Source organism: Thalassospira profundimaris (assembly GCF_003326675.1).
Lineage (GTDB): Bacteria > Pseudomonadota > Alphaproteobacteria > Rhodospirillales > Thalassospiraceae > Thalassospira > Thalassospira aquimaris.
In genome coordinates this window covers 1-47218 of the sequence record NZ_JPWF01000022.1, presented here as the reverse complement: position 1 = coordinate 47218, position 47218 = coordinate 1, and the positions used below count along the sequence as shown (strand labels likewise).

Sequence of the window (47218 nt, the reverse complement as noted above, 5' to 3'; positions counted from 1 at the left end):
GCCGCAGGTTCAAATCCTGCCCCCGCAACCACTCTTTCCGATCCGTCGAGTTTTGAGATATAGACTCGACGGATTCGCGAAACAAGAGAAAAGTTCGGGCGCATACCCTCATCAAGAGGAGGCGGCGCAACCGAGTTTCATTTTCCCAGACTTTTCAAGAATTTAGACAATAAAAAAACCCGCTGTTGGCGCAGCGGGTTCTTGGAAAGGCTTAAACTTGGCCCCTCGGAAATCTGGGTTCGAGTTTAGGCGACGGGATCGCTTTGTCAAGAACAAATGCGATGCTTGAACTCTGGCCGATACCACGCATGACATTTTCATATTCCCAAGCGAAAACCGGCGCAGTTGCAGAGCAATCTGCATGCATCGGAACATCTGCCGTTGCCCGTTGGCACTGGGTGCAGACCAAGATACTTCATCATCCTGATTTAAGGACAGCTGAGATCTGCGTTGCCATTGTTCTGGCATCCCACGTCAATGATCGCAGTCAAGCATGTTTTCCGAAGATTGAGACGATTGCACGCGAAGCAAGTTTGTCTGATCGCAAGGTGCGTCAGGCGCTTAAACGTTTGAGCGAACTTGGGTTGGTCGCCAAGCTAAGCCGAGCTGTTGGCCGACTTCGCAATCGCAACTCTTATCAATTGGTTGGTCTTGGTTCTAAACCGGCATCTGGTTCCCTTAAACCGGCATCTGATTCCGGTATTAAACCGGCACGTAGTGCCGGTTCCAATAAGAAGAACACGGATAAAGAAGAAAACACGGATGAAAAGGAACAGGAAAATACTGTTTCTGGAACCGGAGCAACCGTCCTTCCTGCCGTCGATGATCAATGTTTGATTTTAGCTAGAGAGTGGCAGCGATTGTGTTCGGAGCCCTGGACATTGGCGAATGCGTGTCTACGGGTGAATGAAGCGATTGACCGCTTTGGTTTAGATGCCGTTAGGCTGGAGCTTGATGGTTTGCGACAGAAGGGAAAAAGACCTTCTCGGTTGGCGCTACTGGATGCCCTTGCCGATTTGCAACCAGGTGTCCTGTTGGCCGATGAGTGTTCTCAATTACCGCAAGTGTATGATCAATCTGCACCTGATGTATGGCGTGTAATATGCCAAATAATTTCTAAAAGGGAACTACCTGGGTGCCGAAATCCGGGGGCGTGGTTGCCCAAGATTAACGCCACATTGCGGGAAGATGTATTGCTATTATCTGCGAATAGTCGATGTGCCCGCGATATAGCTCAAAACCATTTACTTCCGGAGATTTGCCGTCAGGCAGATATTCTAGGGATCGTAATCAACGGGGTGAGCCTAGCTTAAGTGGAGGCTTCGTCAGTGTGGGCAGCTGATTCTATCTTCTGCGTGTGTTTCTAGAGCGATGTGGGATGCTGATTGGGGCCAATCTACGGTCTTGAGAGCGCTTTGTGCTTCGCGGTATATGGTGGCAGCACATTGAGCCGTTCCACAGAAACTACGGCTCCCTGGGAGCTGCGGTGTCACAGAAGAACGGTACAGACGACCTATAGTTCAAGTCATAGGAGGCAGCTTGGAGGTGGATAACCGTCTCGCGCTATTATTTAGTAAAACGGGCCTAGGCCGAGAGAGCTCTCACTGATCTTGAAGTCATCGCTCTTGGATAGGCTATTACTAGAGAGATCATCCTGCTTTATTCTGTTTATGGCAAATTCATGAAGCATCCCATATCGGGAATGGTCATAGTTTGTCACTTTAGATGACCGGATGGAAGGTAGGAGTTTCTCAAAAGTCGACCAATCGAAATATTTATTGTAACGCTCATTTTTTGAAATTAAACAGCCAACAATAACATAAAACAACGCGAGTTTTGAGATTGGCAGGCGTGGTTTCCCCGGGGTTTTCCGCTGTAACCAAGGCAACATTGCATATTCAAAAACAATATCTAGTCCGCAATCTAAATTTTCATGCCCATATGGCGGTATAGAGTTAATCCAGCCAATATCGTGCCCTATTTCTGCTAAAATTGAAGACTGAATAATGTTGATGGCTGCGAATACGGCACCACTCGAATAGTTAGATAGGCCTTCATTTCTCTCGACGTAACGGACTGCTCTAGAAGACACTTGAGCGTTTTCCATTACTTCTCTGAAAAATTCGGACGCAAGAGAATCATCACCTTCAGATTTTGATATGTAGAATTTGGCTAAAGCAATCGCCAGAAACTCTTGCGAATAGCGAAGAAGATGCTCGGCAGGAACCTTAGCCAGCATAATTGGTTCGAGCGCGAAATGTCTTTGTACAGCTTTTGCCCAATTTCTAAGTTGTTCGTCACGCAGAGGAGAGCTCTTGTAAATGAGTTCAAGATCGCCGAAAGGTAGTTGATTGCGACCGTCTTTTAGAAGTGGGCGTAACTCGTCATGGTCTTGGAACATGAAGCCGGCCGATCGGATCAAATCAGCCTCGGACTCTTCTAGATCACTCAGCGAGTTTGCTGTCATACGCTTTGCAACAGATGACAGAAACAACGCCTCTCTACCATTGATATGCTTGCGTTTTCCATCTGACGTTCGTTCCCGTGGAAGACGTGCGACCAATCTAGAAGACCGAAGAGCAGAACGGTAAACTATGTCAGTTGCGAGTGCTGCGTGCTCTGCAGCAACTGACCATTTATCTGCGGATGCAAACATAGCACCTAGAACGAGATAGGTAAAATAGCAGCGAATTCTATTATCGGGTGCTTTACTTGAATTATCGTAGTTTTCAAATTCATGAAGGTTGTCGAAGTCTTGTGTGAATTGTTTCTTTGATGAGTACTTGTTTAATGATATTTTTTTTATTATATCTGATACAGAAGGGAAAAGTGAAAAGGATAAATCGGGTGTTCCTTCTACGCCGATCTGATTGGCTTTTATTAATGCACCAATACCTGCATCGGACAAATCAATCGTTAGTGCGTCTTTCGCTTGACTAATTCGCTCGTCAATTACATCAGATATTTCATCCCAATTTATCGAATGCCCGTTTATTGTTTTCTCAATATGTAAAACTTGTTCAATTGTTTCTTTGATGATTTTTTTAACGTTTTCCTTGCCTAGTTCGGTCTCCCTAAGCGCAAGAGTATTAAAGACGTCTACCGACAGATCACACCATCTTATAATTACCTCGTCGATATCAATGTTTTCATAAACTGTGCCAAAATCGACGTGTTGTTGGGATGCTATAAACTCAAGATCTTTAACGGAAATGTCTGTGGTATCTGCGAATTTCGCGAAAAAACCGGCAAAAAGCTGATAAACGTGCTCATTATGATCTGGCGTTATTGCTTCGTCCGTCGAATTTTCCCTCCCCCATTCAATTGGGGCCTCTTCAATCGCGTCAGTCATTGATGCCCAGATATGTCTAACGCACTCCGTTGCGAACTGAGAGTTAAACTCGGCGCTATCTTCTCTAATCTCTTCGCCAAGAAGTTCTTCTCCGTGAATTAACTGTTCAGAGGTAATTCCACCGTAAGTGGCTTTCACCAAACTCCGGTCTGCCGTAACCAAGACAAACCGTAAAGCGCTTTGCGCTTTGTAAAGCTCTCTGTTTAGTAGGTACAAATCAGCCATCGCATGAGAATCTATAGTAATCCCATCTATGTGCTCACGTGATTTATGTCGCGAGATTCTGCGTTCCCAATGAGCAGTAACCTTCCGAAAAATCTGTCCAGAAACATCGTTGTGCACATTCAGAAAATACTTCTGTATAACTTGCTTATCATTCGCAGAGATGTCGATTTGACCGTATACGGTTTCGAGAGAATGAAAGCCGCCGGATAGCTGATTAAGTGCGACAAACCTATCCCATTCTTTTTGAGCATCAAATCCATCGGAAATTGTGTAATGACCAGCAAGAAATTCCAGGGCTTTGGAAATGCTGTCATCTAAGAGAGAGCCGTCTTTCCAATCGAACTCAGATAGACGTTGCTTGAGAAAACCTATCAATTTTTGTTTTTCAAACTGGCGTCTTCTATCAGAATCGTTCTCTCCAATTGAAATCCCTGATCTTTGCAGCTTGTTCGCGACATTCTGATAAACTTTTTCCAGCTCAGAAAAATGCGCTGGAAGCAAGCAGCTCAAATGGTTCGCGTCGGAGACCTCGTTAGTATACAGATCCAACAAAGAGTGCTCGGAGAGACACTTGATAACCTTAATGCCGTGCTCATACGATAGTCGCTCTTTTATTTTCTCCCGGTTCGGGTTGTTTCTACTCATCCATTTGGAGGGAAATATAATCCCAAGATTCCGTTCTAAGTCCTCTCGGTCTTGAGCATGAAACCAGGGAGCACAAAAAGACACGATTACACTAGGGTCATATACATAAATATACTTTCTAGGGTCATTTTTTCTCGATTGGTGTTTTGAATCGCTATCTTTCCGTATTTTTTCACCGGCCAACTCTCTATGGACGAAGGCAGCTCTTTGAATGAATTTTGATTTATTTTTTTTCAATTATACCACCTACTAACGACGCTTTATATATACTATTTAATATCCCAGTATCCTTGGAATGGTCTTTGGCATTGTTAGTATAAGTCTCAGTGAAATGTTTTGATTTCTGTCGATTTTGGAAAGATTCTTTGAAGTTGTCGTACCCTTCCCTAATCCAATCAATTGCTCTGTGTTTTTTTTTCTCGCACACCAGCTCTAGATTCCTTAAGCACTCTGCTATTGGAATTGCATAAACGGCAGTTTCTGATTGTGCGACTGGAAGTCCAAGTGCTCGACCTCGTTCGTCGCATATTATTTTGCGATCAAGCTCAAGGCGTTTGCTTCCGGTTAAAACTTTGAACTCCATGAAACCGTTCAAATAGTCGACCCCTTCGCCCGCTGGGGCTTTCACAGAGCAGTTCAATGAAGTCAGTTTCATTTTTACTTTGCGAGAACCATAAAAGTGACATTCACTCCCTAGTGCAGAATACGGATCGTTACATCTGGAAACAAAAGATGGTTTGTGCTTTTTCCAGGAGACTTCAACTGCAGCAACGAGATCAACAGCCTTTCTAGCTTTTGCGGGAAATGTCGGCCTGCCCGACAGCACTATTCCATCAGTTTCGTGTACTTCGCCAACCTCTAAAACCTTCTGTGCCCTCTTTCGCAAAACGAGTGTGTACGCTGTCCTTGAGCGGTTTGTTGCAATCAACCAAGTAGTCGGATCAGCTACAGCATTTCGGTTCGGTTTTACGTCACTGGTTTGCGCTAAAGTTTTTTGCATGCTTGTCTTACACTCCAGACAATTCGACGTTTTCTCCGCCGCTTTGATCCACCTTAACTGGGACGCCAAATAGGTGACTGACAACACCACCCATTTTTTTCTGTGATAAGTCAAAAAAGTCTGAAGAATTAAATGCTAATGCTATCTGGCGTGGATGTTCTTTGTAGAGGACCACTCGCGGCGAGCTCAGCTTTCTACCTCCAGATATATCGTGGACTAGTGCATCGATTTTCTTTTCTAGCGCTTGATATCTTTTTTCGGATTTTGGGATTGCAATTGCTTTTCTATGTCCATTCGCTAGGCGCAAGAAATCCTCAATTGGGAAATGAGTGTGAGGCATGTCACTAAGTTTTTGCTGCTCTGTCGAGGACGGGTGCTGTTCAGCATTTCGCGAGGGGGCGCAGAGATTATGTACAGGTGGCGATGCGCCTATGCGAACGACTACATAATCAAAATCGTATATATTGAGATTAAATTGGTCATCAGCAAAATTTATTGCGGTTATTGTAGTGTCGTCATCGGATAAACTAACTTCTCCTTGTTGGTAAGAAACGGCGCCAGTTTTAAGCATATATGCTAGGATGATTTTATTAATTGGCGTTGATGCGATGTTAAATGGTGTCGGATCTTTCCCGCACAGAACTATTTTACGGTCCTTGTAGAAGGTCTCGTTAAAAAAGAGCCCTTTTGATAGTACGTTATTAACCTGTACATCGAAGAGGGAAACAAATTTTCTATATTCTTCATCAAGAATTTTGCATTGCTCATGATAGTTTGTTGTTGTTCGCGCTTTGACTTCTGAATCTCGAATAAATTCCTCAAATGTCGATGGGTCTCTCTTGTGAAATCCCGAGTTATCCGAGAACCCTAGTGAAAGGGCACCCATCAATTCTGAAGCAAGCTCGAACACGTCAGTTTTGTAAGCCAGTCTAGCACAATCTATAAGTGCTCCATCACCGGTTCCAATACAGAGAAACTGCTGTAGTTTGGGGTTTAGTGTATACCGTTGAAGATTTTCATGATCCCAATAGCGAACACTCCTCTTTGTAGGTTGTCCTTCTTCTCGGATCAGCAGACCGTTTTCTTCACCAAACCCTGTCGCCACAAAAACAACGTCGAACTGCCGTTCCTTTTCTTCTTCGTTGCAATCTAATGTGCGCACGATCACCTTTTCTTCATCAACCGAAATGCTGCTAACCGTAGTGCCGCCAATGAAGCGTTCAGAAAAGTCTGATTTCCAGTTCAACTCCCATTCCTTCCTGAGGCCTCTGATCACCGATTTACAGGGACCGGCATACCAATTGAAGAATGGGAAGTCTGTTGTTGAAGAGAATGTATCAGCTAGTGGCCAGGAATTGTAACTGGGATGGACAAGTCTGTGGGATGACTCTGCCTGATCTGCCAAGACGTCAGTGTATTTTTCGATAATCGAAACTCGGGGGTATCCCACCGCAAGCAAGGCACAGGCCAAAGTCAAACCGCCTACACCGGCACCGATAACAGCAATCGCCTTGTTTTTCGTTTCTGAGGCGTTGCTATTTGAGAATTCTGTAGCTAACGCAAACGCGCGTGATTGCTGGTAAGCAAAGCCCACCTTTGTGCCCGTTGGGCCAAGTGTATAAACCTTTCCCAAGCGGCCTCCCACTTGTAGGTCTGAACTTTCTAGATACATCCGGTACATGAAGTCGCCGGCATTATTTACTCTCGCGTCCAACGGGCCTCTCCCCAAAAGGCAACATTACTTATTTCTTATTTTGGCGAAAAGGAGTCATGGGTGCAACTACAAGTTTTGCCAAGGCCGGAAAGAACGCGGTTTTTGATTTTTGTGCCCACAAACAACTACTAATCTTGGATCTCTTGATACGAGGCTGAGCCAATTCGGATAATTTTTTTACGCATGGGATCCTGTGTGGTCGCCAAAATGACTTCGCATTTTGATAGGCAGAATTTTGCCGGTCTATCTATCCATTCTTTTGGGAGGTAACTATCGCAGGGAAGTCAAAATCCGCACTGCATGTGTGTTGGAGATCCGAATTGTTTCCTACTTTGTTGGTAGCGATTGTAAGTTTGAGAATGACCTGACGTAACGGGTTTACTGCGCTAGAATCTCGAGACCATACGGCAAGTTTCGCCAAGAGGTTTTGATGACGCTCCACAATGGCATGTAGTTTTTTGGGAGGCGCGCTGTCTGCGAGCGCTTGTTTATGATGGGCGAGGTCGAGTTTCGTACGTTGGATCTGTTCTGCTTTGTCGTCGAAAAATGCACGTATTTCAGCTGAACGTGCGTCTGGGCCCAAGGCATCGACAACCTTATTGATGCTGGCGCGAAGATCCTCTAGATGCTGATTCAGGCGTTCAATCTCGCGTGTGTGATAAGCGCGAAATTGTTGGATTTCATCGCTCTCGAAATGCTCGATGATCTTTGCCTCGTCAAGGTCAGCGATGGCACCCAACACCAGCTTGATAATCTCGTCATAGTGAAGGTTCCTGTTCGCGCAGCCTTTGACAGGGCAGGAATAATGCTTTGCATAGGTCGCCGTGATTTTCTGATCGTGCTCCCCGCAATAGAGTTTGCCGCCAAACACCGCATTGGCACGCTTCTTCGTGACAGCCTGTTTGCGACGCCATTCCCTTGAGCGGCGAATGGACGTCTCGCGCTTCTCCTCTTCCGTCATCACAGTGGGCATCATTTTGCGCTGAAGGTGTTTGCTGGATCGTTCATCAAGAGCCTTCTGGACCTTTGCAAAAGTCTCATCGTCAATGATGGCAAGTTCGGGGATTGGAACTGTGATCCATTCCTTTTCCGGACGCATGATTGATAGGCGTTTGCCGTTTTCCGGATGTTTGCGGTACTGCATTTTGTTGAAGGTGACGACGCCGTTATAGAGCGTTTGGCGAAGCATTCCGGTTTGTCGGACAAACGAGCCAACGAGGCTTGAAGGTGCCCATTTCCCACCCTTGGGGGAGTCAATTCCGCGCCGGTTCAAATCGTCGCAGATGTGTTTCAGCTTTCTGCCTTCCGCGTAATACTCAAATATCTCGCGGATGACAGTAGCTTGTTCGTCGTTGATTTTGCGTTTCCCTCGGATGGGTTCGCCAAATTCGTCAAGGGCATGCACAAGATCGTAGCCATAAAGTTGACCGCCAGGAACACCTCCACGCAGAACAGCTGCGATCACCCCACGATGGGTCTTGTCAGACAGATCCTTTAGATAGAGCGCATTCATAGTGCTTTTCAGGCCAATATGCAGCTCGTTGATTACCCCATCTGTGACGGTCTCAACAGGAAGACCCAAGAACATCATCTTTTTGAAGAAATTGGCAGTGTCGGCCTGGTCTCTACTGATGCGGCTCAAATCTTCCGCCACGACACCCTCAAATCGTCCGTTGAGTGCTGCGACTAGAAGGGCACCGATGCCAGGGCGGTTTGCAATGTGAGAACCTGAAATGCCCTCGTCAAAAAACACGTCAGCAACCTGATAGCCTCTGACGCTGCAATATTCTCGGCAGCGTCGGATCTGATCCTGGGTACTGGTTTCCTGTTTGTCCGTTGAGTGGCGGGCGTAGATTGCTACATGCACTGATTGTATCCTCGAAGGTTGGATCAGATTGATTACCTTTCGGGATTGCTGATGCGCAAGGGTAAAACAGCGATTTCTCTTAAGGATAGGTATTTAAGAAAATCCTGTAAATACAATGCGCTGCATGTGATTGCATGAGAGTGCATAAGATTGCACGAAAATGCAAAAGATTGCATGATGGTGCACGAGATGGCACAACTTTCACCTGTCGTTGTGGGGGCAGGATAGGTTTGGTGGGCCCACCAAACAGCCCAAACGGGCTTCCTGCTTATTCGCATGGCGGTGCCATGCTCAACGGAAAAGAAAAGTGATAATGCAACCGAGCTATTGGATTTGTTGCATGTACGGTTTTGCTAAGCGTATTGATGAAATGATTTAGAATTATTTTTTGGTAACCGAACGTGGGCTGACAAACATGAGATGGTCGCCCTGATAGCACTATAAGTCACTTAATAAATGGTGGTCGTTGGGCTGATCGCCTTGACCGAAAAAGAAAACACAAAGGTCTAGATGGAACACATCGGTGAAATCGAAAAGCGGCTTTGGTCTGTAGCGGACCATCTCCGCGCGAATTCAAACTTCGCGAGCAATGAGTATTTCATGCCCGTCATGGGGCTGATTTTCTTGCGCCATGCCTACAGCCGGTTCCTCCGCGTCCAAGACGAAATCAAAGCAACGCTACCATCTCGTGGCGGCGTCACACGTCAGCTGACCAAGGAAGACTTCTCGCAACGCGGCTCAATTTTCCTAAAGCCAGAAGCTCAATTTGATCATCTGGTTACGGTTCCTGATGGCGGGGATAGAGCGGGTGCGATTATGACCGCGATGGACAGCATAGAGCGGGACTATGAATCACTTGCGGGTGCCTTGCCCAAGGCCGAATACCAGGAACTGGGTGACGACGACATTGGCCAGCTTCTGCGGACATTCAACGACCCCGCACTTGAAAAGGCAGACGGCGACGTTTTCGGTAAAATCTACGAGTACTTCCTGACACAGTTTGCCGATCAGAAGGCCCACGATGGCGGTGAGTTCTTCACTCCTGTCTCCATCGTTCAGACCATCGTCAACGTAATCGAACCAGACCATGGCAAGATCATTGATCCGGCTTGTGGGTCGGGCGGCATGTTCGTGCAGTCTGCGCATTTCATCGAGAAGATGAAAGCCAATCCGAATGAACGGGTGACGTTCTACGGGATGGAGAAGAACCCAACGACCATTCGCCTGGCAAAAATGAACCTCGCTGTTCATGGCTTGGAAGGCGATATTCAAAAGGCGATTTCCTATTACGAAGACCCGCACGACATGGTCGGCAAAGCCGATTTCGTGATGGCCAATCCACCATTCAACGTAGATGAAATTGACGCCGAGAAAATCAAGAATGATCCGCGTCTGGAATTCGGCCTGCCGGGGGTGAACAAGGGCGGCAAGGTTTCCAATGGCAACTATGTCTGGATGTCATTCTTTCATTCATACCTGTCACCGACCGGGCGCTCCGGCGTTGTCATGTCCTCGCAGGCATCATCCGCCGGTGGCGGTGAAGCCAAGGTGCGTGAAGCGCTGATCAAGACCGGCGATGTCGATGTGATGGTCGCCATTCGGGGCAACTTCTTCTACACACGCTCCGTCCCGTGTGAGCTGTGGTTCTTTGACAAAGGCAAGCCCGAGCACCTCAAAGACAAGGTGCTGATGATCGATGCGCGGAATATCTACCGCAAGGTAACGCGCAAGATTTTCGATTTCACGCCGGAGCAACAACAGAACATCACGGCTATTGTCTGGCTCTATCGCGGCCAGACGGATCGGTTCCTAGGGCTTGTCGAAAGCTATCTGAAAACAGCCTACACCCAAATGCAGGCATGCGATTTTTCCGGCCTTATCAAGGCGATTGATGCCGTAACCGCCGCGCATAAGAACGACGAACTTGATGCATTAGCGGAAACCATCAAAGCCGACATAGATCTGCTAGCCGAGAAGGCAAAAGTAGCTAAGGCGGAACATTGGGAAGGCTCCGTGCGAGACAATTCAGGACTGAAAGACTTAGCCACTGCATTTGAGCCTTTGGCGGATCAGGCCAAGGCTTTGGCCAAGGAAATCGACCATCTCAACAAGCTGGCAACCCGTGTGCACGAACAGGAGGTGCAAGAGGGCACCAAACCGGCAGAGGGCAAAAAGCGCCTGAATGAACTTGATGCCGCGCGTCATGATGTGACCGAGCACCTAAAGATGGCACGCTACTTCCACACTCAGGCTGAGTGGTTACAAACGCGTTTTCCTAATGCAGAGCTTTGCGATGTCGAGGGGCTGGTCAAGCTCGTCAGTCGCGATGAGCTCAAGGCCAATGACTGGAGCCTGACACCGGGACGCTATGTCGGCGTGGCCCCGGAAGTGGAGGATGAGGACTTCGATTTCGAAGAAGCGCTACGCGACATCCATATTGAAATTGATGGATTGAACTTGGAAGCGGTGATCTTGGCCGAAACAATCAAGAAGAATTTTGAAGAGTTGATCGTATGAGTTGGGTTGAGACAACAATTGGTGAATTTGTCGAAATCAAACATGGGTTTGCATTCAAAGGTGAATTCTTCAGAAATGACGGAGAGTACGTCGTCTTGACCCCGGGAAACTGTCATAATGATGGTGGATTCAAAGCGAAAGGCGACAAGGAGAAACGCTATACCGGTGAGGTACCTAAGGGGTATTTGCTTAAGAAAGGCGATCTTTTAGTCGTAATGACTGACTTAGTGGGTACTGCTCCAGTGTTGGGCGGATCATTCGTGATCCCAGAGGATAACATTTATCTCCACAACCAGAGGCTTGGCCTAGTTACTCTGAAAGAGGGAGTTGAGGCTGATAAAGGTTTCTTCTACCATCTTTTTAATACCCATGATTATAGAGGGCAAATTCGAGGTTCAGCGAGTGGCGCAACAGTTCGACATACCAGCCCAAATCGAATATTGGCCTGCCGAGTTAAAGTTCCCGACCTTGCATCCCAAAAACGCATCGCCTCTGCTCTCTCAGCCTATGACGAGCTGATCGAGAACAACCGGCGACGGATTGCGTTGTTGGAGGAAGCGGTGCGGCTTTTATATCGCGAATGGTTTGTCCATTTCCGCTTTCCCGGCCACGAACACGTCAAAATCATCGACGGCGTGCCGGAGGGGTGGAGCATTCGCCTGCTTCCTGAACTCTGTGTTGGCAAAAACGGAATTCAGACTGGTCCGTTTGGCAGTCAATTGCATCAATCAGACTACACTTTTGAGGGCGTGCCGGTCGTTATGCCCAAGGACCTAAAGGGTTTTCGAATATCCACCGATACAATAGCACGAATACCAGAAGAAAAAGCTCACGAGCTTGGTCGGCACGTGATGTCTGTTGGTGATATCGTTTATGGACGCCGCGGCGATATTGGTCGCCGCGCATTAATTGGTGAACCTGAAGACGGCTTTTTCTGTGGTACTGGATGCCTTCGCATTAGACCTGATGCTAATAAAATAAGACCACTGTATCTTTTTGAAACTCTCGGGTCGGCATCTACTGCCGGATTTATCGCTAATCAGGCGCGAGGTTCAACAATGCTGAACTTGAGCGCTGGTGCTCTGAAAAATGTCCCAATCCTTTGCGCCCCGAACCACCTGCAAACCGACTTCGTCGATTTGGCGGGGACGATCAGAAAGCAGATTGAAATATTGGCATCTCAATCGGACCAGTTAGCCAGAGCCCGAGATCTTTTACTACCACGCCTCATGGATGGGAGGTTGGAAGTCTGAACTGATGAACGATTTTACCGAAGACAGATTGGCCCAGGAAACGCTTGCATCCTATTTGCAGGATGACCTGGGATGGGACAACATCTTTACGTTCAACACCGAGATTTTTGGTCCGGAAGGAACACTGGGCCGGAAATCAGACCGGGATGTCGTTCTTACCCGTCATCTGGGCGAAGCGCTGGTTCGCCTAAATCCGGGTCTGCCTGATGAGGCCTATAGCTCAGCACTCCGCCAGATCACAGATACGCTTGGTTTCCAATCTATCGTTCAGACCAATCGTGAGAAATATGAACTAATCCGCGATGGAGTGCTGGCCAGTTATAAAAAAGACGGAGAAATCAAGAAAAGTCGTCTGAAGGTCTTTGATTACAAAGACATCGATAACAATCATTTCCTCTGCGTTCGCGAAATGTGGGTCCGTGGTCCCAATGGGCACCGCCGTCGACCGGATGTAGTTGGATTTGTGAATGGGTTGCCTTTGCTGTTTGTCGAGCTGAAGCGTCAGGACAAGTCTTTGCGTCGTGCCTATGAAGGCAATTTCCGCGACTATATGGACACGATCCCGCAGCTTTTCCATTTCAATGCAGTTGTGATGTTTGGCAATGGTGAGAGGGCTAAGATTGGCTCTATCACGGCAAAGTATGAGCATTTCAGTGATTGGAAGCGTCTGGCAGAGGGTGACAAGGGCGTTGTGCAGATGGAAACCTTGCTCAAAGGCGTCTGCAAACGGGAAAACTTCCTGGATATCTTTGAAAACTTCACATTGTTTGATGACAGCACGGGCAAGCTCATCAAGATTGTTGCGCGAAACCATCAGTATCTTGGTGTCAATCGTGCATTGCAGTCCGTCATTGATCGCAAAAAACAGCACGGAAAACTTGGTGTGTTTTGGCATACGCAAGGATCGGGAAAGTCCTATTCGATGGCCTTTTTTGCACAAAAGGTGCGTAGAAAGCTTGGTGGAAACTTTACCTTTCTGGTGCTGACGGACCGTTTGGACCTAGATAATCAGATTTACAAAACCTTCGCGGGTGTAGGGCTTGTGAATAATGACAAGGACCCATGTCGGGCTGAAAGCGGCAAGATGCTCAAGGAATACTTGGGCGAGCAGAAGGCTTTTATCTTTTCGTTGATTCACAGGTTTAACCAGAAGATCGAAGACGGGCAGGAATATTCGACCCGCGACAACATCATTGTCATGACGGATGAAGCGCACCGTAGCCAATATGGAACGTTGGCAATGAACATGCGTGATGCGTTGCCGAATGCCAGCTATATCGGGTTTACCGGCACACCACTTTTCACCAGTGACGAGATTACCCAGCGCGTGTTTGGCGGGTACGTGTCGACCTATGACTTCCAAAAGGCGATCCAAGATAACGCGACCTTACCGCTATATTACGATGCGCGCGGCGACAAACTGGGCCTTACAGTCGAAGGGCTGAACGAAAAACTTGCTGCAGTAATTGAGGCTGCGGAAATTGAAGATGCAGATGTTGCGGCGAAGCTCGAAGACGAGATGAAACGCGAGTATCACGTCGTCACGGCAGAAAAACGTTTGCGTCATATCGCTCATGACTTTGCGAGCCATTACTCGACCAATTGGGAAACGGGTAAGGCGATGTTCGTCACGATTGACAAGATCACTGCGGTTCGGATGCATGGCTTTATCAAGGAAGCATGGCAGTCTCTCATAGCGTCGCTGGAAGCCGACCTGAAAAATGCGCGCGATGATCAGGATCTTTTGGGTCGGGAACGACATCTTTCCTGGATGCGTGAAACCGAAATTGCGGTTGTGGTTAGCGACGAGCAGGGCGAAGTGGATCGGTTCCGCAAATGGGGCCTTGATATCGGGCCGCATCGCAAACTCATGAAAGAAGGATTCATTCTGGAAGATGGCAAGCGGCTGGATCTTGAAACTGCCTTCAAGCGCGAAAATCATCCATTTCGTGTGGTGATCGTGTGCGCTATGTGGCTGACAGGTTTTGATGTGCCGTCACTCTCGACGCTTTACCTCGACAAGCCGCTTCAGGCCCACACGTTGATGCAAGCAATTGCCCGCGCTAACCGTGTGAAAGAGGGCAAGAATAACGGTCTGATTGTCGACTATTGCGGTATCCTCAAGAACCTTAGAAAGGCACTGGCGACCTTCGCGGGGCATTCGGGAGAAGACGGTTTTGACGGCGAGGGACCAGAGAAAGACCCGCTACATCCGGAAGAAGAACTGCTGGGGGAATTGTCAGGCGCAATCGGTTTTGCCCGCAAACTCCTTCAGGATAACGGCTTTGAGCTTGATATGTTGCGTACAACAACCGGTTTTGCGAAGATCAAGGCACTGGTAGATGCCAAGGAAGCGGTCAATCTTGATGACGAGAGCCGCAAGAAGTTTGAAATCTCAGCCCGATCTGTATTCAGAAAATACAAAGCTTGTCTGACTTTTGAAGGTGTCCAAGCCTATCGCTCGGATTATGAGGCGATTAATTTCATCTATAAGACCCTGCAGGAAGATCGTCAGAAAGCCGACACTTCGGCAATAATCCAGAAACTGAATGCGATTGTTAGTGACGCCATCGACGTCAAGGCCGACGTAGATTCAGGTGACAAGGTTTTTGATATCTCGAAGATCAACTTTGACCTGCTGCGCAAAGAGTTCGCGAAGAGTGAGAGCAAGCGTTCAGATGTTCAGGATATGAAGACGGTTGTTGAAAATCGGCTGCGTAAGATGTTGATGCAAAATCCGCTGCGCGTTGATTTTCAGGAACGCTTTGACGAGATTGTTCGCGATTACAACAAGGAAAAAGACAAGAACACCATCGAGGCGACCTTTGAAGCTCTTATGAAACTGTCAGTTGAAATGAGTGAAGAGCAGCAGCGCCACGTTAAAGAAGGTCTTGAGAGCGAGGAGCAGCTCGCAGTGTTCGATATGCTGCTTAAGCCTGCCCTTTCGAAGGCTGAAATCAAGAAGATCAAGTCGGTCGCTGTGTCGCTTTTGAAAGAGCTCGAAAAGCAGATGCGGGACGTGCAGGACATCTTCTCTAAGGTATCGACCCGTGACCGTTTTCGTCAGTCAATCTATGATTTTCTCTATGATGATCGGACGGGATTGCCGGTTGAGGATTATTCCGAAGAAGAATTGGTTAATAAGACTGATCTAATTTTCGATTTTTTTGCAATGCAGGCGCGGTCTCAAGCCAATCATTACTCCGGAGGGGTTGTTTACAATGATTATTGAGGAACTCAGACTCTCTAATTTTAGGTGTTTTGGTCAAGAGCAAACGACATTGAGGCTCACCGACAGTGTGACCACAATGATTGGCGGGAATGGGTCGGGTAAGACAGCCGCTCTCGTCGCATTGTCTCGCTTATTTGGTATCAACCGAAGTCAGCGTTCCGTCCTGAAGACGGATTTTCATCTGGGTAAAGATGATGGTGAAATTGCAGATGGTAAGATGCTTTACATCGAGGCGGTTTTGGCATTCCCAGAACTCGGCGAAGATGGTGCAAATGATCCAGGTGGGGTAGCTGAGTTTTGGCGCCAGATGGCCGCTACTGAAGATGGTACTGCGCTTAAAGCAAGAGTGAGACTACAAGCAACTTGGGTTGAAGATGGCACGCCCGATGGAGCTGTTGTTGAAGACATGCGATGGATAACCCGCATGGATGAGGAATATGTTTGGGAAGACTGCCCTAGAGTGTCGGCCACAGATCGCTCCGCAGTTCAGATGATCTATGTTCCGGCAAACCGAAGTGCAAACGATCAAGTTAAAGCCCTATTGCGTGGCCGTCTTTGGCGGGCCGCAAAGTGGTCTACGGATTTATCTGAAGCCGTTGCAACCAATACAGCTGCCATTCAAGAAGAATTTTCAACAGAAGAGCCTGTCGAGTTCATCAAGGAGAGACTCCAGAATCGATGGTCCCAAGTCCATGCAGCCGACACCGACACCGAACCAGTGTTGCGTCTTGTAGAAGGCCGTTTCGAGTCCTTGATCGGTCAAGCTGAAGTAAGGTTCAGACCAGATGAAGCCGGGTTGGAACGCGAATTGGACCGCCTTAGTGATGGTCAAAAATCCTTGTTCCAAATTGCTCTGACTGCCGCCACTTTAGAAGTCGAACAAGATGCGGCCGCCTTAGAGGCTGAGGATTGTCCGTTTGATCAATCCCTATTGCGACGGGTTCCGTTGACTATTCTTGCGATTGAGGAGCCAGAAAATTCGTTATCTCCATTTTTTCTCTCACGGATAATGCAATTAGCGACCGACATTGGACAAATGCCGACCGCACAAGTCATGATAGCAAGTCACAGTTCAAGTATCCTGTCACGGGTCACGCCGGAGAGCATTCGGTACTTTCGTCAAGATCAGATGACGGCAATTTCCAACGTCCGTGAACTGACATTGCCAGAAAGCGAAAGTGACGCTGGAGCCTATGTACGGTTGGCTGTTCGAGCTTATCCCGAACTGTATTTTGCTCGTTTTGTGGTGCTTGCTGAGGGAGATTCCGAACAGTTAGTACTTCCCCGCATAGCGGAAGCGCAGGGCATTGCTTTAGATCGTTCATTTGTTCCTATCGTGCCACTCGGGGGGCGTTACGTTTCCCATTTTTGGCGCTTGTTAAAGGATCTCGAAATTCCCCATGCTACACTTCTCGATCTTGACCTTGGACGCCAGCACGGTGGGGTAAACAATTTGAGGACCATCGTTGCAGAGCTCGCGGACGTAGGTGAGTCCATGGTTGATACAATTGCTGCAAGCGTGACTGAGACGATAGATGTCGACGACTTGGCAGATATTACAGATAACGAATTTGCTTTGTTCGAACCTGACGCGGATGCTGAAACGTTGCGAGGCGACGCTTGGATCGAAGCGCTTCGCGAGAAGAATGTGTTCTATTCATTTCCTATCGACATTGATTTTTCAATGGAGATGGCGTTCCCAAATATCTACCGCGTGAATAATCCAGGTGGCCACGGGCCTTCGACGAATGCTGAGCAGATTGCAAAACGGAAGAAGACTGTCTTAAAGAAGAACGGAAAGCCTGAGCTTTATCCCGATGCATTTGATTTGGATTTTGTTTGGTATTCATATCTTTTCATGCAAGCGAGTAAACCTGATACGCATTTGGCAGCAATTTCCAAAATCGAGGATGATGATCTTTCCGATGAATGCCCAGAAGAGCTCAATGCACTCCTAAAGAAAATTTCCGAAGCACTCGAGGTTGAAAACCAATGAGTTTTATCTCGGCAGAAGATTGGGCGCCAAAAGGGGTTGCTGCGCTTGAACCGGCAGCGATGACCGCTCTACGACTGACGAACCAAAGCGTTACCGTAGTAGCCAGTGCGGGAGCCGGAAAGACCGAATTCCTTGCCCAGAAGGCAGCTTACCTTTTAGAGACGGGACTATGTCCTGCACCAAAGAGGGTTTTGGCCATTAGCTTCAAAAGAGATGCAGCTAAGAACTTAGCTGAGCGTGTCCATCAGCGCTGCCCAAGTGATATGGCAAGGCGTTTCGACTCTCTAACCTTTGACGCTTTCACCAAAAGCTTGGTTGATCGGTTTGGGGCGGCCATTCCAGCTCCATATACACCTGCGCCTACCTACAGCATTGCTTTTCCAGGGCGACGTGACTGGGATGATTTCTTGCGAGTACAAGGTGCACCGAACCAGTCGGGTCAAACGCTATCCTACCACATAACGAATGCAGCCCTGCCGATCGATCAATCCGACCTCTCGGATGGTTGGAAACGCATGGTAAAGGCATATTGGGACAAGTCGCTTCGCGATCCGAACGATAGCCTTTTGGCGTTCCCGATGCTCAATCGTCTAGCCGAGTTCTTACTAAGAGAAAACGAACAAGTTCGTCGTGCGTTGCGATTGACCTACCCATTTATTTTTTTGGATGAGTTTCAAGACACAACCTATGCCCAGTACCAGCTTCTAACTACCGCGTTTCTAGGAAGTAATGCCATGTTGACGGCTGTCGGTGATGATAAACAAAGGATCATGGGTTGGGCTGGGGCGATGAAGGATGGCTTTGAGCGCCTTGAGGCAGACTTCCAGACTACTGAGGTGGCACTGTTGTCAAATTGGCGGTCGCATGCAGATCTTGTGGCCATCCAACAAGTCATAGCACATGCCATTGACGACCAAACACCTGTCGTTCAGGCTAGAGCAGATAGAACTATTGACGACGATATCGCAGCGATTTGGACTTATGATACAGCAGATGCAGAATGCGAGGGCATAAGCGACTGGGTCGCAAATCAGGTGCGGTCCGGTACAATTTCGCCAGATGAGGTTGCAATTTTGGTTCGGATGAGAGCTGACGATGTTGAAGCAGAGCTTTCACCAATATTCGCGAGAAAAGGTCTTATACTGCGAAATGTCGCACGGAATGTTGGAGAAATTGCCATTCAGGACTTGCTGGCTGAAGAGCTGACGGAAGCGGTTCTTCCGCTAATAAAGCTTGGCGCACGTCAACGATCTCCTGATGACTGGCTGATTGCCACCAAACTTCAAGAAACGTTACGGGGAATCGAACCCGAAGATGAGGACGGCGGAGCTTTGATCCTCGCTGACCTTGAAGCGTTTGTCTTGGACCTTAGATGTTTCATGAGAGCAAACGCACCCTCCGAAGCCTGCTGTGACGAAGTTTTCAAAAAAGCCCTAGATTTTCTTAACGAAAAAGTTTTTCGCAGTGCAGTTTCAGCATATAATCGCGACCGAGACTACACCCGCGTGAAAACTGGGTTTGGGCTCTTGCTCCACGAAAGCTCTGAAAATGCCCAAAGCTGGGACGAGGTACTCAATCGGTTTGAGGGCGTAGGGCAGACGCCACTGATGACCGTTCACAAAAGCAAAGGGCTAGAGTTTCACACCATGATTTTTCTTGGTCTCGATTCACAAAGTTGGTGGAGCCTGAAACCAACTTCCGATGAGGAACTAAAATCCTTTTTTGTTGCTTTCACACGTGCAATGCAACGCGCTTTCTTTACTCGGTGTGCTGAACGCGGCCCTACAATCAACTGGCTTGAAGAGATGTTGGCACCTGCTGGAGTGCCATCAGTCGTTGGACCAGAGTGAAACATTAGTTTCAGTAGCTCCTGCAACAAAAACTACAGGTCTCAGGTCAAATTCCAAGGGCTATTCAATGACTCCTGTGAAAGACGTTGTGAGACGACGACCGGGAAATTTGTGGCTTGTTTAGAACTATTTTTAGTGCCTCGTAATGGGCCGTAATCAAGACGATGGCAAGTGGATCTTGATGTGCCTCCATCAGCAAAAACATCTTCCAATTTCGTAAAGCCCGTACCATCAAGCCGGGCTGTTGGTGCAGGCCCTTGCGCTTGCCAAGGTAACGTCGCCAAAGGGTAAGGGTGTTGCTGTGCCGAACAAGCGGGCGCTGCTTATAACGGCGTTTCGGTTTGACGTCTTTCTTGTGTGGTTTTGCTTGCTTCGCCTCAAACACCCCAAACCGTTCTTCGAGCATTTTTTTGCTACAAGATCGATCCAATTGACTGGCCTTCATGGCTTGGCCATCCGGGCTCATAAGGACCATACCGTTACCACGTAGCTTGATGCTTATGTCGTACCCAGAGAGAACCTCGTGCGCTTCCTGCCAGGTGTTTGCCTTTTCTAACCCTTCCAGTATCTCCTCACGATGTTTCAATACATGCCGCTGGAATGATTCCTGCCAGGTATGTGCTTCATAATTCCGTGCAGCAGGTGAGAGCTTGTTTGGATCACGCTCCTTGCCATCCGTCATACCAGGATCGATGGCGAGACCGTATTTCTTCTCCATCTCGCGCGAGACCTTAGCGAGGATATTAAAGTCTCTATGAGGTGTAATGACCTTGAGCGTTTCCGGATGCACCTTGTTAAAGGCAATATGCATGTGGAAATTATCGGTGTTGATATGCGTTCCCGCCACACGCTGATGATCGCCGTAGCCAAGTGCCTTGGCATATTCCGCCTCGATGGCCATCAGATCATCTTTGGTTAGTTTATCCTGATCACCCGGCCGGAATGAAACGACAAGGTGATAGGTTTTGTCGGCAATATCGGGCTTTTGCCGCCGCACCGCTTCGACTTCCAGAAGGGCCAGATTTAGATCCTCGATATTTGTGCCGGCATCGCAGTTGCGGATCCAGAACTGATGGAGTTTCTCATCTTTCTCCTCGGCTGCTGCGATGTATTCGCCAAGGCGCGTGTAATTATCTGGCACCCCTGATTTTTTGCCAATCTTAGTCGCGATCATGACTGGGCCTGTTTGCGTTTACCCGTTTGAAGCTGGTCGCGGATCTCGCCAATGGAGATTTTGAGCTCTGCCTGTGTTTCTTCAATATCGCGGATCATATCATCGAATTTTTTGAGAAGATCTGCTGAAAGCGGCTCATCAAGTGCGAGTTTAAACAGGTTGCCCAATCTCGCCTGATCGGCATTGACCTTCAGAAGATCGCGAATGCCCTGCCATGCGGCAAAGTCGCTGGCACTCGGCAGCTTGGCATTCATCAACAATCGTTTGAGCAGCTCCGAGCGGGACAGGCGCATTTGATGGGCCAGCTGATCGATGCGCTCTTTCTCTTCGTCGTTAAGATAGGTTTTGATGACGTGGCGTTCGGTGGCCATGGCATGGTCCCAGTATCGATAAAAAGGTACCGGTGGCGTTCATCTCGCCACCGGCTTTCGGGGGATCAGACCGCCAAGCTGGCGTCCTGTTGCTCGGGTCCCCGTGTTCTCGCTTTGGCTTTCGGTTTGGTCATGCCGAGTTGTTCGGTGACAAAGCGTTTCAACGCCTCAATCCCGCGTTCCCGATGAATGTCGTTAAAGTCGGTCAGACCTTTGGTTTTTTCCTCATCACTGAGATCCGGACGCAGGATTTTCGCTCCGGTCAACTCAGATGCGCGTTCAGCGCCCTTGATCCCGGCATTGACCTTCTTGGCATGATCGTCGTCAGCGGCAATCACCAATGGCCGGTCCGGATGCTTCTTGTGAAGGGCCTCGGCCACAGGTGCCAGATTGCCGGAATCAAGCGCGACCAACACCGTCAGCCCGCTGGCCATATGCAGGCTTTGTCCGGTGGAATAACCCTCGGTGACGATCATCGGGCCTTTGGGATCGCCCTCGATCATATGCATCAGGCCGCGCTTTCTGCCGTCCTTGAGATACATCTTGGTGCCATCGGGATGGATGGTCTGGATGTTCTCGATAAAGCCTTTCTCATTGGTCATCGGCATGAGCAGGTTGCCCGATTGATCAATGCGCAGATCACCTGCAGGCACCTGTTTGTTCTGCAGATAGGGGTGATTGCTCGGCGCTGGTTCAGCATTCTGGAAAATCCCGTAGGCCCGCTTGGCAACGGCGCGATATTGTGCACGGAGTTCCTGTTCCTGAGCTGCCTTGCGTGCCGCCGCTTCGGCTCTGGCCTGTTCCAGTTCTTTCGGATCAACCTTGGTGCCGGTCGCCACCCATTTGACCGGATCCTGTCCGGATTTGTAATTGGTGATGTTGCCTGCCGGAAGACCTTCGAGGAACCCGCGATAGGATCCGCTTTTCTGGCCCTTGCGGTCTCCTTCAACCGCTACCCGGTGCCATTTGCCATCCATGGTCGGTGGCCCATCGAGGATCAGGCCATTTTCCTTAAGCGCCTGGGCAAATTCGTCTTCGGGATTGATCTTCGGTTCCGTGGCTTTGGCTTTGGTGTCCTGCCAGCGTTTGAAGGGTTCAAGCTCCATATCATCACGTGCATACCAGGCTTTGGCGCGACGATCCCATTTTGCCCCGAGCGCCTTGGCCTCATCTTTTTCACTGAATGGCACATTGAGATAGATGCGTTTGCGTTCGGTCTTGGCGTCCTGGTTGGGAGCCTGTGACATCTCATCACTCATGGCATTTTCCTTCTGTCGTTCAACAGCCGGGTTGTGGGCGATGGTTTTGGTTTGTTCTTTGGCTTTCACCGGGATCAGGCTTTGGCGCAGATCCGGCTCCATGATCCAGGTGCGGATGTTCTCTGCATCCCGCGCAGCGGTGAACAGCGCATTGCGATCTTCCTTGATCGCTTTCATCCAGGAGCCGACATAGGCGGCGTGGCGTTCCGGGTAATGGCCAAGGCCAAGCTCGGTGGTCAGCATGTAGCTGGCGATCTCGGCGCGTAGTTCTTCCTTGGCGTAAACTTCCGAGCCGAACGGCCCGAACTCGCGGGCCATGCGTGATTGATGTCCGGTCGCGTGGCCAAGCTCATGCAGGGCGGTGGCGTAATATTCATATTGGCCTTTGAAGGCGGCCTGATGGGGCATATGGATCTGATCAGTTGAGGACCGGTAAAAAGCCCGGTCATTCTGATCATGAAAGATCGGCACATTGCCCTGCTTGAGGATCTGTTCGGCCCGTTCGACCGGGCTGATGGCTGGTTCGGGCGCGATGTAGGGGGCAAGGCCATCGATCTGTTCAGCATTAAACACGACAGCATGAAACACCCGTGGCCGGTCAAGGCGGACCTCGCGGGTTTTGGCGACACCCTTGTCGTCGAGAACCGGCTTGCCGTTGTCATCGAGCACTCTCTCGCGCTCGGACCATTTCCAATACTCGATCATGGTGCCTTTCTCACCCTTGCGGACTTGCGCGTCCTGGGCCGCCGCCTGGCGATAGGTCATCCAGCGCGGATCGGAGCGCCCGCGCATTTCAAGCCAGAGCGCATTGATGCCGCGATAGTCCTTGCCGGAGACCGGATTGAAAGGAGCCATGCGGACCTTTCCCGGTTCCCATGGCTTTTGCCAGGGGGCGGTGCCCGCTTCGATATGGCCAAGCAGCTCCTCGACCACCTGATCGCGATAGCTCTTCTTATCAGCCATGGTTCGAACCCTCCGCCTCAGCAGTCGGGTCGATGCCGTCAAAATGACTGTCGAGCGCATCATCAGCCGAAAGCGCGTCTTCGCTAAAAGCGCCCATCGCCTCGGCAATGTCCGGATCAACCGGCACAGGGCCAATCTGGCTTTCGCTGTTGATCATCGAAGAGGCGAGTGCGAGATAGTCCTGGTCATTGAGGGCTGCAGAGGAGGCAGTGGTGCTAGGCGTGTTTGGTGACTTCATGGTTTGGTTCCTTTGAGAGAGGCAGGTGTGTTGGAAGAGAGCGCCATTTGCGGTGGCGTCATTTGCGAACGGCGGCATAGTTCTCGATCAAGGAAATAGAGCTTTTGACGGCCAAGAATGGGCGGCAGACCGGCGACAAAGATCAGGGCATCGCCGGGGACGGGTTTGCGGCCCTCGGTATCAATGATCTGTAGGCGCATACATTCATCAGGGGTGAGAAGCGGGCGGGAGGTTTCGGCAAGATTGTCCGAGACCGATCCGAGATCGCCCATCCGGCCAGAGCGCGATCTGCGTTTCTGAACGATGGTTGCTTTGCCGGTCATGTCCGAGAGCAGCTTGGCGGTTTCGAGCTTGTTTGGTGTGAAGGCGACCCGGATCTTGCAATTGGCCATGATTGATTCATCACGCCCGTAATGCTTGAAGAGCTGTTCGGTGTTCTGAACAATGATCATGGCTTTGAGGCCGTAGCCCGCCATGAAGGCCAGTGATTCCTCGAAGATCTCCAGCTTGCCGATGGAGGTGAACTCATCGAGCATCAAAAGCAGGCGGTGCTTGTATCCGGCGAGCGTTTGGCCAGATCCAAACTCCATGCGCTCGGTCAGACGACGCATGAACAGGTTGAGGATGATGCGCAGCAGGGGACGCAAGCGATCCTTGTCTGCAGGTGAAACGACAAGGAACAGTGCCATTGGCGCTTCACCATTCATCAGATCATGAAGACGGAAGTCACTGGTGGCGGTATTCCGCGCAATGATGGGATCCGCAAAGACCGTCAATTGCGTTTTGGCGGTGGAATGCACGCCAGAGCGTTCTTGCGGGGCTTTGATCATCATGCTGTTGGCCCCGCGCCGAACTTCCTTGTTCACATGGGCTTTGCCATGATCAAAGGCAGCCATCTCCGCAAGGATATGCTCGAAATTGTCATCAGCCTGTTCAGATTGGCCATCTTCGCTTGGTTGCCCGGTGATGCCGGACAGGAAGATGTTCACGTCATCAAAGCAGGCGATCCGGCTTTCATCGCGCTTTACGCGATAGATGACATGGAGCAATACGACTGAGAGCCAGCCCCAGCCTTCCTCGCGCCAGTAGTTTCCGGACATGCCTTTGCCGTCCGGATCAATGATCATTGCGGCGATGTTCTGACAGTCGGCAATATCCTGTTCGCTATCGATTCGAACTTCGGCCAGCGGATTAAACCGTGCCGAGCCCGAAGGTGCGGCAGGCTCAAACCGCAATACCCGATGACCAATGCTGGCAAGCCAGCCACCTGTCTTGGCAAAGTTCTCGCCTTTGATATCAAGACAGAGAATGCTTTCGCGCCAACTGAGTAAGGTCGAAAGGATCAGGCTGACACCTTTGCCGCTTCTGGTTGGTGCCCAAACCAGAACATGTTCAGGTCCGTCATGGCGCAATTCGCGCACCCGGCCAAACCATGATGGCCAGCCACCGATCACAACACCGTCCTTGCGAAACAGGCGCGCTTTCTTGAGATCCTTCAGCTTTGCCCAACGGGCCGAGCCATGCAGCTCGTCGCCCTTGCGATTTCCTTTGAGGGTGCTGTTATTGGCACGAGCGGCCAGCGCCAGCACGCCGAACATGCAAAGCAGCCCAGTGATGCCGATCCACAGTGCTGGATAGAGCATTTCATCGGGAAGACCAGCCGGGTGCGTGGCAGCATCGAGTGTCCATTGCCACCAGCGCAGATCCAGCGCGTCAAAGCCAACTGCCAGACGCCATTGCCAGAGAATGGCAGTGATCATCCCAAGCAGGATGATGGGCAGAGAGACGCGGTAAAGAGCAGTCATTATGCCGCCTCCTTGCCGTCTTTAAGCACATATCGATCATTTCGCGGTTCCCAGATATCGGTGATCCGCCGCCAGCCATCGGCGTTGCGTTTGATCTGAACGACAACATCAACCAGTTCGGCCAGAAACTCCGGCACACGTGGCATGGTTTCACCGGCCCAGGCGATGTTCTGATCGAACTTGCGGTGAATGGCTTGCCAAGGGCTTTCGGCATGGATGGTGCACATAAATCCGGTGACCCCGGAATTAAGGGCTGCCAGTGCGGCAAAGGCGTTTTGGGTGCTGATCTCACCAAACAGGATATGATCAGGCGTGATCCGCATTAGGTGATCATAGATCTCGCGCCAGCCGACCATGCCACTGCCCGTTCCGGCCTCTCGGGCCGCGATCAAGCCATTGCCATCCCAGAACTGCTCGATATGCAGTTCCGGAGTGTCTTCGATGGCCAGCACGCGCCGGGCCGGATCAATGGTGGTGAGCAACATGTTGAGCAAGGTGGTCTTGCCGGTGTTGGTCGCGCCACTGATGATCATGTTGGCGTCATTTGCGACCTTATCGATCAGATAGTCGCGGATAGCCGATGTCACCCCTGCCTGTTCCCAAGATGGCGTGAAAGGATGCTTGCAGCGGATCGCGAGGCTCAGATGTGATCGGACCGAGGCCCCAACAAGGATCTCGCAGCGATGATTGCCCGGCAGGATGCAGGAGAGCTTTGGATTGTCATCGGGATTGAACTTCAGACCACGCTGGTTGGCGAGGCTGATCGCGATCCGCTCAATGGCGGCCAGTGTAAGAGCAGGATCCTCGATCTCGCGCTTGCCTTCCCCGCGTCGTTCGGTCACGACGCGGTGCGGGCGGTTCATGCGGATTTCGACTGTTGAGAGATCGCCGTAGTAGCTGGCCAGAGGGCCGAGGATCTTCTCAAACAGGGGATTGGGGGAAAGGGCGTTCATTACCACCACCCCCAGCTGCCCATGCAGCTGCTTTTCACTGCATCGGTGTGTGCCGGTGATCCGCCGGAATTGCCACGGTAATTGATCCAGTACTGGTTGCCCGAGCGCTTCTGCTCATAGGCTCCATATGCGGAAGATGTCGTACAGGTTTTGTCTATGGCATCGCCAATGATCTCACCGTCTTCGCGCTTGATGATCTTTGTGCCGACGCTAGATGTGTAGTTGCAATGATTTGAGAGTGAGACAGTATTGTTCACCCATGAATAACCATCGCCGCCGCCCTGGTTTACATATCCGCCTGCGGTGTAACTGCTATTACCGCACGGACCTCCACTATGATTTTGCGGAGCAGTCCAACTCGAATAGGTAGGGGCGGCCCAGCTAACAACGGCACTGCAGACATTCCCCAGATTTGCAGGTGCTGCTTCATCGACTTTCAGGCCGTAGGTCGTGCCATCGGGCCGCTTATAGGTGTTTACAAGATCACGCCCTTCAAAGCGGGTGCAGTCCTCATACCAGATATCGCCATTGGCCTTTGGTCCCTGACCATCATAGACATAAGCGGTTTGCGGTTCGCCCGGCAGAACTTCACTGGTCTTGATGTTGTAACGTCCTTTCGGCGTGCCTTCGATATAGACCGTGGTCAGGCGATAGGAAAACAACTGGTCGTCATGGTTTTGCCAACCGGTGGTCTCGACATGATGCGGGTAGGCAATCTCGCTATCCTGGCATTCGGTGACATATTGCGGGACGCCATCAAGCAGATAGTAAAAGCGCTCGCGACCATAACTGGTGCCAGCTGCAAGATCGTGGTTCCAGAGTGAGGGATTGTCACAGCCATCAATCGTCGATTGGATAGCGATATTGGCGCTGTCGGGCTTGCATTCGGTGATGAATTGCTCAACCCCGTTGACCACAATCTGCTTACGGCTTTGGCGGGTGACGGTGCCAGCCGCCTGATTAATGATCGGTGCGCAAACTTCCTGACCAGCAGCACTTTTATAGACGGTTTCGTGGAGGTATTCCGTGCCATTGTCCGAGCAGGCATCAGCCTGCCAGGTGGTGCCGTTCAGTTCATAGATATGACGACCGGTCTGATAGGAGCGACCAGCGGCAAAATCATGCCGGATGGAACAGCCATCAGTGACAGAGACCAGCGGAACCGCGGCCAGTTCTTCGGAAGGTTCGCAGCTTCTGACCTGGACTTCATTGTTGCTGGCATTGACATATACGAGGGACGCCTGCGGAACCGCCATCATCTCGTTATAGTCAAGATAGATCGAGCAGGCCGAGGTCTTCTCTGTGATGTCAAAGACCTTGTCTTCATCCTTCAGGCAATCCGTGACTTCCTGACGGTTGCCGCCGCCATCGGTGTAATAAAGCAGATACTGTGCGGTTGCCTGGCGCGTCTCCATATCGATGGTATCGCCGCAAACAGAATAGCTGCGATCCAGCGGATAGCGATCTGCACCGTCTTCGCAGGCCCCCGCGCTTACATTCCCGTCTTCGGTGGTTTCAACCCGGCTTTGCTGGACAGCAACGAGCTGGGCCAGATCAACTCGGATATTGCAGCCTTCTGTGGTGACACGCACGGTCGGTGTGCTGGTATCTTCCTCAACATCAAGGGCTGATGGTGTCGAATAGCCAGCCGCATCGGCATTCTTTGATGCATTCGACCCGACGTTGTTTGAGGCTCCAGTATCAGCCTCAGCGCTTTCGGTTTCCTTTTCTTTCTTGTCGTCCTCTTCTTCGACATCATTCAAGCGCTGCAGGGCGGCTAGCAGTGTTTCCTGATCGCCCTCGATGGTGACAGGGGATGCCGGATCAAGCTCGGGGCTGTCCATATTGAACTGGGCGACAAAATCGTTTGAATCGAGCGGTTCGGATTTGCCGTCTTTTTCAACGCCGGTCAGCACCAGTTGAGCGATCAAATTGTCTTCAAAGGTGACATAGCGGGCATACGCCTTCGCGGTGACACCTTCGGTCAGTTTGGGAGGCGCACCGGGGACATCGACCAAGCCAAGATCAATGGCCATCGGTTCGTTTTCTGAGACAGCTGTTCGGGTTTTGGCGCGGGTGATGATATTCACCTTGCGCACCATTTCCTCGATGCCGGGCTCGGCTTGCGAGGTGGTGGTTGGCTCGGCCAGTTGCGCCAGTGCGGGTGAGACAAGACAGGACGACAGGAGCAAACACCAAAGGGTTCGTTTGTTCATGTTTTTACTCCACATTTGCAATGTACCAGTCCGTTGCCGGACGGATCTGAAGGCGGGTGCCTTGGGGGATGGTGATGATGGGTTGCAGCGAAAGCGTCTCCTCGAGGACGCTGGCGCTGATTTCGCCAAAGCGGGTCGAGAGTTCTTCGGCGGCTTTTTCCGCCGCAGCAGTTGCGACTTCGCCGTCACTTTCTTCTGATTTTGTGGTGGCAGCGGCATAGCGCACAGCCGTCGAAATCCCTGTCAGCATGAAGGCGGTGCCATAGCGTTCCCAGAAGCGACGATCCACTTCGCCTGCAGCCCCTTGGCGGCCCTGAATGTCACTGATCGGGGAGGCGAGCTGGCGGATCTCGGCACGATGTCCGGCAATCAGGATCCGTTCACAGGCAATCGACAGGCGCGAGCTTCCCATGTCCTTGGGCGGGTCGTAATTGCAGATCAGTCGGGATCCTTTAGGGATCAGAACGTTGCGCCCGTGATAGCCATAAACATCCCGCGCCGACTGAACGATGACGGTTCCAGTTGCATCACCGCCAACCTGACTGTTGATCCCGGTCTCAAGGATCACGGTGATATAGCGATCTGCCGTAATGATCCGACTGTTATCGACCGGAAGCGTGGAAGTCCGCCGCGGACCTTCATAGTCGGCTTTCTCGTCATCATTGACTGGTAAATCGAGTGGATCAAGTGAGGCAGGGGTTGCCATGCCAGGCAGGACAGCATAGCCCGAAACACCGGCCATATCAGAAGACTGCCACGCCGGGGTGCCCCAGTCTGACGACAAGGAAACGCGATGTTGCCAGGCGGCCTCCAATGCCATGCGATAGGGATCCGGCGCGGGTGCCTCGGCAACCGGCTCAGGTTGCGGCACAGGCTCGGGAGCCGGAGCAGGTTCTGGTTCCGGTTTGGCTTCCTTGATGATGATTGGTGGCATAGTTGGAGTTGGGACCACCGGCGCAGGCGGCGGGGCAGGAAGGGCCCAGACTGATGGATCATCAGCAGGCAGGGTTGGCGGTTCATTGACGACCGGTTCGGCACATACACCCCCAAAGGTCAGGCCAAGTACCAGCGCGACATCACAAAATGCACTCATGCGCCTTCCCCGGTATATTCAACACAGAGGAAGCTCTTGCCGCTCTTGAGCGTAATCAGCGTACGGGTGCTTTCAATGATGTAGGTCTCGCCCTGGACACGGGTATTGACCAGCTCATCAATGCCATCGACCACCACATAGGCAGTCGGTAGTTCGATATCCTTCCAGCGCTTGCCAAAGCGGATATAGGTGAAGTGGTCATCCCGAAAGACTGTCTCTGGGCGCAGTGTTTCATCACCCCAGAGATCATATTCACCCCAGCCATGCAGGGCGTTCGGATCGAACGGGGATTGTGCAACAAAGTCGCCTTCAGGCGTGCCCGGATTGGTGTCGCTCAGTCCGGCAATTGCGCTGTCGATGGAAGCAGGCTTGTTGCCAAGCCCTGGAACAGACATCACCGGGAGGGTGGCTTTACCTATGTCGTCAAAGCCAGAAACTGCCGGATCGCTTTCGATCTGAACGGATCCTTCAATCCGCACAATCAGATCGGGTACATTGACCGAGTTGAAGCTCTCAGCCCTCAGATAAAACGGATAAACAGCACCTGATTTGCCATAGACGACAAGTGAGGTGTCATAACCGTACCCACTGGGGCGCACAGCCAAACGCCGTTCACCGCGTGGTTTGACAGAAAACCCGCCATCATCGCCAAGATCTACCGCTTCAATCTTTTCGCCGCGTGGCAGTTCAATCACCGTGACCATGAACTCGCGTGTGCGGATTTTGTAGGTACAATCATCACACAGATCGGCCGCATAAACCGCATCACTCGGATCTGCATCATCCCAGACATCCTGAACCTGTCCGCTGGTGCGCGGACGGCTCATTGCGTTGAAGTAGCCTTCATTCTGATCGCGGGCCTGATCGACCACGCTCTCGGGTACCGGCATGGCTGGCGCGGATTGTTGCGGGGTGATTTGCGTACCAGAAAACGGTTGCTGCGATTGACCTGGCATGGGTGGGCGTGCAGCGGTCTGCGCGTTTGCACGTTGGTAGCCAAGAAGGAGAACGGCCAGAATGAGGCTGCCAAAAACGATATGGAAAACAAGATTGATCAGGCGTTTCATGACGCGCCTCTTTCTCTAAGCACCATGTCGAGCACGGTGACGCCAAAAGGATTGGTGTATTTGTCGGCTTCGGAGACGTTCTGCAGGCGGGTTGCCAGCGTCAGGTAAGCGCGTAAGTTCTTGCGCGAGATCTCTTTGCCGCGACGATGGTCGATCTGGACGAAATCGACCGCGTATTTATGGTCTGAGGACAAGGTGGCGATGGGATCGATGGAGACGATCCGCACTTCGCGCTCGATGCCTTTTTCGAGAGCTTCGGTGATTAGGCCGCTATCGATCCGCTCGCGTTTGAAGCGTTCCCAGAAGCTGGCATCCGATAACCTAGAGGCTTCGCGCTGGCGTTCTTGCTGTGTGACCGGATCAATCTCGTTGGTGATCAGGACAAAACGTTTTGCCTGGGCTTCAAGGAAGACCTCAAAACCTTCGACCTTCTTGCTGACTGGTTCGACAACATAGGTGCGGTCATCCGGGCCATAGGTCCGGACCAGAGCAATCTCGGTTTCCTTGAGCGGTACGAGATGTGCAACGGTTTGCACCAGAACGACGACGCCAGCGCCAAGCACAATGTTGGTCCCGGCAGACAGGCGCAGCATCCAGGCGAGCCTGCGATGGCTGGCCTGAAAGCTGAACGGGTCTGCAGCAACGGTGGCTTTATGCGTTAAGGCCGCTTTGACCATCGACTTGCGCCCGTTGTCGCGTTTGCCGATGCGCCCTAACCAAGCCATGAGAAGCCCTCACCATTGAACTCAACCGGATCGCAGACACAGGGGCTGAGTTTCATTTCATCGGTTCCAGTTCCGTCTTTGGGGATCTCGCGGTCTTTTGAAACGGAGACACAGCCGGACAGGAAAACGGCAAGGCAAAGAATTGGGATGAAATTTTTTGGGATCAGGCGCATGGCTGCGATCCTTTCTGATTGGTGGCGGTCGAAGATGTAGCGCCCAAGCCAAGAACAAGCTTGGCAAGGGCAAGGACGATGGAAAGCGCAATCCAGATATGAACGGCACTGCGCATCAGACCGGCCAACTGGTCGGCATCAACTTCGCGAAGGGCCATAACGAAGACGATCAGGCTTTCCGGCGAAAACATGCCGGTCAGAACCAGCAGCCAGAGCGCAACGAGGGGAAAAACGGCGATGAACAGAACGACATCACGCAGGAATTGCTTGATACGGTTCATGGCTTGCCTCCCCGATCAAAGGTCGGTGTCTTGAGGCGTTCCATGACGGCATTCTTGGCGGCAACGAGACTGTCTTTGGCAGCACCTGCAGCTCCAACCGGATTGCGAGCGGCGCCCGCGCCCAAGAGAACAGCATCAAGTGCCGCAGAAGCACCGCTCGGCGCGTATTTCTTGGCAGCATTGGCAAGGGAGAGACCGGTTGCGGTCATGCCAGCGGTAATGACGGCAGCGGCCTGATTGGTCAGTTGGGATCCGGCAATTGAGTTGGCCATGCCGGTGGCCTCGGCCATAAAGGCTGTCCCCATCCAGCCAAGAACAATCGCAACCCATAGGCCCGGATTGTCGATTGATGTGATCTCACGAACATTCTCGGTGTTCTGGATATCAAGCGATGCTGCACCATAGAGACACAGAGCAAGGGCAAGTGTTGAGCCGAACAGCACCATGAAGGCGGCAAAGACGGTTCGAACCCCGGTGATCGCCATGCCACGTCCCCAACCAAACCCGACGGCAAGCATCAGGATTGGAGAGAGGGCCGAGAACATCATCACGCGGAAGATGCTGACAACAACCTGACTGAAATAAACAATGATCAAGATGATGTAGGGCAGGGCGAGCAGCACGCCGTAGACCCCAGCCATCAGATTGCCGAGCGAGATGGACGACCAGATTTCAAAGGCGATGCGCAAGACAACGAGTAAGCCACGCTCGGCGACGTAAACGAGTTGTGCCATGCCGCCCAGTGAGGAGGCTTCACTCGGGATCGTGGCGGCTGTAATGCCACCTTCCATACCGGCAGACAGAACAACGCCAGCAGCACTACCCATCGTTGATAAAGCCATCTGATAGATGGAATTTACGAGAGTGGGCCCTTGCCCGCCGAGCAGCAGACCAGCTATAATGATGAACGCAAATTCATGAGCGAATCCAATTAGATCGCCCTTTCCCATGATCATCTTGCCGCCATGAATGACGATCCATAGACCAACGACGGAGAGATAGATGAACCACATTGGGTCGAGCAGCACAGTGCTCAGGTTCTGGGTAAAACTGTTTGCCAGATCGACATACTCCGTCACCACGTCGCATGTCAGGCACATCAGATCATTCGTCACTGTTTCATCCATGACGTTTTTCCTTTTGATTGGCGCAGCGCAGGCGAGTTCTCTCGGTGTGGCGCTGAACAAAGGGGACTATTTGGATTGGGAATATGCTGTGTCGCTTTGGACTAAGTTTGATCGCCCAGCTGCGCTGGAGGAGTGGGATCTGGTGATGCCGGTCTATGAAGCAAATAAAGACCTGATCGCAGGCACTCGCGACGACGTTTTGCAGAAGCTTGCCAATCATCCGCAGGGTGATCTGATCAAACGCGGTCATGACCTGCGTCTGGTTTACGACGTTTGGAAAGATGCCTACCGTTCGATCCTGCCACCAGGTGCGAAGGCGCAGCCATGGAACCAACTCACTGGCTGGAATTGCACCTATGTTAAGAGGCGCAACATCTTCACCGGTGGCTGCAATGATATGCCTGACTGGCGTACCGAAGATGATGTCAATAACCACAATGCGTTCATCGCCAGAGGCGGAAAGTAAACCGATCATTCTGCCGCCTCCGCGTCTTCGCGCTGTTGGGGCGGCAGGTATTGCAGCAACATGGTCGACTGGATTTTCACCAACTGGGCCATGAGTTGCTGTTGCTGAACTTGCTGGCGGTTTGACATCGCCATCCATTTGGCAATTGCCATCAGAAGGCGCTTCATATCCGCTGCACCGTTGGTGCCAGCTTCGAGCTCTTCAATGGTCTGCTGAATTTCTTCTGCGCTTTGAACAGTCAGATCGCTCTGAGCCAAGCCGGTTGCGACGGCATCTTTGGCCAGTTCTTCGCGTCTTGCTTCGACCATGGCACGGGCTTGTTGTTGTGCCTGCCATTTGGCTTTGTTGACCGGGTGATCCGGATTGGACCAGACACCGCTCCCGGAACCTGAGCCATTGTTGCTGCCAGCAAACTCGCTGCCTTCCGGGAAAGTCCAGGTCGAAGGATCGTTCGGATCAAACCAAAGCGACTTGCGATAGATGCTGCGACCCTCGCAGATGCTAAAGAAGTCGAGATCATCGAGATTCATGCCCGGCATCAGGCCAGAGAGATCCGGCGTCAGACATTGAATGTCGCGCATGATCCGGTTGGTGAGCTTCTGCATGTTCAGCACGGGCAACGTGATCTGCCCCATGGCCCCGATAGCATCAATCGTCCCCTGGGCTTGAGCGCTCAGTTTGGTCAGCCATTCAGTATGCTGTTTGAGCTGATCAATCTGCTTTTGCATCTTGCTGAGCTGTTCACCCAACTTCGCAATGGCAGACACATCGATCACCGGATAGGTTGCGTAAGCAATTGCCGGGGTAGCCAGAACAATCCCGAAAGCAAGAGCGACAGAACGAAGACGCTTGTTCATGATCGACCTCCTGCCAGAAGAAGGACAAGCAAGACGATCAGGACAACACTGGTTGCGAGCGGCCAATGCATCATCGCAAGTAGGCCGACAGCACCAACGAGGCTGGTTACAGCCATCATTAAAAGGGATTGTTTGATCATGTCCGGGTGATCGCAGTTGCTTACAGATGGCTCGGCCATGCGTCCCCCCATTTGCGTTGAATGGTGGCAAGATCGTTATTGGCATCCGGCCCGGAACGGTAGAACCGCACAGCATCGCCAAGCGGTGTCAGATCGACGTCAAGAATGGCGCTTTCCTCAAAGCCGCTTGCCTCATCACGCTTGATGATCAGAACCCGCCGATCATTCTTCTTGCGTGATCGCGTGCGGCCCTGAACAAACAGCTTTTGTTCGTCGTTGAGATTGAACGGCTTGAGGCTCTCTTCCGTGACCTTGGAGTTCGGGAAGAAGATCATTGTGGCGGTGTTTTCGATGATCGCTTCAGCGGCCCCGGTTTTGCCCAGACCTGCCGGATCCTGAAACGCCATGCCAACCGCACCGCCAAGCTTGCGGTATTCGCGGTACATCTCAGCCCCGAGATCCCGGAAGCCGGGGTTGGAAAGAAGTTTGGCTGCCTCATCAATGAAGATGACAAAGCCACCATTGCGACCGGCAACTGATTTACTGATCGCTTCAGAGATATGACCAACCACCGGCCCGCCAAGTGCCGGATCGGCCAGCGCCTCGTTCATGTTGATCCCGACCATGTGCGATTGGTTCAGAAGGCCGCCGAGGCTGTCATGCGGGGCGTTGAAGATGTGGCTCCGAAGACCAGTATTGCCCTTGTCATCCGTCACCCATTGCGCGAATGCACGGCGAAGGGCAGAACGACGGGCAAAGGCAAAGGGATATATGGCATTCAATGTGCGATGAGGCGGTTCAATCTGGAATGCCAGATCGACGGCATGATTAAGCGCATCGATGTCACCATCTTCGAGATCTATTCCGGCAAGTGACTTGAGGATCGCATAGACACGTTCACGGTTCTTTGGCGTGTCGTCACCAACATCCAAAGGATTGAGCGAAAGACCATCATAGGCTTGATAAAGACCGCCCATGGCCTCGACCATGAAGCGTGTACCTTCCTTGGAATCAAAGATGTAAGACCGCACATTCTCAAACTTCGCAAGGCCACCCATCAGATGCATGATCAGGGTGGACTTGCCGACCCCGGACGGCGCAAAAACTAGAAAGTTGCCAAGCGAGAATGGCTTGTTGACCACTTGAAACTGGAACGCATAAGACTGGCCGGTTGGTGTTTTAAACCAGCGAACTGGTGCCGGGCCGAACTGGCTGGCCAACATGCCGGTTGCGGAATGCGGCAAAGCCCAAAGGGCTGCAATGTTCTGATCGCGCAGATCCAGCGGGGCCATAAACTGACTGCCAGGCAATCTGATCTTGCGTTTGGAGATGACAGGCAAACGGTTAAACCAGCAGACTGGTGCGCCCTTGGTTTGCACGGCATAGCCGATCCGTTTGTTACCAAGGATCTCTGTAATCTCGCGGATAAGGCCGTGGAGTTTTTCCTCGGTTTCGGCACGGGGAATGATCTGAAACTGCGTGGCAAAGAGGGCTGTTTTCCCTTCGGCCAAAAGGTCGAGCAGGGTTGAGACTTCCGCTGCTGCCGCTGGATTGCCAAACCACGAATTAGACTCACCAGCCATGCGGCGTTTATTGACCAGCATCGCCTGATCACTGCCCCAGGGATCACAGATCTGGCAGATCTCAATATCGCCCTGCAGGGCGAGGACCTCGCCGATCAGATGGCCCGACAACGTTTCCGGCCAGAGTGTAACGGCAATGACCTTATGGAATTGGCGGATTGGAACATGGGTTGTGATGGTGCCGGTCACCTTGTCGCAATGAAGGTCAGATGCCGGAAGGTTTGCGGACAGATTATGACTGGTCGCCGGAAGATCACGACGATAATCGCCACTGACCAATCCATTGAGAAACCCGGAAAGCAAACAAGGCTGATCGTCATCAGAGCGTACAAGAAGCTCTGGGCGATATTCCGAAAGAATGGCCGGGATCTTCTCTTCGGCATCTAGCAAAGGCTGCATGGTCTGAGCGGTTGCCATCAGATACCAGTCGATGAAGTAGCTTGATTTATATTGCCGGGCTTCTGCGGTGCCGATCTCATCAAGCACGCTATTGGGCCAGTTTGCATGAGCGGCAATCTCACGCTGGCGTTTGACTGCGAACAACCGAACAGTGACCGACCGTTTGCCAAGGTCCTGCAAAAGAGACTGGCGACCAAGCAACAAGGTTTGTTGCTCGCTCTCGATACGGGCGTCATAGCTGGTCCCTTGCAGGTGCCAGATACGCGATAGCGACCGGTCCTTGCCGCGTACAGTGACGCCATCGACCGGATCAATCCCGTCGAGCTCAAGCTCGTCCTGCAGCCAGTCTTGCTCAATATCCCCAAGCAAAAGGCGACGACCTGCCGGAACGACTAGGCTGCCTGCCATGCTGGTCACAAGACCAGTGGTGATTACATCGGTCCAGATCATTTGCGACCTCCCGTGGTCAGGAGGCGCTCACCCTTACGGCTGCCCCAAAACATCGGGGTCACCAGCAGGTCGCGGTCATAGTTCGGATTGATCCGCTGATGTTTGACGAGATAGATCCATGCGCCGACAAAGCCCACAATCCCGCCTGGAATAACCAGGACAGGAAAATCGAACACGACGGGCAGGACAAAACCCAGAACGCCAGCGAGACCGGCCACAAGCAGAAGCGGGATCGGCAGACCGATCAGCGTCATCTGGCGCTGGACCTGAATGAGAACAGCACTGGCGGCTTTCATTTGAGAACCCCCAGAAGACCCGAAGCAATGGCCGGTCCTGCAGTGACCAGGATGCCACCGATCACCATCATGATGCCGCGTTGCGGATCGAGCCTGCCGGTAAAAGCGCCCCAACCGCCATAGACGACCAAGCCAAGACCAAGCGCGATGGCGAAGATCTTGCCAAAGCCTTCGGCCAGAAGTTCAAGGAAAGAGACAACCGGATCCCACCAGTTGCCACCTGTAGTGTCTTGCGCAAAAGCCGGTTCGGTCATGGCCAATGTGGCAAGGCCAGCGATGACAGCGATTTTGAGAAGGTTGCGTTTGTCCATGGTGTGTTTTCCTTGTCGTCAGATCGTCAAAACGGTGAGGACGCCCAGCGTGAAGACGACGGCGACCAGATTGAGAGCGGTGAGGATGGAGATCAGCTTGACCATTTTGCGAAAGCGGTCCTGAGCCGTATCGGCAAGACGGGCGGCTTCCTGCATGGCAGACAGACGTTCCCGCACGGCATCAGTCAGAGCTTCATTCTTGAAGTCCTCGATGGCGGCGGTGACATCACTGGTGAAGGTTTCTGCCTGTGCCTGGATGATCCCGGACAGGGTCCGGTTATGCTGATCAATCAGGCGGCGATGTTCGTCGAGCACGACCTTGTGGATGGTGTAGATCATGAGCACCGGGTCACCGTCCTCGACGGTGACCTGATGAACTTTCCACAAATGGGTGCGCAGCTCTTCGATGCTGTCCATGGTCAGTGGCGGCGGCGGAGCCTCATCAAGAACGCTGGCCATTACAGCACCGCCTGTTCCATGGAGGCTCCAATGCTGCGCCAGGTCATCATCAGACGTTGGCGCGACATCAGGGGAAAGTCGGCATGTTTACCTGCCTCATCGAAGGTCAGGCGGGCACGCATCATTTGCTCGATGTCGTGGCCAAAGGTTTCTTTACGAACCTCGGGCAAACGTACCAGCGCGTGAATGCGGTTCTTGTTCTTTTTATAAAGTCCGGAATGCTCGAAGCTCTCGACTTCGCCAGATGCGTTCTTGCGTTCGATCCGCCCGAAATATTCATTGAGCCAAACGACAACCGGAATATCGGGAACGCTCTGCAGAACCTGATGGAGACCCTGCATCGTGTCATTCAGCGCTTGCCCACCGGTAAGCACGGTATGAAGGCGAACCTCATGACCTGCATCAGCCAGCATCTGCAGCGCCTGAGCTTCGACCATATAGCCAAGCAGTGGCAAGAAGGTGCTGGCCCCGTTATCGATCACAATCACCCCATCTTCCGGGCTGGTCATGATCTGTTCGATCAGCGCATCGAAATAGCGCGGGTTGATTTCGTCAGGACGTTCGCCCAGGCGAATGGTCTCGACCGGAAATGCCTTGTATCCGGCAAAGGTCTGGTTGACCGGATCGGTGTCATAGCAATGAAGCGGGGTGTCGCGTTTGAGATAATGCTGCGCGAGCAGGCTTGCGACAAACGACTTGCCGACCCCGCCCTTGCCCTGAAGGGTAAGATTAATCAACGCCATCGGCGATAACTCCATCTGAAATGATAATTTTGATGCCCAGCACAGTGGCCAGGCGGAACACATGGGCTGCAGACAGATCCGTCCTGCCAGCCTCAAAATCTCGATAGGTGCGTTCGCACACGCCTATGCATTCACCTGCACCAGCTTGGGTAAGACGTTGGCTCTCGCGGGCTTGACGCAGGCGGGTGTGAAGGGTGAGGTAGTCTGATTGCCAGGAACTCACGGAGTTTCCTCCGTGTTGTCCGAGGACCCTTCCCACAAGCGATCAAGCTCTTCTTGCTCTTCGGCCTTGAGGCTTGGGAGCAAATTGCTTGTGGCTGGCTTCGAGTTCTCAGTCAGGTAGTTCTGGATTGGTTTGCTGGTGTGCCCAGTGGATTGCGCAGAGGTATTTCGTGTGGGCTTCGAGGCTTCAGTACGCAGTCGTTTCACACGGTCATAGAATGAGCGGCGAGACATTGTGATACGTCCCGACGCACTCAGTTCTTCGTAGATTGTTCTGATCAGAATGCCTTGCTCAAGCTTGCCGAGAATTTCATCTCGCAAAGCAAGGATTTCGATCTTCGCCTGACCCCATTCGGCTGGCATTGTAGGACCCCCATCATGCCGTTAACGACTTGACAAGGATCGGAAATGTATGGTCTCAATTCTCTACCGAGTGCACCAAAATCTGATGTTTCTCGGGGAAAAGAATTGGGCAAACAGGTATGCCCCCGCAACCAATAAAAAGACCCTGTCACCTTCGGTGGCAGGGTTTTTTTTATGTCGCCAGGGCTGTGGATCTGAACCTCGCAAACAGGCCATAGCCTGTTTGCACAAAGGTTCTTTGCGTAGGCCAAAGGCCGGAGCTGAGCGAGCAAAGCGAGCGCTAATCCTGCCCCCGCAACCAAAATGAACAACTTACCCAAAGAAATTCCGAATAATCTCGCCATAAATCAGTGCAAGGTCTTCCAGGTCTTTGACTTCAAGATGTTCATCGACCTGATGAATGGTTTTGTTGATTGGGCCGAAATCGACCACCGGGCAATAATTGGTAATAAACCGTGAATCGGAGGTGCCGCCGCTCGTCGAGAATTCAGGCCGGACGCCCTGTATTTTCTGACACGCGTCGCTAATAAGGTCGCTAAGTTGTCCCGGTTCGGTCAGGAAACTCTCCCCAGCGACATAGGTATCCAGATCGTAAAAGGCTTCTCCCCCGGCAGCAGCTGTTAGAATGTCGCGAAGTTTCGCCACAAGTTCCGGGCCGGAATGCAGATCACAATAGCGAATATTAAAGGCCGCCGTGGCCTTGCCCGGGATGATGTTGGTGGCCGTATTGCCGATATCGATCGACGTGATAGCCAGATTGGAAGGTTCGAAAAATTCCGATCCATCATCCATATGCCACTTCACCAATCCATCACACATCGCAATCAATCGGTGGGCGGCATTGTCTGCCAGTGCCGGATACCCGGTATGGCCCTGGGTTCCGCGCACCGTAATTTTACCATCAAGGCAGCCGCGCCGTCCGATTTTGATGGCATCACCAAGTGTTTCCGAACTCGTCGGTTCCCCGGTAATGCAGGCATCCCATCGTTCACCCTGTTCATACAGATGTTTGAGCATTTTGACCGTGCCATTGATCGCCGGTCCTTCTTCATCGCCGGTAATCAGAAGGCTAAGGCTGCCGTCCGGGCGCCAGCCATTGGCAAAAAGGGTCTGGATCGCGGCAACCCAGGCGGCAATCCCGCCTTTCATATCCGCTGTTCCACGACCATACAGTTTGCCATCATGGATTTCGCCACCAAAGGGCGGATACGTCCAGGCGGATTCGTTGCCGACGGGCACAACATCGGTATGACCGGCAAAACACAAATTGGGTTCTGCGGTACCAAAGCGTGCATAGAGATTATCAATCGTAGGCGTTCCGTCCTCGGCAAAAACAAGGCGCTGGCAGGCAAAGCCAAGTTCTTCGAGGATCCCTTGCAGATAATCAAGTGCACCGCCTTCTTTCGGGGTAACGCTGGGGCACCGAACAAGGTGTTGGGCAATCGTGGTTGCATCCGATGTCATTTGTCTGCCTGCAAATAGGAAGTTGATTGGTCATTGTAATGCGTTTGGCGCTGCCGGTGACAGTGTCGTCAGGTCGCATGATTTGCAAGAAAAATGCATATGTTGACAAAATGAAAGAAAACTTTCAAAAATGATGGCATGAAAAGAATTCTAATGTAAGGAAAGTGGATGGCCAAATCAGTGCGTGATCGGCTGGCCGATGCAATGCAGACCGGTTCCAAAGCGGAAAAGGCGATTGCAGCGTTCATCGACGGTGCCTTGGCCGATATCCCGTTTGAAACGGCCGCGAGCCTTGCTTCTAAGGTCGGGGTTAGCGAGGCGACGATTGGTCGTTTTTGCCGCGCCATTGGCTATCAGCATTTCCGCGATCTGAAAGACCATCTTAAGGCGGACATCGGATCGCATCCCTGGCTGATCAGTGACCGGTTGGGTGAGTTTCATGCCGCCACCGGTGATGATGACAGTGCATTGGCCCGCGGGTTGGAGCTTGAGATGGCAGGACTTGTTACCATTTACGAGCAGGCGCGAACCGAAAACTGGAAACGGGTTGCCAAACGGTTGGCATCGACAACACGCGTATTTGTTGCCGGCTTTCAAACCGAACGCGGCATCGGGCAGTATTTTGCCAATCAGCTGCAATATCTGCGCAAGGGTGTGCAGCTTGTCGATTTGGCGGCGGGCAACTTTGCCGAAATCCTGGCCGGTGACGAGGAATGCTGCCTTGTGATGTTTGAAGCACGTCGCTATTCGCGCCAGGCCAAGGTTCTTGCCGAAGATGCCCGTGCTGCAAATATCCCGGTTACCCTGATGACCGATATTTATTGTGATTGGGGTTCTGAAGCGAGTGACGAGATGTTCACGATCCCGACACAGGTCAATCAGTTTTGGGATTCGACCGCCCTTCTGGCCAATCTTGGCAACCTGATGATCAATAGTGTGTTCATGGAACTCGGCCCGGAAGTCGAGGAGCGCTTGAACCGTACAGCAGAATTGTTCGGGCGTTTTACCGGACATGTCGGGAACCCGATTTCCCGGATAGCAAAATAAACAAACGAAGCCAACAGCGAGGAATATCGAAAATGAGCTTGAAAGCAAAACTGGTACAGACAATCGCGGCAAGTGCGCTTGTCATGGGTATGAGCAGTGCGGCAATGGCCGAAAGCCTGCGTCTGGGGACAGAGGGTGCCTATCCTCCGTTCAACTATATCGAATCAAATGGTGAAATTGCCGGCTTTGATGTCGAGATCGGTCTTGAGCTTTGCAAACGTATTGGTGCCGATTGCGAAGTCGTCGCCCAGGATTGGGACGGGATCATTCCGGGCCTGATCGCCAACAAATATGATTTCATCATCGCATCGATGTTCATCACCGAAGAACGTAAAAAACAGGTCGATTTCACCGATCCGTATTATCTTGCAGCGATGACCCACATGGTTCCGAAGGGTTCGGAGATCAAGGAATTCACCAACGACGCGCTTAAAGACGTGATCATTGGCGCGCAGTCGGGTACGACCCAGGCCGATTACATCGAACAGATGTATCCCGATGCCGATATCCGTCTCTATCCGACCCAGGATGAAGTGAACCTTGATATGGCAAGTGGCCGTATTGACATGCAGGTCGGTGATATGTTGCCGCTGCTTGACTGGTCGACGACCGATGACGGTGCGTGCTGTGAGCTTGCCGGTGAACCGATCACTGATCCGGCCTTTGTTGGCGAAGGTGTTGGTATTGCGGTTCGTCAGGAAGATGACGACCTGCGCGAACGCCTGAACAAGGCGCTGCAAGAAATCCGTGCCGATGGTACCTATAAGAAGATCAATGACAAATACTTCACCATCGACGTCTACACGATGAAGTAAGTCAAAAACGACTTCTGCGGAAAAGTATCCACACAATGCTTGAGCTGTTTTCATACGGAGACACAGGTTGGGGGGATGAGATCCTTATGGGTCTTGCGACGACCATGAAATTGGCCGTCGCCACCCTGCCTGTCGGGATGATCATCGGGTTTCTGATTGCCTTTGCGGCAATGTCGGGGATCCGGGCTGTGCGCTATGTCGGGGTGGGCTACACCACGATCATGCGCGGTCTTCCCGAAATCCTGACCCTGTTTGTTGTCTATAACGGGGCGGGGCTTTTGTTGAACAGTTTGATCAAATGGTGGAACCCGGAGGCAGAAGGCACCGATTTCAGTCCTTTTCTGGCTGGTGTGATTGCGCTGGCCATGGTTTTCGGTGCCTTCGCCGCCGAAGTTATTCGCGGCGCCTATAATTCCCTGGATAAAGGACAGATCGAAGCTGCCGCTGCCGTTGGCATGACACCCCAACAGACATTCTGGCGGATCAAGCTGCCGCAACTTTGGCGCTTTGCCCTGCCTGGTATCGGGAATCTCTGGATCAATATGCTGAAGGATACCGCACTTGTTTCGGTTATTGCGCTTGATGATCTGATGCGCATGACCAAGGTGGCCGTGGGCGTCACCAAGCAGCCCTTTACCTTCTATCTGGTGGCTTGCTTGATTTACTGGGTGCTTTGCGTTTTATCCGAAATGATCCTGTCGCGGATGGAACGTCACGCCAACCGTGGTGTGAGGAGAGCCTGATATGAACCCGATTGAAATCATGGTCTCCTATTGGCCAAGGATGCTTGACGGTACGTTGATGACCCTCAAGCTCACCATTCTTGGGGCTCTGATCGCCGGTGCGATCTCACCCTGGCTTGCGCTTGTGCGCAGCCACGGCTCGTTGATCGCCCAGACCCCCATTCGCATTTATGTATCCTTTGTGCGTGGCACACCGATTCTTGCCCAGTTGTTCCTGGTGTTTTACGGGTCGGGGCAGTTTCGCCCGGAACTGATGGAGCTGGGGCTTTGGAATTTCTTCCGTGACCCGTTCAACTGCGCGATTCTGGTCTTTGTCCTGAACTCGACCGCTTATCAAACAGAAATTATGCGCGGCGGTATTCAGGGCGTTAATCTCGGCGAGATCGAAGCCGCCAAGGCAATCGGCATGACGCGCATGACAATTTTGCGCCGTGTGATTTTCCCGCATGCCTATCGCATTGCATGGCCTGCACTCAGTAACGAGATCATCCTTCTGATGAAGGCAAGTGCGCTGGCAAGTGTGGTGACGGTATTCGATATCATGGGCCGAACACGCCAGATTTTTTCAAAGACCTTTGATTTCTCGATCTATCTGTGGGCGGCGCTGATTTATCTCGCGATTACGTCATTGTTTGTTTTTGGCTGGCACCGGATCGAACGCCGTTTGAACCGCCATATCCTGCCGCGTAACAACGCAAATGCTGTTTCCTAAGCTGAAAGATGATCCCGATGGACCCGTCCGGCCCGATCCTGAGTGCCATTGATATCCGTAAATCCTTTGGCGATGTCGAAGTTCTTAAGGGCATTTCGCTTGATGCCAAAAAACACGACGTGATTTCGATCCTTGGTGCGTCCGGTTCAGGCAAAAGCACCTTTTTGCGCTGCCTGAATTTCCTTGAGACACCGACATCGGGCAAGGTCATCATTCATGGCGACGAAATCAATGTTCAGAACGGGCAGCCTAAAATGTCCGTACCGATCGAAGATATTCGCAAGCGCCTGGGAATGGTCTTTCAACAATTCAATCTTTGGACCCATCGCACGGTTCTGGAAAATGTGATGGAAGGCCTGATCCACGTTCGCAAGAAATCCCGGGGTGAAGCACGCAGCATCGCCGAAAACTATATCGAACGTGTCGGCCTGTCGCAGCGTGTGGATGCCTATCCCGGTCATTTATCGGGTGGCCAGCAACAACGTGTTGCGATTGCGCGCGCCCTTGCTATGGAACCTGATGCCATTCTGTTTGATGAACCGACTTCGGCACTTGATCCCGAATTGGTTGGCGAGGTCCTTAAAGTCATGCAATCACTGGCCGAAGAAGGCCGGACCATGATTGTGGTAACCCACGAAATGGCATTTGCCCGCGAAGTTTCCTCCGAGGTGGTGTTCCTGCATCAAGGCAAGGTTCTTGAAAAAGGCACCCCTGACGAAATGTTTGCCACCCCCAAAAGCGAAGAATTCAAACGCTTTATCGCATCGATGTGACCAAGGGCCGCCCAGAACGGCCTGTTGCACAGATGATTTATGGAAGTCGCCCTGGACATGAATACAAACCTTGCCCCCAAAACAGGTTTCGCCGGTATCCGGATTGAAAGTGCCGAACTGCGTATCATCAGCTTGCCGCTGCTTACGCCTTTTGTCATTTCGACCGGTACCATGACCGACAAGATCTTTCCGCTCCTTATCCTGAAAGGCGAAGGTCTGGAAGGTTATGCCGAAGCCGTGATGGATCCTTTCCCCGATTATCTTGAAGAAACCATTCCCGGCGCGATGGCGTTTTTGCGTGATGTGTTGCTGCCGGCTCTGGTGGGTCAACGCTTTGCCTCGCCGGCCGATCTTGCGCCGATCCTTGATCCGTGGCGTGGTAATCGCATGGCCAAGGCCATTGTCGAAATGGCGTTTTGGGACCTTTGGAGCAAGGCGCTCGGACTTCCGCTTAAAACTGCGCTTGGCGGGATCAAGCAAACCGTTGATGTCGGCGTTAGCCTGGGGATTGCATCCGTCGAACGCACCCTTGAACGGGTCAGTGAATCGGTCGAGGCCGGATATAAGCGCGTCAAACTGAAGATCAAGCAGGGGCATGACGTGGCTTTGCTCGAAGCGGTACGCAAAGTATATCCGACCATTAAGCTGACCGTGGATGCCAATACCGATTATCGCCTTTCGGATCTTTCTGTTCTTCAGGCGATGGACGGTTTCGGCCTTGATTATATCGAACAGCCGCTGGCCTATGACGATATCTATGATCATGCCCAACTGCAAAAGCAGATGAAAACCGCGATCTGTCTTGATGAAAGCATTCGCACAGTGATCCATGCACGTCAGGCCCTTCAAATGCAGGCCGGACGTGTCATGAATATCAAGGTCGGTCGTGTCGGCGGCCATTCCGAAGCCCGGATGATCCATGATCTCTGCAAGGCGTTTGATGTCCCGGTCTGGTGTGGCGGTATGCTCGAGGCCGGTATTGGCCGGGCGCACAATATTCATCTGTCGACCCTGTCGAATTTCACCAAACCCGGTGACACCTCAAGCGCCAGCCGCTACTTCAAACGCGATATCGTCAATGAACCGCTTGAAGCTGCCAATGGTGTGATTGCTGTACCCTCAAACGGGGCAGGGATTGGTGTAACACTTGATATGCCGTTCCTTGATACCGTGACCACCCATCGCGAGGAAATCCGCTGATGCATGTGGGCACCAAACAAGAAGCACACTCTTTGCCGCGCGATATCGAATTTCGCGAACTGTGCGGCGTTCCCGAGCTAAAGGAAGCCGAGCGTTTGCAGATGGCGGTCTGGGGCGAAGATGACAAACCCGATAACTCGGACATCCTTCTTGCCATCCAGCACGAGGGTGGTTTGATCGCTGGTGCGTTCGAAGGGGATCGGATGCTTGGCTTTCTGTTTGGCTTCCCGTGTCGCGAAAGCGGGGTGCAACATTCCCATCGTTTGGCCGTCCATCCTGACAGTCAGGGACTTGGCCTTGGCGAAAAGATGAAGTGGTATCAGCGTCGCTGGTGTCTGGAGAATGGCATTCACACGGTGCGCTGGACCTATGACCCGGCCCGTCGGGTCAATGCCGGTCTTAATATCGGTAAGCTCGGTGCGACGGCGAAAACCTATTACGATGATTATTATGGCCCGATGGAAGGGATTAACGCAGGCGTGCCATCTGACCGTCTGCTTGCCGAATGGCATCTGAATGATCCGCTTGTTCGTCTAAAGGCCGGTGAAATCGAAAAAGTCGATATGCTTATTGAAACGCCAATTCGTGTATCGATCCCGAAAGACTTCCAAAACCTGCTTGATCAGGACCGGAAAACGGCATTGGCCGAGCGGCTTCGAATCAGATCCGAACTCAGCTCTGCTTTCGCCAACGGTTATCAGATTATCGATTTTGATCTGACCGGGCATTGTTATCTGCTTGGTCGCGATGATCGTGCCTAATCTGCCCTGCAAGGGATGATTCGGGTGCACATATATAATGTCGTTCCGAATCACCTCGTCAAAAACCGGATTTAAGACGCGCATTGGATAAAATTGACGACTCATCGAATCATTTTTGACCTGTTTTACATGCCCGATCGACCATTTGGTTGCTCGGGCATGTTTCTTTTCGGGGGGTATCTACGCATATCCGGTTAGAAAGCCCGGGGCCAAGACACCTATTAGGTGAAATAAATGCCGGATAACGGCCCGAATAAGCAGTTTTTCAGTTTTCTGACATTTTTCTGCAAAAAGGTATTTACAGGTTTTGATATGGGCCCTATAACCCGCCTCCACCGA

General features: G+C 51.7%; 40 protein-coding genes. 14 read left to right on the top strand and 26 right to left on the bottom strand.

Features of this window, described 5'->3' with window-relative positions; translation table 11 throughout:
• Window positions 1–281 precede the first annotated feature (281 nt).
• A complete protein-coding gene (locus tag TH19_RS21060; RefSeq protein WP_258548072.1) occupies window positions 282–1313 on the top strand; it encodes a helix-turn-helix domain-containing protein in 1032 nt (343 codons plus the stop codon).
• Window positions 1314–1570: 257 nt separating this feature from the next.
• Here the strand turns inward: TH19_RS21060 and TH19_RS21055 are convergent, their stop codons facing one another.
• The 4 genes from TH19_RS21055 to TH19_RS21040 all read right to left on the bottom strand — a co-directional run bounded on the left by TH19_RS21055 (window position 1571) and on the right by TH19_RS21040 (window position 8803).
• Window positions 1571–4459 carry a hypothetical protein gene (locus TH19_RS21055; RefSeq protein WP_147250806.1) on the bottom strand — a complete coding sequence of 963 codons (2889 nt, stop codon included), beginning with the start codon at window positions 4457–4459 and terminating at the stop codon, window positions 1571–1573.
• The gene (locus tag TH19_RS21050) at window positions 4446–5222 is read right to left on the bottom strand and encodes a hypothetical protein (protein WP_114104327.1); all 777 of its coding nucleotides are present in this window, start codon (window positions 5220–5222) and stop codon (window positions 4446–4448) included. The genes TH19_RS21055 and TH19_RS21050 overlap by 14 nt, the downstream gene beginning before the upstream one ends.
• A 7-nt stretch (window positions 5223–5229) precedes the next feature.
• The gene (locus TH19_RS21045; protein WP_147250805.1) at window positions 5230–6855 is read right to left on the bottom strand and encodes a hypothetical protein; all 1626 of its coding nucleotides are present in this window, start codon (window positions 6853–6855) and stop codon (window positions 5230–5232) included.
• 328 nt (window positions 6856–7183) lie between these two features.
• The gene (locus tag TH19_RS21040) at window positions 7184–8803 is read right to left on the bottom strand and encodes a recombinase family protein (RefSeq protein WP_114104325.1); all 1620 of its coding nucleotides are present in this window, start codon (window positions 8801–8803) and stop codon (window positions 7184–7186) included.
• 510 nt (window positions 8804–9313) lie between these two features.
• Between TH19_RS21040 and TH19_RS21035 the strand changes: the two genes are divergently transcribed.
• Genes TH19_RS21035 through TH19_RS21015 form a run of 5 tightly spaced genes read left to right on the top strand, consistent with a single transcriptional unit; the run spans window position 9314 to window position 19651 of the window.
• The gene (locus TH19_RS21035) at window positions 9314–11320 is read left to right on the top strand and encodes a class I SAM-dependent DNA methyltransferase (RefSeq protein WP_114104324.1); all 2007 of its coding nucleotides are present in this window, start codon (window positions 9314–9316) and stop codon (window positions 11318–11320) included.
• On the top strand, window positions 11317–12573 hold the full coding sequence (locus TH19_RS21030; RefSeq protein ID WP_114104323.1) for a restriction endonuclease subunit S: 1257 nt from the start codon (window positions 11317–11319) through the stop codon (window positions 12571–12573). The genes TH19_RS21035 and TH19_RS21030 overlap by 4 nt, the downstream gene beginning before the upstream one ends.
• Before the next feature lie 4 nt (window positions 12574–12577).
• Window positions 12578–15805, top strand: a complete 3228-nt coding sequence (locus tag TH19_RS21025) for a type I restriction endonuclease subunit R (RefSeq protein ID WP_114104332.1) — start codon at window positions 12578–12580, stop codon at window positions 15803–15805.
• Window positions 15795–17801 carry an AAA family ATPase gene (locus TH19_RS21020; RefSeq protein WP_114104322.1) on the top strand — a complete coding sequence of 669 codons (2007 nt, stop codon included), beginning with the start codon at window positions 15795–15797 and terminating at the stop codon, window positions 17799–17801. Before TH19_RS21025 ends, TH19_RS21020 begins: the two co-directional genes overlap by 11 nt.
• Entirely contained in the window at window positions 17798–19651 is a 1854-nt protein-coding gene (locus TH19_RS21015) for a UvrD-helicase domain-containing protein (protein WP_114104321.1), read from the top strand. The genes TH19_RS21020 and TH19_RS21015 overlap by 4 nt, the downstream gene beginning before the upstream one ends.
• Window positions 19652–19715: 64 nt before the next feature.
• Here the strand turns inward: TH19_RS21015 and traI are convergent, their stop codons facing one another.
• The 13 genes from traI to TH19_RS20950 form a co-directional block, all read right to left on the bottom strand.
• Complete coding sequence (gene traI, locus TH19_RS21010; RefSeq protein WP_114104320.1) at window positions 19716–20825, bottom strand: TraI/MobA(P) family conjugative relaxase; 1110 nt, start codon at window positions 20823–20825, stop codon at window positions 19716–19718.
• On the bottom strand, window positions 20822–21196 hold the full coding sequence (locus TH19_RS21005) for a plasmid mobilization protein (protein ID WP_114104319.1): 375 nt from the start codon (window positions 21194–21196) through the stop codon (window positions 20822–20824). Before TH19_RS21005 ends, traI begins: the two co-directional genes overlap by 4 nt.
• Window positions 21197–21261: 65 nt before the next feature.
• On the bottom strand, window positions 21262–23418 hold the full coding sequence (locus tag TH19_RS21000) for a zincin-like metallopeptidase domain-containing protein (protein ID WP_181846506.1): 2157 nt from the start codon (window positions 23416–23418) through the stop codon (window positions 21262–21264).
• Window positions 23411–23656: a hypothetical protein gene (locus tag TH19_RS20995; RefSeq protein WP_114104317.1), complete on the bottom strand. Its 246-nt coding sequence runs from the start codon at window positions 23654–23656 to the stop codon at window positions 23411–23413. The genes TH19_RS21000 and TH19_RS20995 overlap by 8 nt, the downstream gene beginning before the upstream one ends.
• A complete protein-coding gene (locus TH19_RS20990) occupies window positions 23653–25461 on the bottom strand; it encodes a type IV secretory system conjugative DNA transfer family protein (protein ID WP_114104316.1) in 1809 nt (602 codons plus the stop codon). The genes TH19_RS20995 and TH19_RS20990 overlap by 4 nt, the downstream gene beginning before the upstream one ends.
• Entirely contained in the window at window positions 25461–26414 is a 954-nt protein-coding gene (locus TH19_RS20985) for an ATPase, T2SS/T4P/T4SS family (protein WP_114104315.1), read from the bottom strand. The genes TH19_RS20990 and TH19_RS20985 overlap by 1 nt, the downstream gene beginning before the upstream one ends.
• Window positions 26414–28630, bottom strand: a complete 2217-nt coding sequence (locus TH19_RS20980) for a hypothetical protein (protein WP_114104314.1) — start codon at window positions 28628–28630, stop codon at window positions 26414–26416. The genes TH19_RS20985 and TH19_RS20980 overlap by 1 nt, the downstream gene beginning before the upstream one ends.
• Before the next feature lie 4 nt (window positions 28631–28634).
• Entirely contained in the window at window positions 28635–29723 is a 1089-nt protein-coding gene (locus TH19_RS23220) for a TraB/TrbI/VirB10 family type IV secretion system protein (RefSeq protein WP_114104313.1), read from the bottom strand.
• Entirely contained in the window at window positions 29720–30790 is a 1071-nt protein-coding gene (locus tag TH19_RS20970) for a TrbG/VirB9 family P-type conjugative transfer protein (RefSeq protein WP_114104312.1), read from the bottom strand. The genes TH19_RS23220 and TH19_RS20970 overlap by 4 nt, the downstream gene beginning before the upstream one ends.
• Window positions 30787–31515, bottom strand: a complete 729-nt coding sequence (locus TH19_RS20965; RefSeq protein WP_114104311.1) for a VirB8 family type IV secretion system protein — start codon at window positions 31513–31515, stop codon at window positions 30787–30789. Before TH19_RS20965 ends, TH19_RS20970 begins: the two co-directional genes overlap by 4 nt.
• Window positions 31503–31688, bottom strand: coding sequence for a hypothetical protein (locus TH19_RS20960; protein WP_114104310.1), 186 nt, complete (start codon window positions 31686–31688; stop codon window positions 31503–31505). Before TH19_RS20960 ends, TH19_RS20965 begins: the two co-directional genes overlap by 13 nt.
• A complete protein-coding gene (locus TH19_RS20955) occupies window positions 31679–31969 on the bottom strand; it encodes a hypothetical protein (protein ID WP_114104309.1) in 291 nt (96 codons plus the stop codon). The genes TH19_RS20960 and TH19_RS20955 overlap by 10 nt, the downstream gene beginning before the upstream one ends.
• A complete protein-coding gene (locus tag TH19_RS20950; protein ID WP_258548071.1) occupies window positions 31966–33096 on the bottom strand; it encodes a hypothetical protein in 1131 nt (376 codons plus the stop codon). The genes TH19_RS20955 and TH19_RS20950 overlap by 4 nt, the downstream gene beginning before the upstream one ends.
• Here TH19_RS20950 and TH19_RS20945 point away from each other — a divergent pair.
• A complete protein-coding gene (locus tag TH19_RS20945; RefSeq protein ID WP_114104308.1) occupies window positions 33095–33562 on the top strand; it encodes a hypothetical protein in 468 nt (155 codons plus the stop codon). The genes TH19_RS20950 and TH19_RS20945 overlap by 2 nt on opposite strands.
• A gap of 5 nt (window positions 33563–33567) precedes the next feature.
• On the opposite strand, the gene TH19_RS20940 is transcribed toward TH19_RS20945, so the two are convergent.
• The 9 genes from TH19_RS20940 to dapE all read right to left on the bottom strand — a co-directional run bounded on the left by TH19_RS20940 (window position 33568) and on the right by dapE (window position 40828).
• Window positions 33568–34485: a hypothetical protein gene (locus TH19_RS20940; protein WP_258548070.1), complete on the bottom strand. Its 918-nt coding sequence runs from the start codon at window positions 34483–34485 to the stop codon at window positions 33568–33570.
• Between the two features lie 94 nt (window positions 34486–34579).
• Window positions 34580–36970: a VirB4 family type IV secretion system protein gene (locus tag TH19_RS20930; RefSeq protein ID WP_114104305.1), complete on the bottom strand. Its 2391-nt coding sequence runs from the start codon at window positions 36968–36970 to the stop codon at window positions 34580–34582.
• Complete coding sequence (locus TH19_RS20925; RefSeq protein WP_114104304.1) at window positions 36967–37266, bottom strand: hypothetical protein; 300 nt, start codon at window positions 37264–37266, stop codon at window positions 36967–36969. The genes TH19_RS20930 and TH19_RS20925 overlap by 4 nt, the downstream gene beginning before the upstream one ends.
• Window positions 37263–37577: a TrbC/VirB2 family protein gene (locus TH19_RS20920; RefSeq protein WP_068518714.1), complete on the bottom strand. Its 315-nt coding sequence runs from the start codon at window positions 37575–37577 to the stop codon at window positions 37263–37265. The genes TH19_RS20925 and TH19_RS20920 overlap by 4 nt, the downstream gene beginning before the upstream one ends.
• Window positions 37578–37595: 18 nt before the next feature.
• Window positions 37596–38036: a hypothetical protein gene (locus tag TH19_RS20915; protein ID WP_114104303.1), complete on the bottom strand. Its 441-nt coding sequence runs from the start codon at window positions 38034–38036 to the stop codon at window positions 37596–37598.
• Window positions 38036–38779 carry a P-loop NTPase family protein gene (locus TH19_RS20910; RefSeq protein ID WP_114104302.1) on the bottom strand — a complete coding sequence of 248 codons (744 nt, stop codon included), beginning with the start codon at window positions 38777–38779 and terminating at the stop codon, window positions 38036–38038. Before TH19_RS20910 ends, TH19_RS20915 begins: the two co-directional genes overlap by 1 nt.
• On the bottom strand, window positions 38766–39002 hold the full coding sequence (locus tag TH19_RS20905) for a helix-turn-helix transcriptional regulator (protein WP_114104301.1): 237 nt from the start codon (window positions 39000–39002) through the stop codon (window positions 38766–38768). The genes TH19_RS20910 and TH19_RS20905 overlap by 14 nt, the downstream gene beginning before the upstream one ends.
• Complete coding sequence (locus TH19_RS20900) at window positions 38999–39364, bottom strand: hypothetical protein (protein ID WP_114104300.1); 366 nt, start codon at window positions 39362–39364, stop codon at window positions 38999–39001. Before TH19_RS20900 ends, TH19_RS20905 begins: the two co-directional genes overlap by 4 nt.
• A 312-nt stretch (window positions 39365–39676) precedes the next feature.
• Window positions 39677–40828, bottom strand: coding sequence for a succinyl-diaminopimelate desuccinylase (dapE, locus tag TH19_RS20895; protein ID WP_114104299.1), 1152 nt, complete (start codon window positions 40826–40828; stop codon window positions 39677–39679).
• Between the two features lie 168 nt (window positions 40829–40996).
• On the opposite strand from dapE, the gene TH19_RS20890 reads away from it, so the two are divergent.
• The 7 genes from TH19_RS20890 to TH19_RS20860 all read left to right on the top strand — a co-directional run bounded on the left by TH19_RS20890 (window position 40997) and on the right by TH19_RS20860 (window position 46879).
• Entirely contained in the window at window positions 40997–41875 is an 879-nt protein-coding gene (locus tag TH19_RS20890) for a MurR/RpiR family transcriptional regulator (RefSeq protein ID WP_114104298.1), read from the top strand.
• Between the two features lie 32 nt (window positions 41876–41907).
• The gene (locus tag TH19_RS20885; protein ID WP_181846505.1) at window positions 41908–42690 is read left to right on the top strand and encodes an ABC transporter substrate-binding protein; all 783 of its coding nucleotides are present in this window, start codon (window positions 41908–41910) and stop codon (window positions 42688–42690) included.
• A gap of 86 nt (window positions 42691–42776) precedes the next feature.
• The gene (locus TH19_RS20880) at window positions 42777–43433 is read left to right on the top strand and encodes an ABC transporter permease (protein ID WP_220151783.1); all 657 of its coding nucleotides are present in this window, start codon (window positions 42777–42779) and stop codon (window positions 43431–43433) included.
• Between the two features lies 1 nt (window position 43434).
• The gene (locus TH19_RS20875; RefSeq protein ID WP_114104296.1) at window positions 43435–44145 is read left to right on the top strand and encodes an ABC transporter permease; all 711 of its coding nucleotides are present in this window, start codon (window positions 43435–43437) and stop codon (window positions 44143–44145) included.
• A gap of 17 nt (window positions 44146–44162) precedes the next feature.
• Entirely contained in the window at window positions 44163–44918 is a 756-nt protein-coding gene (locus tag TH19_RS20870) for an ABC transporter ATP-binding protein (RefSeq protein WP_114104329.1), read from the top strand.
• Window positions 44919–44975: 57 nt separating this feature from the next.
• Window positions 44976–46118: an o-succinylbenzoate synthase gene (gene menC / locus TH19_RS20865; RefSeq protein WP_114104295.1), complete on the top strand. Its 1143-nt coding sequence runs from the start codon at window positions 44976–44978 to the stop codon at window positions 46116–46118.
• Window positions 46118–46879 carry a GNAT family N-acetyltransferase gene (locus TH19_RS20860; protein WP_114104294.1) on the top strand — a complete coding sequence of 254 codons (762 nt, stop codon included), beginning with the start codon at window positions 46118–46120 and terminating at the stop codon, window positions 46877–46879. The genes menC and TH19_RS20860 overlap by 1 nt, the downstream gene beginning before the upstream one ends.
• Window positions 46880–47218 lie beyond the last annotated feature (339 nt).

Excerpts from the sequence above, each read along its gene's own strand:
- TH19_RS21060 (WP_258548072.1), top strand. The coding sequence starts at position 282 with ATGCTTGAACTCTGGCCGATACCACGCATGACATTTTCATATTCCCAA.
- TH19_RS21050 (WP_114104327.1), bottom strand. The coding sequence starts at position 5,222 with ATGCAAAAAACTTTAGCGCAAACCAGTGACGTAAAACCGAACCGAAAT.
- TH19_RS21035 (WP_114104324.1), top strand. The coding sequence starts at position 9,314 with ATGGAACACATCGGTGAAATCGAAAAGCGGCTTTGGTCTGTAGCGGAC.
- TH19_RS21030 (WP_114104323.1), top strand. The coding sequence starts at position 11,317 with ATGAGTTGGGTTGAGACAACAATTGGTGAATTTGTCGAAATCAAACAT.
- TH19_RS21025 (WP_114104332.1), top strand. The coding sequence starts at position 12,578 with ATGAACGATTTTACCGAAGACAGATTGGCCCAGGAAACGCTTGCATCC.
- TH19_RS21020 (WP_114104322.1), top strand. The coding sequence starts at position 15,795 with ATGATTATTGAGGAACTCAGACTCTCTAATTTTAGGTGTTTTGGTCAA.
- TH19_RS21015 (WP_114104321.1), top strand. The coding sequence starts at position 17,798 with ATGAGTTTTATCTCGGCAGAAGATTGGGCGCCAAAAGGGGTTGCTGCG.
- traI (WP_114104320.1), bottom strand. The coding sequence starts at position 20,825 with ATGATCGCGACTAAGATTGGCAAAAAATCAGGGGTGCCAGATAATTAC.
- TH19_RS21005 (WP_114104319.1), bottom strand. The coding sequence starts at position 21,196 with ATGGCCACCGAACGCCACGTCATCAAAACCTATCTTAACGACGAAGAG.
- TH19_RS21000 (WP_181846506.1), bottom strand. The coding sequence starts at position 23,418 with ATGGCTGATAAGAAGAGCTATCGCGATCAGGTGGTCGAGGAGCTGCTT.
- TH19_RS20995 (WP_114104317.1), bottom strand. The coding sequence starts at position 23,656 with ATGAAGTCACCAAACACGCCTAGCACCACTGCCTCCTCTGCAGCCCTC.
- TH19_RS20990 (WP_114104316.1), bottom strand. The coding sequence starts at position 25,461 with ATGACTGCTCTTTACCGCGTCTCTCTGCCCATCATCCTGCTTGGGATG.
- TH19_RS20985 (WP_114104315.1), bottom strand. The coding sequence starts at position 26,414 with ATGAACGCCCTTTCCCCCAATCCCCTGTTTGAGAAGATCCTCGGCCCT.
- TH19_RS20980 (WP_114104314.1), bottom strand. The coding sequence starts at position 28,630 with ATGAACAAACGAACCCTTTGGTGTTTGCTCCTGTCGTCCTGTCTTGTC.
- TH19_RS23220 (WP_114104313.1), bottom strand. The coding sequence starts at position 29,723 with ATGAGTGCATTTTGTGATGTCGCGCTGGTACTTGGCCTGACCTTTGGG.
- TH19_RS20970 (WP_114104312.1), bottom strand. The coding sequence starts at position 30,790 with ATGAAACGCCTGATCAATCTTGTTTTCCATATCGTTTTTGGCAGCCTC.
- TH19_RS20965 (WP_114104311.1), bottom strand. The coding sequence starts at position 31,515 with ATGGCTTGGTTAGGGCGCATCGGCAAACGCGACAACGGGCGCAAGTCG.
- TH19_RS20960 (WP_114104310.1), bottom strand. The coding sequence starts at position 31,688 with ATGCGCCTGATCCCAAAAAATTTCATCCCAATTCTTTGCCTTGCCGTT.
- TH19_RS20955 (WP_114104309.1), bottom strand. The coding sequence starts at position 31,969 with ATGAACCGTATCAAGCAATTCCTGCGTGATGTCGTTCTGTTCATCGCC.
- TH19_RS20945 (WP_114104308.1), top strand. The coding sequence starts at position 33,095 with ATGACGTTTTTCCTTTTGATTGGCGCAGCGCAGGCGAGTTCTCTCGGT.
- TH19_RS20950 (WP_258548071.1), bottom strand. The coding sequence starts at position 33,096 with ATGGATGAAACAGTGACGAATGATCTGATGTGCCTGACATGCGACGTG.
- TH19_RS20930 (WP_114104305.1), bottom strand. The coding sequence starts at position 36,970 with ATGATCTGGACCGATGTAATCACCACTGGTCTTGTGACCAGCATGGCA.
- TH19_RS20925 (WP_114104304.1), bottom strand. The coding sequence starts at position 37,266 with ATGAAAGCCGCCAGTGCTGTTCTCATTCAGGTCCAGCGCCAGATGACG.
- TH19_RS20920 (WP_068518714.1), bottom strand. The coding sequence starts at position 37,577 with ATGGACAAACGCAACCTTCTCAAAATCGCTGTCATCGCTGGCCTTGCC.
- TH19_RS20915 (WP_114104303.1), bottom strand. The coding sequence starts at position 38,036 with ATGGCCAGCGTTCTTGATGAGGCTCCGCCGCCGCCACTGACCATGGAC.
- TH19_RS20910 (WP_114104302.1), bottom strand. The coding sequence starts at position 38,779 with ATGGCGTTGATTAATCTTACCCTTCAGGGCAAGGGCGGGGTCGGCAAG.
- TH19_RS20900 (WP_114104300.1), bottom strand. The coding sequence starts at position 39,364 with ATGCCAGCCGAATGGGGTCAGGCGAAGATCGAAATCCTTGCTTTGCGA.
- dapE (WP_114104299.1), bottom strand. The coding sequence starts at position 40,828 with ATGACATCGGATGCAACCACGATTGCCCAACACCTTGTTCGGTGCCCC.
- TH19_RS20890 (WP_114104298.1), top strand. The coding sequence starts at position 40,997 with ATGGCCAAATCAGTGCGTGATCGGCTGGCCGATGCAATGCAGACCGGT.
- TH19_RS20885 (WP_181846505.1), top strand. The coding sequence starts at position 41,908 with ATGAGCTTGAAAGCAAAACTGGTACAGACAATCGCGGCAAGTGCGCTT.
- TH19_RS20880 (WP_220151783.1), top strand. The coding sequence starts at position 42,777 with ATGGGTCTTGCGACGACCATGAAATTGGCCGTCGCCACCCTGCCTGTC.
- TH19_RS20875 (WP_114104296.1), top strand. The coding sequence starts at position 43,435 with ATGAACCCGATTGAAATCATGGTCTCCTATTGGCCAAGGATGCTTGAC.
- TH19_RS20870 (WP_114104329.1), top strand. The coding sequence starts at position 44,163 with ATGGACCCGTCCGGCCCGATCCTGAGTGCCATTGATATCCGTAAATCC.
- menC (WP_114104295.1), top strand. The coding sequence starts at position 44,976 with ATGAATACAAACCTTGCCCCCAAAACAGGTTTCGCCGGTATCCGGATT.
- TH19_RS20860 (WP_114104294.1), top strand. The coding sequence starts at position 46,118 with ATGCATGTGGGCACCAAACAAGAAGCACACTCTTTGCCGCGCGATATC.